We start from the raw sequence: 57671 nt of genomic DNA, 5'->3' as shown, positions 1-57671 counted from the left end.
TCATCTGATTATCTAGACAGTGCGCGGCCCACCGCAGTTAATCTTGGATGGGCGCTTCGGCGAATGAAAAACTTTGCTTCCCGAATGATTGATGGTGCTGAAAACTCAGCTGCGCTTTATGATTTGCTTGTCGCTGAGGCGATCCGTATTCATGAAGAAGATAAAGCCCTCTGCCGTGGTATGGGGGAAAATGGCGCGCCACTGATCAAGGAAGGGATGGGCGTGTTGACCCATTGCAATGCCGGATCACTTGCCACATCTGAATTGGGAACGGCAACTGCCCCTATGTATGTCGCCCATGCGGCTGGCGTAAAGTTCCGGGTTTATGCGGATGAGACGCGTCCTTTGTTGCAGGGCGCACGTCTTACATCGTGGGAGCTGCAGCAAGCAGGCATAGACGTCACTTTAAACACAGATAACATGGTTGCACACTTGATGGCGCAAGGCCTGATTGATCTGGTCATCGTCGGCACGGATCGGGTCGCCGCAAACGGTGATGTGGCCAACAAAATTGGAACTCTTGGTGTTGCCATTTTAGCCCAGCATTTCGGTATTCCTTTTTATGTGGCTTGCCCTTCATCAACTATTGATTTTGATACAATGAGTGGGACTGACATTCCGATTGAGCAACGTGAATCGGAAGAGGTTACCGAGTTTGGGATGCGCCGAACCGCACCTGAAGCTGTTAAGGTCGCAAATCCAGCATTTGATGTGACACCTGCAGATCTGGTAACCGGTATCATCACTGAAAAAGGGATTGCGGTAGCTCCTTACGCATCATCGCTGCGCAATCTATTCCCAAAAGAGGCAGCAGAATAATGTCTTTTGCAGATAAACTGTTATCCACAGCACGAAAAATGAATGAAATCGGCTTGAATCATGGATCGGCTGGTAATGTAAGTGTCAGATGTGAAGACGGTTATCTGATTACACCGACAGGGATGGCCTATGACATGTGCAGCCCTGAAGACATGGTGCAAATGGATATGTCCGGTGGATCAAGTGGAAGATGTAAACCTTCTAGTGAATGGAGGTTCCATCAGGATCTATATGCCAGTCGCAGTGATATTGGTGCGATCGTTCATACACATTCCACATTCGCCACAGCTGTTTCTTGTTTGCAAGAAAATGTCCCGGCTTTCCATTACATGGTCGCGGTGGCGGGTGGTAAAGACATACGATGCACCCCATATTTTACATTTGGCACAGAAGAACTTTCTCAGGCAGCAGTTGAAGCCATGAAAGACCGCAAAGCCTGCCTTCTTGGAAATCATGGACTATTAGCGGTCGGGGAGGATTTACCCTCCGCCCTTGCAATGGCGCTGGAAATTGAAAAACTGTGTGAAGCTTATGCGATGGTCCGACAGCTAGGCGGCGGCAAGATGATTGATGATGTAGAAATGGATCGCGTCATTGAGAAATTCAAAGGGTATGGGCAGTTTTCAGATTAAAAAGTAATGAATGACTGCTTTAAGATTGTCGGGCCTTTCGCAAGCGATTAAGCTTGGTCAAAAAAGAACACATCTTTAGGCCTCACCCGTAATGACATTAAGTGACAGACAAGCAATTTGGAGCCTTGCCCTTGGGCAAACTCTGGTATGGGCAGGGATTTACTACATATTTCCGGCTTTGATTGTTTATTGGGAAGACGGCTTTGGGTGGTCGCGCACAGAACTGACCGCAGCCTTTACGATGGCTATCTTGGCGTCCGCTGCATTCTCTCCCCTCGCAGGGCGGATTGTTGATAGCGGCCGGGGACCAGTAATGCTGACCGCTGCGTGTTTTGCCGGAGGTTTGCTCCTCTCCAGTTTATATTTCATCGATAGTCTGACCTTGTTTTATATTGTCTGGATATTGATGGGGATTTGCATGGCAGGCGCGTTGTATGAACCATGCTTTTCATTCTTAATCAGGACCAAGGGCTTAAAAGCACAACGGTATATTACGATCATTACCTTGGTTGCGGGGCTTGCTGGAACTCTCTCTTTTCCGCTCAATCATTTTGTGGCTGATCTCGCAGGCTGGAGAAACGCCGTTCTTGTCTTTACCTGCCTTGTCTGTTTTGGGGCCGCGCCTCTCATTTGGTATGGCACCACGTCTTTGGCCCGCCATGCTGAACCGGATGAGCTAACACATGATGAGCCGCATGAAGTAGATAAGGGGCGTTATCATTTTTTGCTGGAAGGAACATTCTGGGCGCTCGCGCTTTCCTTTGCCTTCATCTACACGACCCACACGGCGTTGATAAATCATCTGCTTCTTATGCTGAAAGATCGGCAATTTGATCCTGATCTTGCTGTGATGGCGGCGAGCTTTATGGGACCTATGCAGGTCGCAGGGCGACTGGCAGTTTTTCTGGTTGAAAGATATGTGTCGCGGCTGGTCATTGCCTGTGGGTGTTTTGTCTTTTCTTTTGCAGCAGTTATTTGCCTTTATTACTCGGCAGTTCACCCTTGGTTGTTGATCCCATCTATTATCCTGCAAGGAAGTGGCATTGGCGTCATGAGTATTATGAAACCGGTCGTGAGCCGTGAACTGATGGGAGGTAAAAACTTCGGTCTAAAATCAGGGGCTATCTCTGTTCCATTTTTTACTGGAGCAGCTTTTTCGGCTTTTCTGGCCTCACTGTTGTGGGAACAGGGGGGATATGATCTTGTCCTGAGAGTTTTCTTAGGTGTCGTCGTTCTTGGGCTTGGCGCGTTTCTTCTGGCGATCAAATTCTCAAGGCAGCCAAAGGCCGAATAAATATTACTAACTTGCTTAAGTCTTTCTTCTGCGATAAGAATTAGGGTGTATTTGATCATTCATTCCAAATAGACCCTCATGACCGATAATTCTTCTAAACTGTTCACGCCGGTTCTTCTGGCGGGCTGCCTCATTCTTATGGCAGGTTTCGCTATTCGTGCAAGTTTCGGGGTTTTTCAGATCCCTATTGCTGAGGAATTCGGCTGGCTTCGAACCGAGTTTTCATTGGCGATTGCCATTCAGAATTTGGCATGGGGTGTAGGGCAGCCAATTTTTGGTGCCTTCGCGGAAAAATTTGGTGAAAAACTTGCCATTATTCTTGGGGCAATTGTCTACGCCTTGGGGCTTGTGCTGAGTAGCTTTGCTGTCTCTCCACTAGAGCATCAATTCTATGAAATTCTGGTTGGATTTGGGGTCGCAGGAACTGGTTTTGGTGTGATTTTGGCGGTTGTTGGCCGCGCGGCATCAGATGAAAACAGATCTATGGCGCTTGGTATTGCAACGGCTGCAGGTTCTGTTGGGCAAATCATTGGCCCACCTGTCGCGGACTATTTGCTTAAAAGCATGAACTGGTCTCAGGTCTTCTTGATTTTCGCGGTGGCGATTATGGCGGTCTTAGTCTTCTTGCCATTAATGCGTTCAGATGCGCCTGTCGCTTCAAAAGCTGAACTTGAGGAGAGCTTGTCTGGAATTTTGAAGAAGGCTTTTTACGATCCTTCCTATTCGATGATCTTTTTGGGGTTCTTTTCCTGTGGTTTCCAGCTTGGGTTTGTGACGGCCCACTTCCCAGCATTTATCACGGAAGTTTGCAGTGCTATTCCTGCTGACAGTGTTTTGAACGGTATAGGCATTTCATCTACCTCCGCATTGGGGGCGTTTGCAATCGCGCTGATCGGTCTTGCGAATGTAGCGGGAACAATTGCCGCAGGGGCTTTGGGGAAGAACTACACTAAAAAATACCTTCTTTCCCTGATTTATGTCGGCCGTACGGTTGCATCTATTTTGTTCATTATGCTGCCTATGACACCGACAACAGTGATTTTATTCTCGCTTGTTATGGGATCTTTGTGGCTGGCAACAGTTCCATTGACCTCTGGTCTGGTGGCGCATATTTACGGCCTCAGATACATGGGAACTTTGTACGGCATCGTCTTTTTCTCCCATCAGCTGGGGTCTTTCCTGGGGGTCTACCTGGGGGGCACGCTTTACGATCAGTTCGGTTCATACGACATCGTTTGGTGGGTTGGAATTGCCGTTGGTGTCTTCTCAGCAGTTATTCATCTACCAGTGAAAGAGCAATCGCTCGCGGAACGTCAGGCGATCTAGAATCTCTCGACGGGTTACCATGCGAACCCGTCGAAACTCACAGTATTGTCTAGACAAGTTCGTCGATTGTTGGGGTGATCTAAGTCAAAATTAATCGTTCTGTCATTTTTGTATCACAGGACTGACCGACAGCCTTTTTAACATCCTGCCATGAAAAAAACGGGCAAGGGTGAACGTATGTCGGCTGTAAAAGTAGAGAACTTAAGCAAAACATTCGCTGAGGGTAAGAAAGCCCTTAATGGTGTTTCCTTCAATATCCAAGAAGGGGAAATGGTGGCCCTGATCGGCGCGTCCGGTTCAGGGAAGTCAACACTTCTGCGTCATGTCGCTGGCCTCATCAAAGGGGATCGCGACGGCGGAAAGGTGACAGTTCTCGACTCAACTATGCAGGAAAACGGCCGCATCGCCGGTTCCGCCCGCCGTATTCGATCGCAAGTTGGTGTGGTGTTCCAGCAGTTCAATCTGGTTACCCGCCTGTCCGTTCTGACAAACGTCCTTATGGGGCTTCTTGGTAAAGTACCAACCTGGCGCGGAACACTTGGTCTTTTCTACAAAGACGAAAAGCTGAAAGCTATGGCGGCCCTCGATCGTATGGGGATTGCCGAACATGCAGGTAAGCGCGCGTCAAACCTGTCAGGTGGTCAGCAGCAGCGTGCCGCGATTGCCCGTGCATTGACGCAAGGCGCGAAGCTTGTGTTGGCGGATGAGCCTATTGCCTCTCTGGACCCGGCGTCTTCACGCAAAGTGATGAAGTCACTTCAGCGCATCAATCAAGAAGATGGCATTTCTGTTGTCTTGAGCCTGCATCAGGTGGATTACGCCACAGAATTCTGCCCCCGCACAATAGCTATGCGCGATGGTCGTGTTGTATTTGATGGGCCTTCTACACAGTTGACCCCAGCATTTCTGCAAGAGCTATACGGAGAAGAAAGTGCCGAACTATTTGGTGACAACGCTCCAAGCCTCGAAACCCTAAAACCTACCATGGACGAAGAACTCGTCATGGCAGTTGGATAATACCTCAATCTAAGCACTCAATTGGAGATAAGATTATGATCCGCAATATGCTTGTATCTGCAGCAGTTGCCGCAACAATGATGGTAACTGGTGTTGCAAAAGCTGAAATGGCTTTTAAACCACTGAAAGAAGATCCAAAGGAAATCGCTTTTGGTATCATTTCCACAGAATCTACGTCTAACCTGAAAGTTCAGTGGCTTCCATTCCTTGAAGATATGGAAGAAACACTTGGCATGAAAGTAAACGCTTTCTTCGCACCAGATTATGCCGGTGTTATTGAAGCCATGCGTTTCGGTAAAGTTCATGTAGCTTGGTTCGGTAACAAATCAGGTATGGAAGCTGTTGACCGTTCCGGTGGTGAAGTTTTCGTTCAGACATCTAAAGCCGATGGTAACCAGGGTTATTACTCTCACATCATTACCCATGCTGATAACGACAAAATCAATAAGCTCGAAGATATCTTCAAATGTGATAAGTCTTTGAACTTCGGTATCGGTGATCCAAACTCCACATCCGGTTTCTTGGTACCAAGCTACTACGTGTTCGCTCAGAACAACGTTGATCCAAAGAAATGCTTCAAAACTGTTCGTAACGCAAACCACGAAACAAACCTGATGGCGACAGCTAACAAACAGGTTGATATCGCAGCTAACAACTCAGAGCAGATTTCACGCACCAAGCTGAAGCAACCAGCTTCTGCTGAAAAAATTAAAGTGATCTGGACATCTCCATTGATCCCATCTGATCCAATGGTTTACCGCAAAGACATGTCCAAAGAGTTGAAATCTAAAATCAAAGCTTTCTTCCTTGGTTACGGTCGTCTTGGTGACGTAGCTGGTGCCCGTAAAGTTCTCGCAGGTATCTCCGACGGCATGGGCCTGTTTATGGAAAGCAACAACACTCAGCTATATCCAATCCGTCAGCTGGCTCTGTTTAAAGACAAGTTGAAAATCCAGAAAAACGCTCAGATTGGTGATGCAGACAAGAAAGAAATGTTGTCAAAAATCAACGCGAAACTGGCTGATCTCGCCATCCTCGCAGCGAACAAATAATAAAAGTTGAGTTGAACTTGATGGCGTCCACTGTTGGTGGGCGCCATTTCTTTAGAAATTTTAGGGTGTAATAAAATGGCTACCGCATCGACCACTTCTGGACAAATCGGCCTCCCCCCTCGCGATACAAAGCGATCATTCGTTAATATGCTGATCTGGGGTGTTGTTTTAGCCCTTCTTGTAAGTTCTTGGGAAGGCGCGGATATGCGTCCGATGGCCCTGTTTGAAAATTCACAAAATATGGTGGATTTCGCAGCCGGCTTCTTTCCACCAAATTTTCTGGAATGGAAACTTTACCTGAGCGAAATGTGGATCACGATCCAGATCGCAATCTGGGGAACAGCTCTATCCATTGTATGCTCCATTCCACTTGGCATTCTTTGTTCAGAAAACATTGTCCCGTCATGGGTTTATCAGCCAGTTCGTCGTCTAATGGATGCCGCACGTGCTATCAATGAAATGGTCTTCGCCATGTTGTTTGTGGTTGCTGTGGGTCTTGGCCCATTTGCCGGTGTGCTTGCCCTCTGGATCCACACCACAGGTGTTCTGGCAAAACTGTTCTCCGAAGCCGTTGAAGCAATTGACCCTCAGCCAGTTGAAGGCATCCGTGCAACCGGCGCAACCGGCGTTCAGGAAGTGATCTTTGGTGTGATCCCACAGGTTTTGCCTCTTTGGATTTCCTATTCTCTCTACCGCTTTGAATCAAATGTACGTTCTGCGACTGTTCTTGGTATCGTTGGTGCGGGTGGTATCGGCATGGTGCTTTGGGAATATATCCGCGGCTTCTATTACGCGGAAACAGCTGCCGTTATGATCATCATTATCGCCAGTGTCAGCCTGCTTGACCTGCTGTCACAGCGTCTTCGGAAGATGGTGACATGAACACAATGACGTTAAACCTTCCGGCAGTGAAAAGCCTGTCGGAAGAGCCCACCATAGATAGTTCTGCTTTTGTCGATAAAAGCAAATTGGGGCGCTGGACGGAAGTCGGGGCCCGGACAAAAATGGTGGAAACCGAATTTGGTGATTATTCCTACATCGTAAATGATGGGGATATTATTTATTCGGAAGTTGGCAAATTCGCCAATATTGCAGCGCATGTACGTATCAATCCGGGCCAACATCCCATGGATCGCGCGTCTATGCATCATTTTCAATACCGCAGCGAAGCCTATAAACTCGGTGAAGATGATGAAGACTTTTTCGATTGGCGCCGTGAGAACCGTGTAAAGATCGGTCATGATGTATGGATTGGCCATGGTGTGGTGATCCAGGGCGGCGTGACGATTGGAACTGGATCGGTTGTGGGGTCCGGTGCAGTTGTCACGAAAGATATCCCACCGTACAGTATCGCAGTCGGCATACCTGCAACGCCAATTCGGCAGCGGTTTGACAAAATCACGCAAGAAGCCCTTTTGCGAATTGCCTGGTGGGATTGGTCTCATCTAGAACTGGAAGCTCGCCTTCGTGATTTTAGGGAACTGGACGCCCGTGATTTTTGTCTTAAATACGACCCGGAGTGATGATGGAAGGGTTTGAAAGATACGCAATTTATTATGCGCCGACCTCAGGTTCGGCGCTTATGCGTTATGGGTGCGGCTGGCTTGGGCGCGATCCTGAAACGGGTGCCGCAATGGCGCCGCCAAAAGCTGTGGATTTCACAGACGTGCAAATAGACGGCTTCACCCGATCTCCTCAGCGATATGGCTTTCACGGAACACTACAACCACCTTTCACCTTGAGCAGTGAGTGCAGCGTTCACGATTTGGATCTGGCTTTACAGGCTTTGTCAGGACAATTGAACCCTGCGATTTCAGGCCCCTTAAAACTACACCGTATCGGAAGTTTTTTGTGTTTTGTACCCACTGGTGATCTGAGCGGCATAGAGCGAGTTGCCGGTACTGTGGTTCGGGAACTGGATAGGTTCAGAGGGCCTCAGAGTGAAGAGCAGCTTGCGAAGCGCCGTGCAAGAGGGCTGACAGATAAACAAGAAGCGTATCTGCAGCGCTATGGATATCCATATGTAATGGATGAGTTCCGTTTCCATCTGACATTGACCGATAGCCTAACTCGTGAGGAAATGGAGGTCGTTCAACCGATACTGGAAGAGCTTATGTCAGATGTCTGTGATGAAGATTTCCAGATCCGTGAGCTTTGTCTTTTCGCGGATCCTGGCGCTAACAAACCGTTCCAACTGCTGAAAAGATATTCGTTATCAGGCGGAGAGTAATTCTCTCGCCTCGATAACTTTAACAAAATTCTGAGCGGCGGTTTCAAGTGCGCCACTATTGTCAATTTCGACAACATCGTCACCATTGATCTGAAACGCGGTCGCGCGTGCAATTCGGGCTTCAATGTCATCTAAACTTTCACGGCCACGACCGTGAAGTCTTTCCCTTAAGATCTCTGGCGCCGTTGTAATACTGGCAACGATGACAGATGGGTATGTACGCCGTGCAACGTCAATGACGCTGCGAGACACATTTACAACGACCGTATGACCCGATTTGACATCGCGCAATGTGGAGGCGGGTACACCATATTTGAGGCCGTGCGCATCCCAGTAAAGGGCAAAGTCACCGGCCTCTTGTTTACGTTCAAATTCCTCAGCGGAGATTTCGAGATGATCTTCCCCGCCAGCGTCCTGCTCTCGTGTGATATAGCGGCGGGTGAAAATAACCCGGTCGTCGTCCTGAAGATGTTCTTTGGCAGTGGCAAGGAGGCTATCCTTGCCAACACCACTTGGGCCCACGACTAATACAAGTTTACCGTGGCCCATCAGGATACTCGCATGCCTTCACGCCATACACCCCGAATAACCGGATGATGAGGGGAGTGATGAACGTGAATAAGGTCGGCGCGCTTACCGATACTGATTTCTCCGCGATCGGTAAGACCAACACTTTCCGCAGGGTTCTTGCTTACAAGACGGATGGCCCGCGGTAAGTCATAGCCTTCCATATCATCAAAAAGAAGCATGGCACCGTGCAACAAACTGTGAGGGACGTAGTCACTGGAAATAATATCCAGATATCCTTCTTTCGCCAGATCGCCAGCCGCGATATTGCCTGAATGAGATCCGCCCCGAACAAGGTTTGGGCCGCCCATCATCACGCCAAGTCCTGCTTTATGTGAGGCCGCGGCTGCTTCCATTGTCGTTGGGAATTCAGCCACAGTAATGCCATCTTCAACAGCTTCGCGGACATGTTCTTCTGTCGCGTCATCGTGACTTGCAAGGGCCAGATCCAATGAACGGGCTGTTTCAACAACATGACGGCGATGGGGAACGCTGTAGCGTTCCTGGTCATCTTTGCGGTCCTGGATGAAAACTTTCATCTGTTCATCATTGAGACCGTATTTGCCTTGATAGTAAGTGTAATAGGCGTCAAGGCTGACAAACTGTCGCTGACCGGGTGTGTGGTCCATAATGGAAAGCATCTTCACCAGTTTATGGCTCGACAAGCGGTCCAGAGCTTCGCGCATTCCGCTAAAGCTTACTTCACAGCGCAGATGGACCAGATGGTCTGCACGAAGCAGGTTTTTCTCTTTGGCGTCAGTGAGGCTGTTAATGCTGTCATTCAAGCGTTTAATTCGGGCACTGCCATCGTTGACGTCACCGACCGCAATCGCGTCAAAAACAGTGGTGATACCTGCACTTGCGACCTGATTGTCATGGGCAACCGCCGCCGCAATCGGTGGCCATTCTGTCTTCGGCCGTGGTGTCATGTGCTTTTCAAGGTTGTCGGTGTGCAGTTCCACCAGTCCTGGCATGATATAATCGTTTCCCATATCCAATGCCTGAGGTAAGTGGGAAGGCGTTTCAGATATGTCGGTAATATGCCCCTTATTCACGGCGATGGAGCCATGAATAACTTCATCGGCCAGGACAATTTTGGCGTTGGTAAAAATCTGTTCAGCCATCTTAGTTTCCAACATGATATTGAGTGACGTCGAAGCTTCCAGTGCAGACCGCGTCACGGGCAGCCTGATCGTGGAAAATCCCGAGAATGGCGGAGCCGCGATCCTTGGCTTCTTCGATGAGGTTGAGAACTGTTTGGCGGTTCACCGCGTCAAGGGAGGCAGTTGGTTCGTCCAACAGCATAATCGGGTAATCCGCAATAAACCCGCGGGCGATATTAACGCGCTGCTGCTCCCCACCTGAGAAAGTCAGCGGCGATAACGACCAGAGATTTTCAGGAATGTTAAGGCGCGCAAGAAGTGTAGCCGCTTTATCTTTCGCAGCTTCTTCACTGGCCCCGATCATCACTAGTGGCTCACTTACGATATCAAGTGTGGACACGCGTGGGATAACCCGCAAGAACTGGCTAACATAACCCATGGTATGTTTGCGCATTTCCAGAATGTCATGAGATGTGGCATCAGTGACTTCCAGCCACTTACCATTGTGAAACACCTGAATGGTTCCTTCCTGGCAGAGGTAGTTTGCATATACCATCCGCATGAAGGTACTTTTACCAGCGCCGGATTGGCCAGTAAGGGCAACACATTCACCAGCTGAAAGCAGGAAGTTGATGTTCTTGAATACGGGAATTGTTGCGCTTCCTTGGGTGTGCAACGTGAAGCTTTTCCCGACATTTTCAATTTTTAACATTTCAGTCATGGCAGGCCTATCAAGTTTGCAAAATGGAAGAGACAAGAAGTTGAGTGTAGGGGTGTTGAGGGTCATCAAGCACCTGATCGGTCAGGCCGCTTTCAACAACCTGACCTTTCTGCATAACCATCAAGCGATGGGATAGAAGGCGGGCAACTGCCAGATCGTGGGTCACGATGATGACGGAGAGACCCAAATTACGAACGAGGCTGCGTAGAAGGTCGAGCAGTTTTGCCTGAACGGAAACATCGAGGCCACCGGTAGGTTCGTCCATAAAAACAAGCCTTGGTGCTGTCACCAGATTTCGAGCAATCTGCAGTCGCTGCTGCATGCCGCCAGAGAAGGTGGCTGGAAGGTCGTCGAGGCGATCACTTGTGATTTCCACTTTTGAAAGCCAACTATCTGCTGTTTCCCGGATATCACCATAGTGGCGGTTGCCGATGGCCATAAGACGTTCGCCAATATTGGCACCCGCACTGACATTCATACGAAGACCATCACGCGGATTTTGGTGTACAAAAGCCCACTCAGTGCGCATTAAAAGACGGCGTTCTGGCTCGAACATTTCGTAGACATCTTTGTGACCTTCAACGCGCGTATTGTAGAGGACATCACCCGTTGTTGGTTTTAATTGAGCGGAGATGCAGTTGAGCAATGTAGATTTGCCAGAACCGGATTCGCCCACAATACCAAGAACTTCACCTGGCCACAGGTCGAAGTTTACATTCTCGCAACCAACCCGGTCACCATACATTTTTGTCAGGTTTTGAACCCGTAATATCGTTTCTTGTTCCATACTCATTCTGCTGCCTCCGGTGTGAAGGGGGCATTTCCGTTTTGTGGGCCGCTAAATCCTGCCGCTTGTCTTTCGTTGCAATGGTCGCTGTCTGAACAGACGAACATTCGGTTGCCTTGGTCATCCAGGATCACTTCATCAAGGAAGGTATTATCCGCACCACACATTCCGCAGATATCTTCCCACTCTTGTATGACAAATGGATGATCCTCAAAGTCCAGGCTCTTCACTTCCGTATAAGGAGGAAGGGCGTAGATGCGTTTTTCACGTCCGGCGCCGAAGAGTTGAAGCGCAGGCATGTTGTTCATTTTTGGATTATCGAATTTTGGAATAGGGGATGGATCCATCACATAACGTCCGTTCACCAGAACCGGATAAGCGTAAGTAGTGGCGATATGTCCATGCCGGGCAATATCTTCATATAGTTTCACATGCATCAACCCATACTCTTTAAGGGCATGCATTTTTTTGGTTTCCGTCTCCCGTGGCTCCAAAAAGCGAAGTGGCTCAGGAATTGGCACTTGATAGACGAGGATCTGATCTTCCCTGAGTTCCTTTTCAGGAATTCTATGGCGGGTCTGGATCATGGTTGCCGCATCGGTTTTATCCGTTGTCGGAACACCAGCCGTTTTTGCAAAGAATTTACGGATACTCACTGCGTTGGTTGTATCGTCTGAACCCTGATCAATCACTTTAAGTGTGTCTTCCGGTCCGATCACTGCGGCGGTTACCTGAACGCCACCAGTACCCCAACCATATGGCATCGGCATTTCACGGCCCGCAAAAGGTACTTGATATCCGGGAATGGCAACGGCCTTTAACAAGGCGCGGCGGATCATTCGCTTTGTCTGTTCATCCAGATAAGCGAAGTTGTAGTTTTCAGTTTGTTGATTTAACTCTGGCATTTTAATTACTCCGCCGCGATAGGCGCTTGTTTTTCCATCACTTCACGTCGCATTTTGCGCACCAGTTCCAATTCAGACTGGAAGTCCACATAGTGGGGAAGTTTGATATGTTCGACGAAGCCTGTGGCTTCGATATTGTCACTGTGAGAGAGGACAAATTCTTCATCCTGCGCAGGAGAGGTCACTTCCTCGCCCATCTCTTTGTCGCGAAGGGCCCTGTCGACGAGCGCCATAGCTATGACTTTTCGTTCATTCTGACCGAAGGTGAGGCCGTAACCGCGGGTGAATTGCGGAAGCGCCGTTTTGGAGCCTTTGAACTGGTTCACATTTTCACATTCAGTGATTTCGATATCGCCGAGGTCAATTGGGAAGCCAAGCTCTTCAGGGGTGATTTCTACGGCAACTTCACCAAAACGAATTTCGCCAACAAAGGCATGGTTCCGGGCGTAACCGCGCTGAGTTGAGTACCCCAAGGACAAGATAAATCCTTCATCACCGCGAGACAGATTTTGAAGACGTACATCGCGATTGGCAGGATATTCAAGTGGCTCACGAGTAAGGTCACCGACTTTTTCATCTGCTTCATTCTCTGAAACAACTTCCTTCTGGATTAAACCTTCGTGATGGAGCAAATCATCCAGAACACGTGGCATATTCTCATCCAGTTGCTCTGGTGCTTCATCAGTCTCCAAAGGTGCTTCACCATTTGCGGCAAGCGTGAAGTCGAGAAGGCGGTGTGTGTAATCGAAGGTTGGACCCAGGATTTGGCCACCAGGAAGATCTTTATAGGTCGCAGATATACGACGGATAATATCCATCCGACTTGTCTCAATAGGTGTTGAGTAACCGAAACGAGGGAGTGTCGTGCGATAGGCGCGCATCAAAAAGATGGCTTCGATCAAGTCACCGCGCGACTGTTTAATCGCAAGGGAGGCCAGTTCCTTGTCATAGAGGCTACCTTCAGCCATGACGCGGCTGGTTGCGAGTGTCAGTTGCTCTGCGATTTGTTTGACGTCCAGCTCTGGCACATCCTTATCGCCGCGGCGATACTCTGCCAGCAACTTGTGGGCGTTCTCAATGGCGCGTTCGCCACCTTTAACAGCTACATACATTATTTCACCTCAATATTGCTGGAGCGGGGGAGGGCAGCAAGCGAACTTGCCGAAGCAAAAAAAGTATCAACACCACAGGGAAAGAGGCGTTGGTTCGCTTGCGCCCATTCAAGAAAACCTTTGGGTAACGGAGTAACGCCTAAGGTCTCCTTGTCCTTAATTCCTGGTCCAGAAAGGACCATGGATGGAGTATCAGAAAAGCCATCGACCAGAAGAATGAGAGTGGCAGACATGTGTGGCATTTCAGGTGTGCCAAGCGACAACTCAGTAAGATAATCTGCGTCGCTATCGGCAGATGCGATCACAAAAGCTGCTTTGCTCACGTCACTTGTTATCTCGGCGCCGGTATGAAATCGGAGGTGGGATAGAATAACATCATTGCAAATTGCAGGATCGATCCAGATTGGCGTATCCACATCAGCCAGAGCCAGTAGCACTGCAGTTGAGGCATTATTTAGGCCATCCGGTGTGGCAAACTCAGGCACGGTTACAATTTTGCCAGGGCGAGACATGGCATCCAGAGCAGCTCTGAAAACGCGGTTGCTGTCGGTTGCTTGATTGGTGAAGCCGCTTAAGGGGCCTGCATCGGTCATTACATTCATCAGTCTTCTCCACGTACCATTGTGTAGAAATCAACTTTGGTCGCTGCGGCTTTTACAGATTTCTGTTTCTTCACGTTTGATTGTTTTTCTGCCAATTCAGCAACAAATGGGCGAGGGGCGCCTTCTTCAATGAATAGTGCGTCGAACACAGCAATAAGTTCTGCATGGCGACGATTGCGACCTTTGACATAGCCGTGGCCAATAGTGCCGCCTTCCAAAGAAACGGAACATCTGCTTACTGTCATCTCACCTAGGTTAAACCGGCTGCCTGTACCACCAGCGCGGCCGCGTACCATTACAAGGCCAATTTCTGGCTCCCGCAGGAAGCTGTAATTTGGAGTTTCGTCGTTGCGGTAAAGTTCGTTTTCCAACTCTTCAACGGAGCTCCGGGCGAGGATTCCCATCCAATTCTGCCGCGCTTGCTGGGCTGGGGTTAGGTCTGCTGACGACATTCAAATCGGCCTTTCTAAATTTAACTCTACAAATTTAAAATTTGTCTAGATGTCTATATCTTTTTACGGTATACAGCGCTTAAAGGGACAGAAAGACGAAAGCTGTATGAAACTTTTGTGACGAGGCAGATATGGAATGGGAAAAAGGTCTGGCGATCTGGAAACAGATTGAACGGCATCTGTTAAGGGATATTGCGCTGGAGGTTTATAAACCGGGGGAAAAGATCCCCACCGAAATGGCTTTGGCAGAGCTTTTCGGGGTGAACCGGCACACAGTGAGGCAAGCGATAGCCGCTTTGGTTGACGCCAATGTAATCCGGGTGGAGCAGGGGCGCGGGGCTTTTGTGCAAGAAAGTGTCTTGGACTATCCTGTGGGAAGCAAAACAAGATTTTCTCAAATTGTATCCAGTCGGCATCGCCTTCCAGACAAGCGCCTCATTAAAAGTGATACGATAAAAGCATCGCCGAATGTTGCCAGAAACCTAAAAATCGCCGCGGGTGATAAGGTGATCGAAATCCTTTCCGTCAGCGAGGCGGATCACGTGCCGTTAGCGGTTAGTCAGAGTTTTCTGCCAGCGAAAAGATTTTCCAACTTAGTGGATGTTTTCAAGCGGACAAAGTCACTTACAGAAGCATTCCGCGAGTACGGAATTTATGACTATTCGCGAAAGTTCACGAAGGTGAGCGCACAGTTGCCCTCTGGTAAGATCGCAGGACTTTTGAAGCAGCAGAAAAATCGCCCTATCCTAATGACAGAAAGTCTGGACGTGGATTCAAACGGTATGCCCATAGAATTTGGCTTTACCAGCTTTTCAAGTGACCGGGTTCAGTTGGTTGTTGAATAAAATCCCTTGCCATTACGGGATAGTTGCCTAATCTCTCTTGCCAATGTGCACCGCAACATAAGCTGAGGATTGAAAATGAATCTTGAAGGAAAAGTAGCAGTCGTAACTGGTTCAACGAGTGGTATCGGGCTTGGGATGGCTGTTCATTTTGCCAAGTTGGGCGCGCAAGTTGTCATAAACGGCCTTGGGGACGAACAAACTATCAATACTGCAATTGATCAGGCTTCGTTTGGCGGTAAGACCGCCCATTACAATGGGGCAGATATGCGCGATGCGGATGCCATTTCTTCTATGATTGAAGAGGTTGAAGCAAAGTTTGGATCTGTCGATATCCTTGTAAATAATGCAGGTATTCAGCATGTCTCTCGCGTGGAAAATTTTCCAGCGGATCGCTGGAATGATGTGATCGCGATTAACCTCTCCAGTGCTTTCCATGCAATTAAAGCGGCACTTCCGGGTATGCAGAAACGCAATTACGGCCGAATTATCAATATCGCATCTGTGCATGGACAAGTGGCATCCGTTGAAAAATCAGCTTATGTAGCGGCGAAGCACGGTATTATTGGTCTGACCAAAGTCGTTGCGCTGGAAAATGCGGAGCAGCATATTACCTGTAACGCCATTTGTCCTGGCTGGGTTCGCACGCCTTTGGTTGAAGCGCAAATTGAAGCGTTAGCTGAAAAAGAAGGGCTGGATACTGAAGCTGCTGCTAAGCAGCTGCTTGCCTCAAAAGAACCTTCTTTGCGTTTTGCAACTCCAGAGCAACTCGCTGAAACTGCGGCATTCTTGTGCAGTGATGCGGCGTCCAACATGACAGGTGTGAACTTGACACTCGACGGTGGCTGGACTGCCCAATAAAAATATAGGCGCTTAAGGATTGTCTTAAGCGCCTTTACTGGTCGGTATTAGTCAATATCTTTGGCGATAATGACTTTCGCAATCTCGCGCGCATCGTCAGCGACATTGTCTGGGCCTTGCATATGCGCCGTAACAATGGCGCCCTCCTTTAAAATCATCAGTTGTCTTGCCAAATCCTCTGGGTGTCGGGCACCTGCTTGACGGGCAATATCTGTAATGTGAGAGAGGATCAGTTTCTTATGTTCGGCAGAGAAGCTGTGGATTGGCGTGCCCGGTATTGGGTATTCACCTGAGGCCTTAATGAACATGCAGCCAGTGAACTCCTCACTGCGGAACCATTCATCCAATGCCGTAAACATAGCAAGCAGCTTTTCTCTTGGGTCGTCGGTGAGTTCATCCATACGCCGATAGGTGCGATTCCTAAACAGTTCGTCACGCAAGCGCAAGGAAGCGAGGATGAGGTCTTCTTTTGTGCGGAAGTGGTTGTACATGGAGGTTTTGGAGATGCCTGTCTCCTTTACCAACTTGTCCATTCCTGTCACATGAAAGCCGTCCCTATAGAAGATTTTCAGGGCTTTCTGGACTAGTTCATCCCGTTTCGAAGCGCTCATTCAAGTCACCTTTTACCAACTGGTACAAATAAATTCTAAAAAATCACTCCTTTAATGTACTGAAAAACTGCGAAATTTCAAGATTGGAAATTGGTTTCAGATAAAATTTTTAAAAATAACCTTGACTAAACAGTACCGATCAGTAAATGTTAGAGGCGAAGGCGAGGAAATCTTCCCTTCAAAATGGAGACCTTAGATGACTGAAAAACTTGTACCACCTTTTACAAAAGAGACCGCTTTGAAAAAGGTTCAGCTGGCTGAAGACAATTGGAATAGCTGTGATCCTGAGCGCGTATCTCTTGCCTATAGCGAGAATTCTGCCTGGCGTAACAGGGATCAGTTTTTTGAAGGTCGCGAAGCGATCCGGTCATTCCTTGCGGATAAATGGAAGCGGGAGCTGGATTACAAACTGAAAAAAGAACTGTGGGCCTATACCGACAACCGAATTTCAGTTCGCTTTGAATATGAATGGCATGACGCAAATGGCAAATGGTATCGCACCCACGGAAATGAGCAGTGGGAGTTCGATGAGGATGGTTTAATGCGCCGTAGAGACGCCAGTCTGAACGATTATGAAATTGATGAAAAGGACCGGCGAATTGCCGTCTGATTAATTAGGAACGGGAGGGAGGAAGATGACATACTTACACTTAACTGCGCCCAAAACCCAGGGTCTTGTAAAGGCCCGAATGAGTAGGTTGTCACCTTTTTCCCTTTTTGTGCTGGTTCAGCGTGCGGGACGTATCTCCGCTAGAGTACACGTTCCCTCGCCTGTGCAAGGTGGTGATACAATTGTCCCGCCGCTGAACCAGAAATAATTTGATTTTGACAGGAGATAACTATGTCACAGCCAGTAAAATTGTATGGTTTTCCGCTATCTGGTCATTCCCACCGGGTGGAATTATTTGCAAGTGTTGCAGGTATTCAGTTTGAAAGCGTGCTTGTTGATCTCGCCAGCGGCGAACATAAACAAGAAGCCTTTCTGTCAATGAACCCATTTGGACAAGTGCCGGTAATGGAAGATGGAGATGTTGTTTTATCTGATTCAAACGCCATTCTTGTTTATCTTGCGCGTAAATATGCTCCTGATTGGATGCCTTCTGGTGCATTGGAAGAAGCAGAAGTACAGCGTATGTTTTCACTCGCTGCCGGCGAGATCGCAAACGGTCCAGCTGCCGCACGCTTAATTACAGTGTTTGGTGCAGGTCTGGATGCAGAGCGTGCAAAAGCGGTTGCCGCTTTGGGCCTTGGACGACTTGAAAAGCATTTGGATGGAAAAACATGGACTGTTGGCGAACGCCCTTCTGTCGCAGATATTTCCCTATACACTTATATCGCCCATGCCCCTGAAGGAAATGTCGGCCTGGATGAATATCCTAATATCCAGGGATGGTTGTCTCGTATTGAAGCCCTGGACGGATTTACCCCAATGAAGGCTACTAAAGTCGGCCTTGCTGCTTAATCAGGTGAGGGGGAAAGGGCGGCGGTTTTTCTGTCGCCCTTTTGTGTATGGAGATTTCGATGAGTACAAATAATAACGGTTGGCCTTTTGAAACGTCACCTTTCCACAAAGGAGAGCGTGAGCTTCAGGAAATGGCAGGTGTTGCAAGCGATATGGATCAATTCGCCCGCCGCGTTATTAGGCCTTTTATGCCAGACCAGCATCGAGAATTCTTTGCACTGCTTCCTATACTTTACGCCGGCCATGTAGACGCGGAAGGATGGCCTTGGGCGACCGCTTTAGTTGGTTATCCTGGGTTTGCGAATAGTCCGGATCCTGAACATTTGAACATTCGCGCCCACCCCGTGGGAGGAGACCCGTTGCAAAACGGCCTGCGGGTGGGCGCCCCAATTGGTTTGCTGGGCCTTGAAAAACATTCAAGGCGTCGTAACCGGTTAAATACAACAATAGAGGAAGTTCTTGAGGGTGGCATTTCCTTGAAAGTCGACCAATCATTTGGAAATTGCCCTCAATACATCCAGACAAGAAATGCTCGTTTTGTCGGGGAACCTGAAGCCGCTTCAGCTGATGCGGTGGTGAGTTTCGAAGCCATCGATGGCAAAACGGCAGCCTTCATTGAGAAAGCTGATACATTTTTCGTATCCAGTTTTGTGGAAAATCAGGAAGAGAGCGGTGTCAACGGTGTTGATATGTCTCATCGTGGTGGACGCCCTGGTTTTGTGAAGGTGGATGGAAATCGCCTTACAATCCCTGACTACACTGGGAATTTTCATTTTAATACGCTGGGCAACTTTCGACTAAACCCTAAAGCCGGTTTGTTGTTTGTTGATTTTGAATGTGGTCACATGCTTCAGTTAACTGGGCGTGTGGAAATTATTTGGGACGGCCCTGAAATAGAACATTTTGAAGGGGCAGAGCGTGCCTGGGTCTTCACCTTGGAAAAAGGTGTCTGGCTGCAAGGGGCGCTTCCACTTCGCTTTGATTTTGATGAAATGTCCTATAATTCCCTGATTACGGGGACATGGCAGGAAAGTGACGCCAGAAAACAGGCTGAAACGTTAAAGGATGAATGGCGCCCCTTCAAAATTACCGAGATAAGAGCCGAAAGCTCTGTGATACGATCTTTTTGTCTGATGCCAGCAGATGAAAACGGGATAGCCCCGTTCGACCCTGGCCAGTTCCTTAGTCTACAGATTGATATTGAAGGCGAAGAGAAACCTTTGGTGAGAACCTATACTGTGTCCTCTTCCCCGCTGGATAGCGGGTATAGAATTTCTGTAAAGAGAGACGGTAAGGTATCGGCTTATTTGCATGATCGAATGGGTGTCGGTGACATCGTTAAAGTTCGTGCGCCACGCGGCAAATTCAATCGCAAAGCCCGGGATTTTAGACCAGCCGTTTTATTGGCCGCTGGGGTTGGTATAACGCCGATGATCTCAATGATGCGCCATGCGTTGCAAGAAGGGGTGCGATACCGTCATTTAGCGCCACTCACACTTATTCATACGGCTAGAAATAAGGCAGAACGTGCCTTTGCAGGTGAGGCAAGTCAACTGGCGGCGCAATCCGGTCAGGCGTTCCAGTATGTATCTTTGCTGACGCAGCCAGAAAAGGATGCTGATGTGGGGGTGGATTATCATGTCAGTGGTTACATGACAGCCGATTTGCTGCAAGAGGTGATGCCAAGCGGCCCTGTTGAGTTTTATATTTGTGGCCCCGCTGGCTTTATGCAAAACACTTACGACCTTTTGCGGCAATTAGGTGTTGCTGACAGGAATATTTATGCAGAAGCCTTTGGCCCATCTTCGCTGAAAAGGGATACTGACTTTGTTCCCGCACCCTCAGCTAGAGTGGCAGAGAGTGCAACTGTGAAATTCACCAAATCCGATTTGGAGTTTCTTTGGCGTAAAGAGGATGGCACTCTTCTTGAGTTTGCCGAAGCCCACGGGTTGAAGCCTGAATATAGTTGCCGTTCTGGAAACTGTGGTAGTTGCGCTGTACGATTGATATCTGGTGATACAATTCATGAGGATAGCCTGACAGCTTTACGAGCAGAAGATGAAATCCTGCTTTGCTGTTCAAAGCCTGCCATAGGGGCTGATATCGTGGAAATTGAGATTTAGATCACAGCAAATTCCATTGACAGTATACCATTGGTTTGAAATCCTTCGATACAGGGAGAATAACAAGAAGGATAAAGGCATATGCTTACCCTGTATCATGCTAAAAATACCCGATCTGCACGGATTATCTGGCTGTTGGAAGAACTTGGGTTAGATTACGATTTGGTCGCATTGGAATTTCATCCAAAATCACTGAAATCTGACGAGCATAAAGCGCGTCATCCACTTGGCCGCGTGCCTGTTCTGGAAGATGGGGATGTGACGTTGTTTGAATCTGGGGCGATTACCCAATATGTGCTGGCCCGGCACGCTGCGGGTAAAATGGCACCGGCAGCAGATTCTGATTTATTCCCATCTTATCTGCAGTGGTTCCATTACACTGAAGGCACTTTGATGCCGCCGATTAATACCATCGTAACCCAAACCCTTCTCTTGCCACCGGAGCGTAGAAGCGAAGATGTTTTGGGAATGGCGCAGCGCTTGGCTAAAAAGGTTCTTGAGCCTGTAAATGAGCAACTTGCGGATAAAGAGTATCTGATCGGAGATTTCAGTGCCGCAGATATCATGCTTGGGCATGCCGTGTTTGTCAGCGATCGCTTGCAACTGGTTGGGGACAACATGGAAAACCTTAAAAACTATGTCGCGCGCATTAAAGCGAGACCTGCATTTCAAAAAGCAATTTCAGCATAAATCATAACAGGAGGCGACGTTGATTATCGTCCATCATTTGAATAACTCGCGTTCTCAACGCATTCTTTGGTTCTTGGAAGAATTAGGGGTTGAGTATGAAATTAAGCATTATCAGCGAGATCCGGAAACAAGGCTTGCGCCTCCTGAACTTTTCAAAGTTCATCCGCTTGGCAAATCCCCTGTGATTGAAGATGGAGATGTCACCGTTCATGAAACGGGTGCCATTGTTGAGTATCTGGCGGAAACCTATGGGGAGGGAAAATACAGTTTTGAGAAAGGGACGCCAGAACATGTCCGATATCTTGAATGGATGCATTATGCCGAAGGATCGGCCATGCTGCCGTTGTTGTTAAGGTTGTACACATCAAGGCTGGGGGACGATGCCGCGCCCCTACTTCCAAGAATTGAAAGTGAGACGGCCAATCATTTTACCTACATGAGTAAGTGCTTGGGTGAGAATGATTTCTTCATCGGCGATAAGCTGAGTGCAGCGGATATTATGCTTTCTTTCCCATTGGAAGCTGCAAGAAGTGGTGGTGTATTGGAGCATTTTCCAAATCTTGATGCCTACGTAAAACGGTTCCAGACACGCCTTGCTTATTTGAAAGCGCTGGATCGGGGCGGTGAATACGCTTATGGTCCAGGATAAGAATAAGAAAAGAGGCTTCTATGTTGGATTTAGTTGGGTTGCCGGCGGAAGAGTTACCAGATAGCTGGACAAAAGCCGGAGAGTATGTGGATGCAGACCATCCCGCCATCGCGGCCTTTATTGCCATGTCATTTGACGGGCATGATCCCAAAACAGATCGGGAAAAGGCGATCCTTTTATTTAATGGGGTGCGAGATCTGATCCGTTATAATCCATATCAGATCAATTTTGATGCGCCCACTTATAAAGCAAGTGCTGTCGCCAAAATGGAAAGCGCTTTTTGTGTTCCAAAAGCCATTCTTCTGACGGCTTGCCTTCGACAGGTTGGGATTTCGGCAGCTGTTGGATTTGCAGATGTGAAAAATCATCTGAATTCGCCCAAACTTGCGGCAGCAATGGGGACAGATCTCTTCTCTTATCATGGCTATGTTACTTTGAAATTGGATGGAGAAATTTACAAGGTAACGCCAACCTTCAACAAGGATCTGTGTGACAGATTTGGTGTGAAAGCCATTGAATTCGATGGCACTTCAGATGCTTTGTTCCACGAATATGACGCTGAAGAGCGTAAACATATGGAATATGTGAAGGATCGAGGCATCTACGAAGATCCGCCCATGGAAGACCTGCTTTCTGATTTGGGCGAGTTGTATCCGGCTATGAAAGAGGCCTTGGCAAAAGAGAAGGTGATGGAAGAAGATTCCGATTTTGCTGCCTAGTTAAGTTCTCCTGTTGGCGCGGCTGTTGAAAAAATGAATGGCCGTGCCAATAACGATGCCCCAAAACGGTGCGCCGATCGTGAAAAAGGTCAAGCCGGATGCAGTAATGGCGAAGGTGATGAAAGCTGCTTCTCGCTCTTCGGTGTTACTTAAAGCTGAAATCAGACTGTTGGAGATGGTCCCCATTAATGCGATACCTGCGATTGCCATCACCAGTGCGTCAGGGAACAGGATAAACAACCCAGTGACTACTCCACCAAAAATCCCCATGATAATATAGAATATGCCAGCCCAGATAGTGGCATGGTATCTTTTGGATGGATCGGGGTTGGTAGTCTCACCCATACAGATCGCCGCTGTGATAGCGCCAAGGTTAAAGGCAAACCCCCCAAATGGCGCAAGTAATAATCCTGTCAAACCACTCCATCCAATCAGGGGAGAGGCCGGTGTTTGATACCCATGAGCCCGCAAAGTAGCAATGCCGGGTAGGTTCTGGGAGGCCATGGTCACAATAAAAAGCGGAATGCCAACACCAATGAGCGAAGAGATTGAAAACTCAGGGGCCATCCAGACAGGGATGGTTGGATCCAGTGATACCTCTGTTTCTCCAAACTGACCTGTTGAAAAGGCGATTAATACACCTGTAATTAGTGTTAGCGGGACAGCGTAAACAGGGTTAAACCGTTTTCCGATAAGGTAGGCAAGCAGCATTCCTCCAACAAGTAAAGCCGAGCTTTCCATAGCGCCGAAAGCGTTTAAAGCAAATCTTAGGAGAACCCCTGCAAGCATGCCGGTTGCCAGTGACGTTGGGATCACCTTCAGAATCTTATCAAACCAACCGGAAAAACCGCAAATAGTGAGCAAGGTTGAGCTAAACAAAAAAGCGCCAATCGCTTCTCCCATAGGTAATCCTTCAAGGCTTGTGATGAGGAGGGCCGCGCCCGGTGTTGACCAGGCAATAAGTATAGGGGCTTTGTATCGAATTGACAGGAATAGACCGCACAGGCCCATGCCGACTCCTACGGCCCACATCCAACTAGCTATTTGATCAGTGGAGGCGCCACTTGCTTGTGCCGCTTGGAAAACAATGGCGCCTGCACTTGTGTAACCAACTAGAACAGCGACAAATCCTGATGTGATGTGGGGAAGGCTAAAGAAGCTGCGCATGAGATTTCCTGACAAAATCGTGTGTTTATCGTTTGTGCGTTATAGCGTACAATCAGACAATAACAGAGCGTGCGTTATAGCGCACGAACTTTTTGAGAGGTTAAAGTGGATAACCCATCTGATAGCTTGCCGGGCAATTTGAAAGAACTTCGAGATCACCGTGACTGGAGCTTAAATCGAACCGCTTGTGAAACAGGGGTGAGTAAAGCCATGCTTGGACAAATTGAACGAGGGGAGAGTTCCCCTACAATCGCGACGCTTTGGAAAATTGCGACAGGCTTTAATATCTCTCTCTCCTCTCTTTTGCAGGGGCGATCACGTAATGATGGTCCAATTACCAGTTTAAAGCAGGATGCAAATGAACTTCGAAAGCCTATCAGTGATCAGGATGGGATGCTTGTTGCGACGTTATTTCCATATGACAGCAAGACCGGTTTTGAGCTTTTTGAACTTACTTTTCCAGCAGAGTATGAACGGCTGTCTGCGGCTCATAAAGAAGGTGTTTCTGAATATATAACGGTTATTCACGGGGAGTTGTCTATCCTGTGTGATGAGGAGTGGGTTAGTCTAAAAGCTGGGCAATCCCTGAGATTTGCAGGGGACAAGCCGCATGGGTACAGAAATTCTGGACAGGTAGATGCCGTTATCAATTGCCTGATCCACTATCCTGGATACAAGTAAAAAACGATGTCACAGGCTTTAGAGTCATTATTGGGTGAGATTAGGGGCTGCAAGATATGTGAGGCTGAACTACCTCATGGCTGCAGACCTGTGTTAAGGGCGTCGAATACAGCAAAGATTTTGGTTGTGGGGCAAGCGCCAGGTCGCCGTGTCCATGAAAGCGGTATCCCTTTTGATGATCCAAGTGGTGATCGTTTGCGGGAATGGATGGGGGTGACATCTGAGCAATTTTATGATGAGAAGATCATCAATATAATTCCTATGGGTTTTTGCTATCCGGGCACAGGTAAATCAGGTGATCTGCCGCCAAGGAAAGAATGTGCGAACGAATGGCGCTCTGATTTGATGACGTTGATGGGGCAGGTGGAGCTTACTCTCGTGATTGGCCAATATGCCATCAACTGGCATCTGGGGGATCAAGCCAAAAACACACTCACGGAGACAGTAAAAAACTGGCAAGAATATTGGCCACAGAAAATCGTACTCCCTCACCCAAGTCCACGGAATAATATCTGGCTCAAAAAGAACTCCTGGTTTGAAAAAGAGATAATTCCCCCCTTACAAGAACGCATTGCTGCATTAATATGCCCATATGCGGTTGCCCGCGAAAGAATAAGAACAATCAGGGAAGAATGAGGGTGGTATGTCGGATAAAGTACTCGTTGAGAAAAATGGAGCCATTACCACAGTCACCATTAATCGGCCGGAGAGGCGGAACGCCGTCGATTATGAAACGGGTGAGTTACTGCTGCAGGCATTTGACGAATTTGAAAAAGATGACAGTCAATCTGTGGCTATCCTGACCTCAACGGGAGAGAGTTTCTGTGCAGGCTTTGATTTGAAGGCTCTATCCGGGGAGGTTCGGGAATATGACCCTATGGGGGAAGGCCTGATGGGACCAACGCGCCGCCTCCTTTGCAAGCCCGTGATTGCTGCTGTTGAAGGCTTTGCCGTGGCGGGTGGACTAGAGCTTGCCACCTGGTGCGATATGCGTGTTGCTTCAAAGCAGGCAAGTTTTGGGGTGTTCTGTCGTCGTTGGGGGGTGCCTCTTATTGATGGTGGATGTGTTCGTTTGCCGCGCCTTATCGGTCATAGCCGCGCGATGGATATGATCCTGACTGGCCGGGAAGTGAAAGCGGAGGAGGCATATTCCTTTGGCCTTGCCAACAGGTTAGTCGAAAAAGGAAAAGCTTATGAAGAAGCCTTTAAAATTGCCGAAAATCTCTGTGCGTTCCCGCAACTTTGTATGAGAACAGATCGGCAGATGGCATACGATCAATGGAGCATGTCATTAGAAGACGCATTGCGTCAGGAAGCTGTAGAAGGCGCCAAGCCTGTAAATCAAGAGGCGCGAAACGGGGCTGGCCGCTTCGCAGGAGGTCTTGGTCGTGGAGGCGATTTTAGCAAGATCTAATTGAAAAGGCGGCTTGCGCCGCCTTTTATCATATTGCGATGCTTTGTAGCACTTCGCGCATGTTATCCGGTACAGGGACAGGTCTGTTTGTTTCGCGGTCCACATAAACGTGAATGAAATGGCCTTCAGCGGATGCTTCGGTTTCGTCTTCTTTGAAAAGACCGAGTTCATATTTCACTGAACTGTTACCCATATGGGAAATTCGAAGTCCAGCGTGCACTGTATCGGGAAAGACGATGCTACGTGCATAACGACATTGTGTTTCAACGACCAATCCAATTACCGGGCTTTTCCCAATATCCAGCAAGCCTTTTGCAACGAGGAACTCGTTCACCGTTGTGTCAAAGTAACTGTAATACTGCACGTTGTTCACGTGACCATAAGCGTCATTGTCCATCCAGCGAGTGGGAATAGTCAGGAAGTGTTTATATTCATCCCGACTGGACATGGTTTTCTTGGCAGACATGACGTTTCCTAAAGTGTTTTTCTGTAGATGTTAAAAGCGTCTTCGCGGGTGACTTCTTTGGGGTTGTTGACCAGAAGGCGTGTCTGTTCCATAGCAGCGTCTGCAAGGCGATCCAGATCATCTTCTTTTACACCCACCTCACGCAACGTGGTTTCTAAGCCAAGATCCTTGTTCAGTTTAGCTAATCTCTCGATGAAGATCTGGCAAGTTTGCTGAGCGCCGCCGCTGGTGTCGATGTCCGGGAAAACGATAGGGGCAAGTTCCGCATATTCCGATGCACAAGCGCCAGCATTGAATTGCATTACCTCTGGAAGGACCAAGGCATTCGAAAGACCGTGAGGGACATGGAAAATTCCCCCAAGTGGGTAGGCGAGCGCATGAACTGCGGCAACAGGAGAGTTGGCAAAGGCCTGTCCCGCGAGGCAAGCACCCAGCAACATGTTTGCGCGTGCTTTTAGGTTGCTGCCATCTTTAACCGCAGTGGTGATATTTTGACCTAGAAGTCGTAAGGCTTCTTTTGCGAGGGATGCAGACATCGGATTGTTATTTGCACCGCGGGATGTATAGGCTTCGATTGCATGAACCATAGCATCGACACCTGTTGCCGCTGTGACAGCTGGCGGCAGGCCAACAGTAAGTGCTGCATCCAGGATTGTAATATCTGGAAGTAATTTCGAAGAAACAACACCCTTTTTAGTTTCAGCACCCACAGTAACAATTGAAATAGGCGTGACTTCAGAACCGGTTCCAGCAGTTGTTGGTACCTGAATTAAAGGAAGTCGCGTCCCTTTAATCATTTCTATTCCGTAGATATCTTCAAGTTTTTCTTCACCGAGTGCGAGCAGGGCGACGAGCTTCGCCACATCCATAGATGAACCGCCGCCAAATCCGATAATACCTGTTGCTTGTATGTCTGTGGCTGCTTTTGTTGAAGCTAGGACCACAGCCTCACTTGGATCTGCTTCAACTTCCGAAAAGACCGAGACTTTTTTGCCGGCTTTTTCCAGGCTGTTGACGGCTTCTTTGTGAAGGCCCAGCTTGAAGAGGCCGGGGTCGGTGATGAGCAGAATCTGGTCTCCTAAGATACTGGAATGTTCTGCAATATTCTGCGATGCGCCTTCGGCAAAGATCAGTTTCGGAGTGGTGGCAAAGGTAAAGCTCGTCATTTTTCTCGTTCTTGGATTATTTCAGACAGGTTTCAGGATACATAATTTCGGCAGTTATGTAATCCTATTCCACAATTTTATAAGCCAGCCGAAAGGTGTATTAGGCTTATGAAAAATGTATAAAAAATAGTATATTAGTATTATGTCCAAATAGATATAAATAATAATTAAGATAAAGATATTAGTTTAACTGTAATATTCAAAATTTAACTTCAATTATATTTATGATTGTAAGTATAAAAACGGTATTAATTTAATGTTAACTGTTTTAAGTCAAATTATTACTGTGTTTGTGGTTAAGAAGTGCTTTTCTCTATTTATTTAAGTTTCAATTATAAATTTGATTGAAGAATTAAAGTTAACTGAGCATGAGGGCGGAAAAATGCATTATAGCGGTCAGGAAGTTTTTTTCGGCCAGAATGATCTGATTGTTTCCAAGACAGATCTGAAGGGGCGAATTACCTACGCCAATCATACTTTCCTTGAAATCGCAGGATATGACGAAGATGAGGTAATAGGGCAGCCTCATAACCTCATCAGGCATCCCAATATGCCCAGAGGAGTGTTTGAGTTATTTTGGAATTGCATTTCTCAAGAAAAAGAAATCTTTGCATACGTAGTGAACTCTACAAAGGATGGTGGGCATTACTGGGTTATTGCTCATGTGACGCCAAGTTTTGAAAATGGAGAGGTGGTTGGCTATCATTCCACGCGGCGCATTCCGAAAAAATCTACAATAACAAATGTCATTGAACCGTTGTATGCGGAACTCAATCAGTTGGAGGCGAACTACGCCAATCGTAAAGAAGGAACAGCTGCGTCATATGCGCGATTAATGGAAGTCGTTAATTCAAAAGCAGCGAGTTATGATGAGTTCATCTCCTCGCTAATCTGGGAGCAATAAAGTGAATATGAACTCTTCAATATTAGATGGCGGGAATACTGAAGTCCGCACTGAAAAGCTTCTGGAAATCCTGGAGGTGGTAGACGCGATTTCAAAGGGGGATTTTGAAAAGCGCGTAAAGAACATAAACAAAGAAGAAGGGCTAGAGCGTAAGCTGTGTCTTAAAATCAATGAGATGATCGACCGCGCAGACGCCTATGTGCGTGAGTCAACTGCATGCCTGCGTTTTATCGCTGAAAATCAGTATTTCCGAAGAATTTCTCCAGAAGGCCTTCAAGGGGGATATGGATATGCCGTGTACAAAATTAATCAGGCAGCTGATGGAGTGGAAAACAAGATAAATCGTTTTTCGGAGGTGGTTGAATCAATTTCTGCTGCTGCGGAACAGCTAAATTCAAATGCACAAGGAATGGGACAGACGGTACAAGAGGCAAACGAAAAAACAGCCGCCGTTGCGGCCGCTGCCGAAGAAGCGGGTGTCAACACAAGTACCGTTGCCTCAGCAGCTGAGCAATTGGATGCGTCAATTCAGGAAATCAATAAACAAGTGGCAGCCTCCGCGGGAATGTCTGGTGAAGCTGTAATTCAATCTCGTGAAGTGAATGACATGGTCGCAGGATTGTCTGCGGCATCTGACAAAATCGGGCAGGTTGTGAATCTGATTAATGATATTGCCGGGCAGACAAAATTATTGGCTCTTAACGCAACAATTGAAGCCGCCCGGGCAGGAGATGCCGGTAAAGGTTTTGCGGTTGTGGCGAGTGAGGTGAAGAGTCTTTCTGGTCAAACTGAACGGGCTACAGATGATATCAAGGCGCAAGTGCTGGAAATCCAATCTGCAGCCAATGAAGCTGTGTCGTCAATCGGCGCTATTGGGGGATCCATTGACAAGATCAATGAGGTTGCCTCTGCAATCGCCTCTGCTGTTGAGGAACAAGGCGCTGCAACGCAGGAGATCTCTCGCAACGTGAAAGAGGCGGCTTCTGGTGTGAATGATGTTACAGCAAATGTTGGTATTGTGAGTTCTGCAGTTGGGCAAGTAAACGAAAGCTCTCAAGAAGTTATGTCTGTTGCTACCGAGCTCAAACAACAAGCGGAGAGCTTAAAAGCAGCGCTTGAAAGTTAAATCTCCTTTGAAGCCAGTCGGTCAGTGCAGTGCATCCCTTAAATGCCTGAACTGGCCGCACTGACTTCAATCAATGTAGTGTATTAATTTCTGATATACGGTCTGGGACTGCTCTGACTTTACCTGGGAGTATGTCATGAAAGTTCTAGACAAGCTGATATCTGATCATGCGCAGATGAGTAAAATGCTCGTGATCATGGATGAAGAAATTCGGGTGTTTGTAGAGGGTGGCACTTTAGACTATCTTCTATTGCAAACGGCTCTGGATTTCATGGATCTCAGAACCACAACAAATCATCACATCTTTGAAGAGAAAATGGCATCAATCCTTATGCTTAAGGGGGTGTGCGATAAGAAGTTGTTCGATCACCTTGAAGTGGATCATGAGCGGATCAGTTTTTTGGGAAATGAGCTGAAAAACGCTATTGATAATGTTGAACAGGATAATCAACTGCCAAGGATCTGGGTGCTTTCGGTGATGCAGGAATATATCAATGTTCAACGCCGGCATATGTTGGAGGAAGAGAAAACCATTTTCCCAATGGCAAAACTCAATCTCACGACCCATGACTGGGCATCCTTGGATGATCTGGCAAAAGAAATGCTTGTTAGTACAAGTGAAGAAGAAGCTGAACTGGCATCCATTCAAAAAGATGTTATTGCGTGGCATATGGAAAGCCACTCATAAAAAAGAAGTAAGTCTTCTATCTTTGTATTAAGGTTATAGTAATTTAGTCGCGCTTATATATAAGGGAATTGCTACTAAAACGCGACAGGAGATTAGAGTGCAAACTGCTGCACTACCTGAATATGAAGAGCAACGTTTGGAGGCTCTGCATAGCCTGAATTTGCTTGATACGCCTCCTGAAGAGGCGTTCGATGAGTTGGCGCGGCTTGTCCGTTCACATTTTAAAACCGAGATGGCGCTCATTGCACTAGTTGACAAGGAACGCGTCTGGTTCAAATCAGCTATCGGTATCGAAGTGAATGAAGTGCTTAGAGATAAGTCTTTATGCGCTCATGTCATCCTCAGCGATGAACTCACCTGCATTCAGGACTCCCTTAAAGATGATCGCTTTTTTAACGATCCTCCTCAGTATGACGGGCATGATGTCCGTTTTTACGCAGGCATTCCTTTGTCTGTTCAAGGGGGGATGCATGTTGGTTGTCTTAGTGTTCTAGGGATTGAACCGAGAGAGTTTAGCCGACAGGATTATGTTGACTTGCAAAGGTTTGGCCGTGCGGTGGAGCGTCTTTTGGCACAATCCCTGTATGAGCAAGATCAGCGCTTTCTTGTGTCGCAAACCATGCGCCTCAATACACTGCTTGAAACCGTTGCTGATGGCATCGTGACAATCGATGCCAAAGGAGAAATCGAAAGTATAAATACCGCTGCGGCAACAGTTTTCGGGTATGGCCGCGAGGAGCTTTTAGGTGTCCATTTTAACACTTTGATGCCGGATCTTGGAAAAGGCGGGTGGTCGGGGTACGAAAAGCTCATCCTTAATGAAGATTTGGAAGAGTCAGATAGAACAACTTTGGAGCTGCAGGGACGACGTAAAGATGGAATTTTATTCCCAATGGATCTACGCATCCGGGATATGTGGCTGGATGGGCAGCGGCTGTATACTGGAATTATTCGCGACATAACGTATGAAAAATCCATCCAGGATGAAATTCGAAAGGGCCGCGAAATCCTGGAAACAACTAAGGATAATATCCCGATTGGTATCACGGTATTTGATGAAAAAGGGCGGCTAATTGTTTTTAACAACAGTTTTTCCGAACTGCTGGACTTGCCAAAGGATCTGGTGTCTCGGGGAACGTCCATGTATCGCATACTTGGCCACTTGATTAATCGAGGAGATCTTGGGGATTGGGAGAATGTCCGTTCAAGAAGTGAGCTGGAATCTTTACTGAAATCAGGAGATAAAAAGCATTATATTCTGACAAAAACCAACCACAAGCATATCGAGATTTCAACAAGGCCGATGCCGGGTGGTGGGTATGTTTCTTTGTATTCAGATCTCACACTGCGCTTGCAATATGAAGAGCGTCTTGAAAAGGCGTTGGATGAGGCGAACAGAGCAAACGAAGCAAAATCCAATTTCCTCTCAACGATCAGTCATGAAATTCGCACCCCATTGAACGGTGTCATTGGGGTTTCACAAATGCTGTCGGATACGGACCTGACCCCGGAACAGGCCGAAAAAGTTGATGCTATTCTTCGGTCCGGTAAGACACTTCTGGAATTGATCAATGATGTTCTTGATATGAACAAAATCGAGTCTGGTAACCTGGAAGTTGAAAATATTACCTTTGATCTGCATGACGTGTTTCACTCAATGGAATCACCTTTTGTGCTGCAGGCCCGTGAAAAAGGGATTGAATTTCTTTCCACTCTGGATGAGACGGTTCCTTCTTTAGTTGTGGGCGATCCGGTTCGTTTAAGACAAATCGTCATGAACCTGATTGGTAATGCGATCAAGTTTACAGCCAAGGGAAGGGTTGTTCTAACAGTCGGTAAAATTGAGGATAAAGATGCGAGAGAGGGCAAGCTTTCCATTCAGATAACGGACACCGGTATCGGCATTCCAGTTGATAGGCAGGAAACCGTATTTGACTCATTTTCTCAGGCGGATACATCTGTAAGCCGAAAGTTCGGAGGGACGGGCCTTGGCTTATCTATTGTACGCAAGCTGACTGAGTTGCTTGGGGGGGAGGTTTCATTAAGCAGTAAAGAAGGGGTGGGGACAACTTTTACTGTTTCACTTCCCATTACGCTGCCAACGAAGGAACAAAAGGCAAAGTTCCTCAAAAAGCAACAAGCAAAAAATATAAAAATCAGCAAGTCACTGAAGGTGCTGGTGGCTGAAGATAATGAGGTAAACGCAATGGTCACTGAAGCCTTTTTGAAAGATATCGGGGCGACATCGGTGATCGCGGAAAATGGGCTCTATGCCGTGGATAAATTCGGGGAAGAGATTTTTGATCTGGTTTTGATGGATATACATATGCCGGAGATGGATGGGATCGAGGCAACCAAGTTAATCAGGGCCCGTGAAGATGGCAAAAACATCCCTATTATCGGTTTAACAGCTGAGGCATTCAATGACCGGCATGTCATTTTCAAAGATGCTGGAATGGATGAAGTTCTAACCAAGCCCTTAACAAAATCTCAATTGCAACAGGTTATCCTGAGTTACTTTGAACAAGACAGCAATGTTGCCGACGCTGTAAACGCAGATGGCGTTAAGAGCGACAAGGCTTTACAGGAGCAAACAGAGGTGGTTGAAGAAGGTATACACCCATTGTTTGAAGCGACATTGAAGCAACCAGTGGGTAGTGATCAGAAATTGGATGAATATGTTGATCAATTGGGGCCTGATGTCACTCTTTCCCTCATCTCGAAAACCCCAGCATCCATACGCGCGGAACTTGATGCCTTAAAAGCGGCATTTGAGGAACAGGATGCCAGCGTTATTTACAGGTCTATTCACACGATCGCCGGTGTTGCGGCCTCTATGTGTTGTGACAGATTGGCGCAACAGGCCTCCCTCATGGAAAAACAGGCGGACGATTTAGATCTGATAGCAGAAATGATGGAGAGTTTTTTGAAAACAGCTGACGCCTCTATTGAGTGGTGGGAAGGCGCGGTAGAAAAACTGACTCAGTAAAGCTGGCGACGTCTATCACATGTCAGAAACGGCGATTTCCGCAGCTGTTTGTTAGAGTATATAGAAGATAGAGCGCACACTTTGCGGTGTGCGTCTGGTTATTTACTTACCCTCAAAGTTGGGTTTATCTTTTTCGAAAACAGAACGAACTCCTTCTTTAAAATCCTCTGTCCCGATAAGTTGGCTCTGGACAACGATATTGTGTGCGGCCATGTCGTCGATGGATTGATGTAAACCTCTTCGAATGCCTTCTTTCATGGCCTGCAGCGCAAGCGGGGCGCCACTAGCGAGTTTCTGTGCCCATTTGTTGGCAAGGTCTTCCAATTCTTCATCTGGTACCGCACGATTGACCAATCCGATACGTTCCGCTTCTTCACCTGAAATGCCTTCACCCATCAGAAGGATTTCATTCGCTTTGGCGAGGCCAACTAATCTCGGAAGCAGAGACATGCCGCCAAGCGGATCGATCAGGCCAAGTTTGATCCACGTTTCTGCAATAAAAGCGTCATGTGTGGTCAATCGGAAATCGCACGCAAGAGCAAGTTCTAGTCCAGCGCCAGTTGCGGCCCCTCGCATTACTGCAATAGTGGGCTTTGGGTAATCACGAAGTCTTTTAGTGCCTCCGGCAAAATGCCGATAGATGATGTTCTTAATGTCTGAAGCGGAGATTTTTTGAATTTCATGGAGAAAATCTTTGTCGGCACCGGCACTAAAAGCGCGCCCTTTGCCTTCGATTTGAACAACACGGACGGATTTATCAAGTTCCCAACGCTCAAGTACGTCAGCGAACTCTTTCATCATGCTAACGGTCATTGCGTTTAACGTTTTAGGGCTATTCAGAGTAAGCCGCCCGACCCCGTTTTCAACGACAGCTTCAACAAATTCGTAGGAAGATACTGACATTTTGTTCTCCTTATTTTTCTGTCAGGCTTCACGCGGAGTTAGGGCAACGATAAAGTCCTGCACAACTCCACAAACGCGCTTACAATAACGTTTTTTTCTTCCTTGCGATAGACCACAGACATTTGTGTGCCTATGTGATCGTTTGAGGCCGCCAATTTTTTGAAAACGATATCTGGATAGGAAATTCTGGACGCGCATTTTGGGACCAACGCCACACCAAGTCCCGCGGACACGAGGCTTATCTGTGTTTGGATTTGCGGAGCTGTTTGGGCGATGGTGGGTGTAAAGCCTGCTTCCCGGCAGGCGAGTAATACGAGCGCATGTAAGTTCGGAGAAATGTTATGGGGGAACAAGATAAACCCGTCTTCCTTCAGGTTTGAAAGATCAATAACCTGCTCGCCCGCCAAAGGATGATTAATGGGGAGAACGGCAACCATTTCCTCGTTGGAGAAATCAATCTGATGAAAAAGGGCGCCACCTGTAATCGGAGGACGGAGCAAGCCCACATCTATTTCATTCTTTGATAAGGCTTCGATTTGTTCAACTGTTGCCAGTTCCTTCAAATCTAACTGCACATCCGGAAATTGCTGGCGAAAATTTCGTACCGTCCGGGGAAGCGCTTCATAGACAGCGGAACCCACAAATCCCAATTTTAAGCGGCCAAGCGCGCCATTCGCCGCCCTGATCGTATCATTGGTCAGTGTCGACATTTTTTCCAATGTTTCATAAGCCCCGCTTAGAAACACTTCTCCCGCTGGTGTAAGAACGACCTTTTTGGTGTTGCGATCGAACAGGAGAACGCCAAGCTCTTCCTCCAGTTTCTTGATGGAAAGACTGAGGGGAGGCTGCGTCATATTGAGGCGCGTGGCCGCCATGCCGAAGTGTTTTTCTTCAGCAACGGCAATGAAATGGCGCAAATGTCGGATATCAGGCATCCGCTTATTAATATATATAATGTATGATTTGTAAACTAATTATATATTGGATGTCTGAATTGCGCTATGGCATAGTAAATCATGAGGGAAGCACTACGCTGATTTGTAGAGCCAAAAAAATAAAGAAGAAAAAACATGGATTTTGAACTGACAGAAGATCAAAGGGCGATCCGGGATCTTGTTCGCCGGATTGCAAACGAGAAGGTTGCTCCTCGCGCAAACGAGATAGACAAAACTGCTGAATATCCGCAGGATATGTTCGACCTGTTGAAAGAACTTGGGCTTTTTACATTACCTTTTCCGGAAGAGTATGGTGGAACAGAAGACAGTGTGGCGTGTTGCCTTGCGATCGAGGAGTTGGGGCGCGTGTGCTACAATACGGCCTATCTCCTTCTAGTGCAGTGGCTCCCCTTTGGAGCCATTCTGGCAGGTGGATCCAAAGAACAAAAAGAGAAGTACCTTCCGGGGCTGGCCTCAGGTGATTTGCGAGGTGCTTTTTCAACAACCGAACCGCAAAGCGGATCAGATGTTGCGGGTATCAAGACCCGGGCAGTGCCAGTGGATGGCGGTTATGTGATCAATGGGGCCAAGATCTGGTGTACCAACGCGGAAATGTCTGACTTTGTTCTGGTTGCGGCGAAGGTTGGTGAAGGCAAGGGAACGGGCAATATCAATATGTTCATTATTGATCGCGATACTCCCGGCTTTGAAATAGGCAAGAAAGAAGACAAGATGGGCGCCCGTGGTGTGCCGTCTAACGGTCTGTTCCTGACAGATGTCTTCGTGCCTGAAAACGCACGTCTTGGCCCAGAAGGTAAAGGCTTCAAAATTGTCATGGAAGCCTTCAATAAATCACGCCCTTATATCGGGGCCCGTGCCGTTGGATGTGCACAAGGTGCGATCGACCATACAATTGCTTTCATTAAAGACCGTAAAGCCTTTGGGCAGCAGGTTTCTGATTTTCAGGGAGTGCGCTGGATGATCGCTGACATGGTGACCAAAACGGAAGCCTCTCGTTTGATGGTTTACAAAGCGGCCGCAATGGTCAATGCAGGTGTGAAAGGTAATGATCTTGCAGGAATGGCGGCAATGTCCAAGCTTTTCGCCACCGATACCGCCATGGAAGTTGCGGAGGCCGCAGTTCAATTATTTGGTGCCGCAGGGATTTCATCCGAATATCCGATCGGTCGATATTTCAGAGATGCGAAAGTTCTAAAAATTGTTGAGGGCACCAACCAGATTCAGCGCAACATTATTGGTAAGTTGACACTAGCAGATTAAAGAGGGCGATTATGGATACAGTAGGATTGGGTCTGTTTTTTGAAGACCTGCCATTAGGGCGACAGTTTCAGACAATAGGAAGAACAGTTACAGAAGCCGATATCGTCAATTTTATCAATGCGACAGGAATGCAGGAAGTTCTGTTTATGAACACAGAGTACCTGGCAAAGTCTGAAGATATCAAGGGGCGAGTTGCCCCGGGTGCATTGGTATACTCCTTTATTGAAGGTCTGCTTGTACAGGCGACGATGCAGTATACAGGGCTTGCCTTCCTAAATATGGAACTGGACGTAAAGGGGCCTGTGTTTGCTGGTGATACCATTCATGCTGAATGTGAAGTGATTGAAAGTCGTCTCAGCAGTAAAGGCGGACGCGGGCTCGTTCGGACCAGAAACAAGGTTGTGAAGCAGGACGGTACTGTTGCGATGATTTACACGCCATTGCGATTGGTGAAATGTAAGGACTAATAGACTTTCAGTATTCTTGAAAAGCCCGGCAGTAACGTCGGGTTTTTTTGTGCCTTAAAAGAAAGAAAATGCAAAAAACCGATATCAGAGAAAACCAGGGGAGGCTTTGTTCCTAGGAACTGAAGGATTAATCGACAAGTTGAAAATCAATCCTACTGATATGGTTTTTTGCATTCCAAAACGGAAAGAAAAATTTGGTGGGGGGTTTTAGACGCACACCCTGCACTGACCAGTTCCCCCTTTATTTTTATTATGAAAATGACACTATCATTCATGAATGAATGTATCAAGAGGTTTGTTTCATTTTTTTTTATTTTTTTGGCATACATCGTTTTCACAGGGTTGGGCTTGTCAAATCAACTTGATTTTGTAACAGTTTTAAATGGATAGATAATCTGATATGAAACGTCTGAGCATAACAGGCGGGTAAAAAAACAAGGAAATAATATGGTACAGGCGGCAGGGGCGCCCCGTAGAACCCAACAGCAGCGCCGTGAGGAGACACGGACCAAACTTATTGAAGCTGCAATAAATATTATCCGTGATCAGGGTGCAGCTAACCTTACAACAGCAAAAGTTGCCAAGGAGGCGGGCCTTACGCGCGGGGCAATCCAATATCATTTTGATAACCCCAAAGATCTTATGAGAGAAGTGATCGTTGAGGTGGTCGGCTTTTTAAGTGAATTGCTTGAAGCTGAGAACCTTTCGGATCTAGATAAAATACCCAGATTGTCTCGAATAGTAGATCTCTACTGGCATGGCTATCGAAGCGAGACATATGAAGTATTTATTGAAATTGCAGTTCTTGGGCGCCTTGATCCGGAATTTGGATCGATTGTCAAGGAAGCGTTGCGAGTGCTTGAGAAAGAAAGGGATGGGCAGTGGCTCCGCCTTTTTGCAGATTTTGATCAATCCGATGCCGCAAAACTAGAGTGGCGATCTCAATTGTTGGTAATCTTAAGAGGTTTGGCGCTTCGTCAGATGTTCTCTGAGACGCAGGATCAAGTGGAAGAGATTTTCACTTATGTTAAAGATACTTATATCGCAGATATTTGCAGGCGTGCGAATTTGAGCTAATTGGAACAGCGTTTGCGTGGAGGATGAAAACGATGGCGCTGAAAGAAGCATTTGAAGCGCAGGCTGATAGTTGTGAACAACTCGGCTCTCCTTTTACAGCGCGCGTTTTACGTATTTGTGCAAAAGAAAACCCATCAAATGGGTCTGTCTGGGAGAAGTTGCAAAATTGGCCAGGTGATGTTTCAGCGAACGGGGATGCCGTCGCTCTGCGCTTTACAGGTGCGTTGCATGGATTGGTATTAAAAGAATATGATATGGATCTGGCGCGTGTTTATCCTCAAAAAAACAAACTCGTCTTGGATGATCAGATTTATCAGCACATTATTGCCGCTGTTGATCGACATGCGGATTACATCCTGGAGCGCTTAAAACTTCCTCCCCAGACCAATGAAGTACGCCGAAGTAGCGCAATCCTGTTAGGTGCGCAGATAGCTGCGGATCTCACAGGATGTCAGGAATTAATGACCAGTGAAATCGGTGCAAGTTCAGGCCTTAATCTGTTTTGGGATAAATTCCGATACCAGTTGGGTGACAGGCAGTGGGGGGCGGACTCTTCACCTGTGCATCTGACACCGACAGTTGAAGGGGCGATTTCTGAATTTCAGCAAATCGATATCGTTGACCGGGCCGGGTGTGATCTTAATCCTCTCAACTTGCGATCAAGTGAGGAAAAAAACCAGCTACTTTCCTACATTTGGCCTGATCAAGAGGACCGGATGGCAAGAACGCAATCCGCAATTGACATATTCTGTCGTCATAACATTGCGGTAGATAAAGCAAATGCCATTGACTGGTTAGATGACCGGTTTATTGCACAGACTGAAGGCGTGCTTCATTTGGTATATCATACTGTTGTGCTTCAGTATTTCCCTGAAGCTGTTCGAAGCACGTTTTTGAAGATGTTGAATGCGGCAGGGGAGAGGGCAACGTCAAAAAAACCGTTGGCTTGGCTTTCCATGGAAGCTGACGCAGAGCCCGATGGCGCTTTGCTGCAGCTTACGATTTGGCCATCAGGGCAGGTAATTGATATTGCTCGCGTCGATTTTCACGGCCGATGGATTAGGGTTATTGCTTAATTAACCGGTTAATTAATAATTTCCTGGAAGTATCTGATTTTATGTCGCAATTCTTCTTGGCTGTAAAGAATTCTCTCGCCGTTCCCCCAAATTGGGGCGGGCCAGGCGGCATCTTCCTTCCACCTTGCGACAATGTGGATATGAAGCTGCGGAACCATATTGCCAAGGGACGCGAAGTTCATTTTGTCAGGGTTTAACGCCTCCTGAATTTTAGAGGCCACGGCCCGAATTTCGTTGCACACAATCTGATAATCTTGAAGCGCGAGAGCATGTAAGTCTTTCGCGCCATCGATTTCCGGTACAAGTATGAGCCAGGGAAAGCGGCTGTCTTTTGATAGAAGCACACGGCTCAATTCCAGTTTCTTGATTAAAACCGTATCGGCGGCAAGTTGTGGGTGTAGTTCAAACATGTGGATTTTCATACGATCGCAATAATATCAGGACATTCATCTGAAGTAATTTGTGGTAGCATGTCAACAGACCATAAGAGGGGAATGAGATGGATCTAGTTAAAACGAAAAAAATGTTCGTCAGTATTGGCGTTATGATGTCATTGCTGATGATATTTACCGCGCAAGCGATCGCCGAAGGTACAAAGATTACCTTGCTTCATACCAATGATATGGGAGAAATGGCGGGTAAGCCGGGATATGGTGGTTTTCCTGAACTTGCGACATTGTTAAAGCTGCATCGGGATGAAAATCCTAGCGCGATTACCACATTCGGTGGTGACCTGATTTCTCCTTCTCTTATGTCAGGTCTTTCCAAGGGAACAGAAATGGTTGCCATGATGAATGCGCTGAAACTGGATGTGGCAGTTCTTGGAAATCATGAGTTTGATTTTGGGGCAGATGTTGCCCGTGCACGTATCAAGGAAGCTAAGTTTAAGTGGCTGGCAAGTAATGTTCGTACAGTGGATGGCGAAGACGCCCTTGGTAGTACACCAATATTTTTGAAGAAGGTGGGGGACTTCACCGTTGGCTTCTTCGGCCTAACAACAGAAGAGACAGTGGATCTTTCCTCGCCAGGTGAAAAGGTTGAATTCGCCAATGTGATTGAGACGGGCAATCAAATGGTGGCGGAGCTGAAATCCAAAGGGGCGGATGTTATCGTTGCGCTGACACATCTTGATTACGCCGAAGATATTAAAGTGGCCCGTCAGGTAAAAGGTATCCATGTGATTTTGGGTGGTCATGACCACCGTGTGATTGCGATGCAAGAAAATGGAGTGTCAATTCTTCAGTCCGGCTCGGACCTCAGATATCTTGGGGTGCTTGATCTGGATGTTTCCGTTGTCGAAAAGCGCGGTAAGAAAAAACTACAGGTCATTCCAAGTTGGGAGATCGTGGCCACTAAAGATATCCCTGCAAATCCTGAGATTGCCAAAATGGTGTCGGATTACGCGATGGCGTTGGATAAGGAATTGGACGTAGCCGTTGGTAAAACCAGTGTTGAGCTGGACACAACTAGAGTATCCGTGAGGACAAAACAAACAGTGTTTGGGCAGTTCATCGCCGAATCCATGCGCCAAAAAGTTGGGGCTGATATCGGGTTTACAAACGGGGGTGGCATCCGTGGAGATCGAACCTATAAAGCTGGAACAGTGCTAACAAGAAAAGATATCCTAACCGAACTGCCGTTTGGTAATGTAACCGTTTCACTGGAAGTGAGCGGCAAGGACCTCGCTGCACTAGTAGAGCATAGTGTATCCAAAATTGAGGATGGTGCAGGTCGATATGGGCAATATGCAAACCTTGAGTTCATTTTGAATGCAAGTAAACCCGCAGGTGAGCGAGTGTCAGATATCAAAGTAGGCGGTGCGCCTCTGGATATCACTAAGACCTACATAATTGCCACCAACGATTATGTCGCCAAAGGTGGAGATGGATATGCAATGCTAAAAGATGCAAAACGCATTGTAGATGCGGCAGCAGGCGAATTGATGGCGTCAACCGTTATCAACGCGGTCAAAGATAAAGGCGGCATTCGCTGACATTATTCATCGCTTTCTGTTCCAGCCGCTTGCATAACATATGCAAGCGGCTATTCTGTTGACCCAAAATTAACAGGAGAGTGACATGAGCGGAACGCCGGCAAATCCAGACAACACAGTTTCCACGGAATTACCAGAACGTGAGTTTACCCCTTATCCCCATTTGATGGCGGAAGCAGCCGCGCAGCAACCGGACCTACCTGTGCTGACAGTTGAAGGTGTTGCCGTCACCTGGAAAGTACTGATGCCGCGCATTAATCAGGTGGCTAATATGCTTGCAAGCCGCGGAATTGGACGTGGGGATTATGTGGCCGTCTTAGCGCGAAGCAGTATTGAATATGTTACCGTATTTCTGGGAACGCTGGTTTCCGGAGCTTGTATTGTGCCTCTGTCAGGGATGGCCTCTAGTGAGCAACTGGAAGGTATGATGAATGATAGCGGGGCGAAGATGCTGTTCGCCTCATCACATACCTTGGATCTAATCTCGCCATTTAAAGGAAAACTCTCAGAAATCCCTGATGATGGTTATGTCGCCTTCGATTTTGAAGGAGAAGGTTGGCAAAGTTATAAGCCACTTTTGGATTCGGCGTCTACTGAGGCACTTCACGTTGATATCAAAGAAGAAGATCCGTTCAACTTGATCTACTCCTCTGGTACGACGGGCGTTCCAAAAGGCATTGAACAAAGCCACGGTATGCGGTTCCAGCATGTGATCCGTTTTCAGGCTATGGGGTTGGATGTCGGCGCGGTTTGCCTTGTTTCAACATCTTTGTATTCCAATACAACCTTGGTCGCGATGCTGCCACCCATAGCGATGGGCGGCCGCGTCATCGTCATGCCGAAATTTGGTGTTGAGGAATATCTGGAACTCGCTGAGAGAGAGCGGGTCACTCACACAATGCTGGTTCCGGTTCAATATCAACGGATCATGAAACATGAGGCGTTTGATAAATATGATCTGGAGAGCTATCAATTGAAACTTTCTACCAGTGCACCTCTACGTGAAGACCTAAAGCGTGATATCGCAGCCAGATGGCCGGGCAAAATGGTTGAGATATACGGAATGACGGAAGGCGGGGTTGGTACTGTTCTGTCGGTCACCGAATTCCCTGACAAATTGGCCTCTGTCGGCAAAGCGGGGCTAGGGGCGGAAATTCGCATTATTAGTGAAGAGGGCAAAGAGCTCCCCCAGGGAGAAATCGGAGAGATCGTTGGTAGATCAACAGCGATGATGAACGGGTATCACAATCGTCCGGATCTAACAGACGATATGATTTGGATGTCTCCAGAAGGGGAACGGTTCTTCAAAAGTGGAGACATGGGGCGTCTCGATGAGGATGGTTTCCTTTTCTTGCTGGACAGAAAAAAGGACATGATCCTGTCAGGCGGATTTAACATCTATGCGGCTGATATCGAAGCTGAACTGATTAAGCACCCTTCAGTCGAGGATGTCGCTGTGATTGCCATTCCAAGTGAGGAATGGGGGGAGACACCTCTTGGGTTGGTAGTGCTTGAAAAAGGAGCTGACGAAACACCAGGCCAAATTCGCGAATGGGTAAATGAGCGTTTGGGAAAAGCACAACGCGTTTCAGAGATTGTGTTTCGGAATGAATTGCCAAGAAGCACAATCGGTAAGATATTAAAACGTGAATTGAGAGATGAATATTTGTCTGCAAACAAAGTGTGACCTTCTAGACAATTGATATTGCTCAGTTTACCCATGGTTAATAAATTTCTGACAGCATATTGCAAAAAGATGTTAAACAGTGCCAAGTATGTTTTGTGTGAGTGTTCTGAGCAAAGTTAATGGAAACAGGTGCAGCTGAAAAAGAGAACGGCGGAGCTGAGGGGAAGCGCCCGTTGAAGGAGCGTTTGAAACTCTGGTGGGACGGATATGAAATCCGTGAAAAGAAAGCTGCGCCAAAAATAGTCGATGAAGAGCCGCCGGAAGACGAAGGACCGCCCACTGTTATGGGATGGGCGGTCAGCCGTCAGCGTTCCGTCGTTACCTTGTTTGGTGACGGTATGATCCGCTGCGTTCCGGATGACGTGAAGAAAAGAATGACAACCCCTATGGGTGTTAATAAAACCATGAGCGTTGCCGAATTGGGAGCAGGTCTTGGGGGGTTCGCCCAATGGGTTGTTGATGAGTTCGAGGCTTATGTGGATGCCTATGAAAGCGAAGAGCCGCTTGTGGATGCCGGTAAAGAGCTGATTAAAATGGCGGGGCAAACACGGTTTATTCGCTATATCCATGCGGATTTTGAGGATTTCCAACCAAAAGATCACTCGGCAAATGTTGTCTATTCTGCTGAGGCCCTTTTCTGTGTGAAGAACAAGGAACTGTTGTTCAACCGTATCCATGACATGTTGAAGGCTGAAGGTCAGTTTATGATGTCAGATTATATGTTGGATGGTTCCGGCGAAGATGATCCGAACATTCAAAAATGGTTTGAGGCTGAACCTGACCGCCCACATTTGCTGGATGTTCAAAAGACGCGCGCGTTAATGACGAAGGCCGGTTTTGAAGTGAGTATCGCGGAGGATATTACTGCCGAGTACAAGGCCAATGTTCTGGCAGCTTTTGCAGATTATGCAAGAAGAACAGGGCGCGGCGAAAAAAGCGGTCACCTGCATGATTGGGTGTTGAAAGAGGGCGAGCTTTGGACAGCGCGTGTGAAAGCGATGGAATCGGGATCATTGAAAGTTTTCAGGATTTATGCGCGGGTCCCTGCAAAAATCGTCTAAAGTGCTTTAGCGCCGGGCGTCAAAGTGCTGCTTTTCAGGCACTTTTGAATTTAATTGGAAAAGTCGCCAGAAAGTCGCGTTTTACACATTGACAGATTGAAGAGTGGTCAGTATGTTCCGGCCTTCAAATCCAGAAACGTACGTTTGGGAATAGAATTATGAAAGTTATCAACTCGCTCAAATCTGCGAAAAAACGTCATCGCGATTGTCGCGTCGTCCGTCGTAAAGGGCGGGTATACGTGATCAACAAAACAAATCCTCGCTTCAAAGCGCGTCAGGGCTAACTGACTGCTGCATTGAAGGAAATCCGTCTTCGGATTTCTGGATGGTGAAAAAAGCCGCTCCGGTTGTGACTGAGCGGTTTTTTTGTGCCTAAAGCCCGGCTATATTCATATTCAGGTCGAGTATAGGAACGGGTAGGTCATATGGTATTAATGCCAAAACCCGATGAGGAAGTCCTGGCAAAGCGGGATTACCTGATCGAAGAACTTCGGAAAATTGTTAAAGACCCATCAGGGGTGATTGTCGAGGAAGCTGGGCTTCGCGCTTTTGAGTGCGATGGTTTGAGCGCATATCGGCAGTTGCCAATGATTGCGGTGCTACCTGAAGACAAACGGGAAATCTCCGAAATCCTGAAACTTTGCTCCAAAGAGAAAGTAAATGTTGTCCCGCGCGGTGCAGGAACCTCGTTGTCTGGTGGTGCGCTTCCTTTGGCGGACGGTGTTCTTCTTGGTCTTGGAAAGTTCAATCGTATCCTTGAAGTGGATTATGATAACCGCTGCGCTGTGGTAGAGCCGGGGGTTACCAATCTTGCCATTACAAACGAAGTTAAAGACGATGGCTTCTATTATGCGCCAGATCCTTCCAGTCAGATCGCCTGTACCATCGGCGGCAATATTGCGGAGAACTCCGGTGGGGTTCATTGCCTTAAATACGGCCTGACAACCAACAACGTCCTTGGTGTGGAAATGATCACCATGGAGGGCGATATCATTAAGCTGGGCGGTAAGCACTTGGATGCGGAAGGTTATGACCTGATGGGGATCATAACAGGATCAGAGGGTTTGCTAGGTGTAATTACCGAAGTAACGGTTCGCCTCCTTCGTAGCCCAGAACATGTGACCGCCCAACTTATCGGTTTTCCTTCCAGCGAACAGGCAGGAGAATGTGTTGGTCGCATTATTGGCGAAGGGATTATTCCTGCCGGTATGGAGATGATGGACCGTTATGCCATTCAGGCAGCAGAAGATTTCTGTCACGCGGGATATCCGCTTGATGTGGAAGCATTGCTGATCGTTGAACTGGATGGTCCGTTGGTGGAGATTGACCATAACAACGAACAGATAGGACGTATCGCAAAGGAATGCGGCGCCACGGTCATTAAACAAAGCCAAAGCGAAGAAGAGCGCATGACCTTCTGGCTTGGCCGGAAATCAGCATTTCCGGCTGTTGGGCGTTTGTCACCAGATTATATGTGTATGGACGGCACCATCCCGCGCAGTAAGTTACCAGAAGTCCTGAAGCGCATGAATGAGCTGTCAGCGCATTACGGACTTCGTGTCGCCAATGTTTTCCACGCAGGAGATGGTAATCTACATCCGTTGATCTTGTTTGACGCGAACCAGCCGGGAGAACTTGAAAAATGTGAAGCCTTTGGGGCTGATATTCTAAAGCTATGTGTTGAAGTAGGTGGTGTCCTAACCGGAGAACATGGTGTTGGTGTCGAAAAGCGGGACCTGATGAATGAAATGTTCTCGGAAACGGACCTCAAGCAGCAACAACGTCTCAAATGTGCTTTTGATCCAGATGGTCGTCTGAACCCTGGGAAAGTATTCCCGGTTCTGCACCGTTGCGCTGAACTTGGCAAAATGCATGTTCATAATGGCGAACTTCCTTTCCCTGATATCCCAAGGTTCTAAGCAATGGAAAAAGTACGTGTGAGTGAAGATAGCCAGATCAGGGAATTGCTTGATTGGGCTATCGCGGACAAAAAAGTTATCAACGTAACGGGCGGTGGAACAAAATTAGAATTGGGTCGACCGACTGAAGTGGACGCAGAATTGTCCATGTCAGATTTAAACGGCGTTCTTCTTTATGAACCAGCAGAACTTGTTATGAAGGCAAAAGCGGGAACCCGCCTAGTCGAAATTCAAAAGACTCTTAAGGATGCAGGGCAGCAGATGGCATTTTGCCCTCCTGATCTCGGTCCATTGATGGGGAAAGACGCTGGGCTGACCACATTAGGCGGTATCTTTGCCTGTAACCTGTCTGGGTCTGAGCGTATTAAAAACGGTGCTGCGAGGGATCACCTTTTAGGGGTGGAAGGGTTCACGGGACGTGCTGAGCCGTTCCATACAGGTAGCCGGGTTATGAAGAACGTAACGGGCTATGATCTTTGTAAGTTGATTGCTGGTAGCCATGGAACCTTGGCTGTTGCCACCGAATTTACATTTAAGGTTCTTCCTAAAGGGGAGAAAACACGAACCGTTGTCGTATTTGGAGAAAGTCCAGAACAAGCTGTTAAAACCATGAACAGGGCAATGTCTTCAATTCATGAGGTTGTTGCAACGGCTTATCTGCCTGCAGACATCGCTAAGAGAACAGATATTGATTTGATCTCAGAACCAGAGAAATCAGTCACGGTGATGAAAGTAGAAGGTGCCGCGCCTTCAGCCGAATTCCGGTGTAAAGCCTTGAAAGATATGTTTAAAGACTGTGGTGACATCGAAGAATTGCATGGTATGCGATCAGAAAAGTTGTGGGATTTTACTGGGAATGTGGGCGCATTCGTAGCAGATCAATCGCGGATTGTTTGGAAAATCTCAACGCCTCCAGCAGAAGCGGCATCATATATAGCGTCACTTTCAGAGAGTCTTAGTGGTCTTGAGTATTATCTTGATTGGGCCGGAGGCTTGATTTGGATCTCTTTGCCAGCCGCCACAGAAAATGCCGGGGAGGAGAGTGTTCGAGGTAAACTTGAAAACGGTCATGCAACGCTCATTCGTGCTGATGCAAGTGTGCGATCAGCCATCTCACCTTTCCATCCGCAAGATAAAATCAAAATGATGATCAGCGAGAAAATCAGAGATGGATTTGATCCCTCCTGTATCCTAAATCCGGAACGTATGTATGCATTACCTGAAGGGGCGAAATCATGAAAACTGATTTTACCTTAGCACAGCTCGCGGATCCGAAATTCTCGGCGTCTAACGATATCCTCCGCAAATGTGTGCATTGCGGTTTCTGTACCGCAACTTGTCCGACCTATACCGAACTTGGAGACGAGCGGGACAGCCCTCGGGGCCGCATTTATATGATCCAGCAAATGCTGCAAAGTGGGCAACCAGCGCCTGCGGATACGGTTACACATATTGACCGCTGTCTTTCTTGCCTGTCTTGTATGACAACATGTCCTTCTGGCGTTGATTATATGCATCTGGTTGATCATGCACGTCAGTATGTTGAAGAGACTTATGATCGGCCGCTTGTCGATAAAATGCTGCGCAAGATGCTGACCATCTTGTTACCGCGCCCAAATCTGTTCCGTTTGGCGCTTTTTGGGGCAGGGTTATCCAGACCATTGAAAGGTTTGTTTAGGGGTCGCCTTCGTGCCATGCTTGATATGGCACCAAAAGAAATTGAACAACGCTCTATCCTTGATGAAGTGCCCTTGCACAAGGTAGACGAGCCTTCCAGAAAAGGGCGCGTTATTCTGATGACAGGTTGTGCACAGAAGGTACTGTCACCGCAAATCAATGACGCCACAATCAGGTTGCTAACCCGTCATGGCATCGAAGTTGTCATTCCAAAAGAAAGTGGCTGTTGTGGTGCGTTGCCTCTGCATATGGGGCAGGAAGATCCCGCGCTGGAACTCGCGAAGAAGAATGTTCTTGCTTGGTCTGCCGAAGCGGAAAGAGGTGAGCTGGACGCGATCGTGATCAATACGTCCGGTTGCGGGACAACGGTTAAAGACTACGGGCACCTTTTTGAGCATGATCCAGCTTTGAAAGAAAAAGCCGCGTTGGTTGCTTCTCTTGCCAAAGACATTACGGAATATCTGGCGGATGTGGAATTGCAAACAAAAGGTTCAACTCCAAGTCTGAAAGTGGCCTATCATTCCGCTTGTTCCTTGCAGCATGGACAGAAAGTAACCAACCTTCCTAAACAATTGCTGGAGAAGGCTGGCTACGATGTTTATCCATTGCCAGAGGCACATATTTGCTGTGGTTCCGCTGGGACTTACAATTTGATGCAGCCTGAGATTTCTGCCCGCTTGAAAGAGCGGAAAGTCAAAAATATTCAAAAGGTTGCCCCGGATCTTGTGGCCGCAGGGAATATTGGCTGTATTACGCAAATTGCATCTGGAATGGAACTGCCCGTCGTTCACACAGTTGAACTGCTCGATTGGGCAACAGGTGGTCCCAAACCAGAACAAATTGAGCGCTTACATACGGCTTAAGGTCTTCTCGCCAACCCACGCGATACGAAGAATATTTGTGGATCCGGGTGTTCCAAATGGAACCCCGGCCATAATAACAATCCTCTCACCAGGACGTGCATACTCTTCACGGAAAGAGATATTGCAGGCTTTTTCCACCATGTCGGCGAAATTCTCGGCATCTGCCGTATGGACGCAATGTAATCCCCAACTTAATGCCAGGCGGCGTGCGGTTCGAATAGATGGCGTCAGCGCCAGAATAGGTGCTGTACCTCGCTCACGCGCGGCGCGCAAAGCTGTTGACCCGGACGTGGTATATGTAACGATAGCAGATGCCTGAATGGTATCGGCAACTTGAAGAGCCGCAGCGCTGATGGCATCAGCTGTTGTCGCTTCCGGTGATGCGTGGGAAGCGTCCATGACAATGCGATAATTGCTGTCGAGCTCCGTTTCTTCGGCAATATCGTTCATTGTGCTGACAGCTTCGACGGGGTAATCACCCGCTGCACTTTCCGCCGACAACATTACAGCGTCTGTTCCGTCATAGATTGCGTTGGCTACATCGGTTACTTCCGCGCGGGTTGGAACAGGCGCAGAAATCATGCTTTCCAGCATCTGGGTTGCAACAACAACTGGCTTACCTGCGTTTTTCGCCCGTGTAATGATCCGCTTTTGGAGAGACGGTACTTTTTGTATCGGAACTTCAACACCAAGGTCACCACGCGCGACCATCAAAGCATCAGCAAGTTCTACGATGTCATCAAGATTGTCCACGGCTGATGGCTTTTCAATTTTCGCCATAACGCCAGCGCGTCCAGCGACAATTTTTTTAATTTCAGCAATGTCCTCGCCGCGTTGGACAAAGCTAAGCGCAATCCAGTCCACGCCAAGCTCCAACGCGTAATCAAGATCTTTACGGTCCTTGTCGGTCAAAGGACTCATCTGGATGATAGCATCTGGAATATTGACACCTTTCCGGTCAGACAGCTTTCCGCCGATGACCACCGTGCAAACAGCTTTAGTTGGAGATGCCTTGGTGACTTTCAGTTCCAGTTTACCGTCGTCCAAAAGCAATGTGCTGCCGTCTTCCAGAGAAGCAAGAACTTGTGGGTGCGGCAGAGAGACACGGCTTGGATCGCCTGCCTTGTCATCAAGATCCAGGGTGAACTCCTGTCCTTTCTCCAATAGAACTGGTCCCTCAGCAAAGGTGCCGACACGGATTTTTGGGCCTTGCAGATCAGCGAGAATACCTATGGGTCGCCCAAGTTCGGTTTCCAGTTTTCGAATGATTGAGACGCGTTCCTTATGATCCGAATGGTCTCCATGACTGAAATTAAGCCTGAAGACATCAACGCCTGCTAAATACAGTTTTTCAACCATTTCCGGGGAAGAACTTGCGGGCCCAAGTGTGGCAATAATTTTAGTTTTGCGCTGTCGTCTCATAATGAAAATCTGTTTCTGGAAATAACTCACAAACCATTGTTTATGAACTGTAAATGAAAATTGTGACTTTCATATTATCAACAAAGTGAAATTAATATAGCGGTTTATGCGCTAAATTCGAAATTCAAATAGATCATGTGTTCTTCATGTGTCGAAAGTAAATTAGAGAGCAGTTCCTTTTCTCGTTAAGACTTCTTTAATCAGATGGATGGCAAAAAAGATTCCCATGAGGGTAATAGCAAATCAGAGACGGATTCGCTGGTACTGCACCATGGGGGCTAAACGACTTCTGCGGCGCATACCCATTTATATGGCCGAAGCCATTGGATTTGTCGTTGCTGAATTCCGAATTCATGTCATCCCTAAATTTCATAAAGTGATTAATAACAGTCGGAAAACTGTGATGGAGCCGGTCATCCGCAGTGAACCCCAATTGGCATTTGTCGATAGCAATATGTTTGACCACAGTGAAGAAAAGGCGAAACCAGCTCCTAAAAAATACAATTATGAATGGGCTGTCACGCGGATGCAGGAACTTGAAGATCAAGGTGTCGCTGATCCGGTGGCATATTTAAACAATGAAATGACGGACTGGTGGCTTGCTCCGGATGGAATGATGGAGAATGAGGCTGATTTCGAAGGAATAGCCCTCGCCATTGAAGAACGTTGGCATAACTGATATATATTGCGGCCTTCCTTTGATTGGGGTGCTATGGCACTAAATTAAAAGGGAGTTTCCAACAATTATTTCAAGTTTAAGATTATGTCCCAGCCTTATACGCTGCTGAATGAAAACAGCGAAAGCCCGATTTTTCTGATCGCCGATCATGCCAGCCGTGAAATTCCTGAAAAATACAACAACTTGGGAATTGAGGATCCATCAATTCTACGCCGTCATATTGCCTGGGATATAGGGATTGAGGATGTCACTAAAAGAATGGCTGAAAAACTGGGGGCAACTGCCATTTTTTCAACATTCTCCAGACTGCTAATTGATGCGAACAGATACCCTACAGATCCTTCATCTTGCCCCGCTATAAGTGATGGGGTCGAAGTTCCTGGTAATAAGGATTTACCACAGGAAGAGCGTGACCATCGTGTGGAGACCTATTTCAAGCCTTATCACAAAAAGCTGGTTGAGATATTGGAGGCTAAAAAAGCATCAAGGGCGATACCTATTGTTATTTCCATGCATAGTTTCACCCCGATTATGGATGATTTTGATCGGCCTTGGCATATAGGCATCTTGTGGGATCAGGATGGGCGGATAGCTCTCCCAATGCTCGAAATACTAAATCAAAACCCAACATTGGTTGTCGGAGATAACGAGCCATATTCCGCCCGAGAACCCCTCGGCTATACAATGAACGAACATGGGACGAAGAAAGATATTCCGCATGTTGTTGTAGAAATCCGTCAGGATCTAATCGATACCCATCATGGTGCGGAAAAATGGGCGAATTTGATGACGGATCTGGTCATTCAGGTCGAGAAACGGTTAAATACTGACTAGAATTGTCTGACAGAGGCTTCGAAATGGGAATTAATGAACCCGGTTTTACATTAGGTGTTGAAGAAGAGTATCTGCTTGTTGATCCTAAAACACGCGATCTTGCGATTGATCCTCCGGAAGATATCTTAATAGAATGCCAACAACTTCTCCCCGATCATCAGGTTACACCGGAATTTCTGCGATCCCAGATTGAGATCGGCACAAAAGTTTGTTCCAACATCACAGAGGTGCGGGAAAGTCTGATAGAACTCAGATCCACTGTCTCAACGGTTGCTAATAATCATGGCCTTGCCCTTATGGCGGCTTCTACTCATCCGTTTGCAGACTGGCACCTACTAAAGCACACTGCAAAAGAACGCTACGATGTGATCGCGCAGGATTTGCAGGCTGTTGTACGGCGTTTAATGATTTGTGGGATGCATGTTCATTGCGGCATTGAGGATCCTGAAGTTCGTATCGATCTGATGAACCAGGTGTCCTATTTCTTGCCGCATTTACTGGCGTTAAGCACATCATCTCCGTTCTGGCGGGGGGAAGTCAGTGGCCTTAAATCCTATCGCCTGAGTGTTTTCGATAGTTTACCACGGACAGGTATTCCGGATCGCTTTGAAAGCTACAGCGAGTATGAGCGCCTTGTGAAGGTGATGGTGGATGCCGGAACCATTGAGGATAGCAGTAAAATCTGGTGGGATTTACGACCCTCTTCAAAATTTCCGACACTTGAAATGCGTATGACAGATGTCTGTTCCTTGATGGAAGATACTCTGTGTATTGCAGCTATTTATTCAAGCTTACTTCGCATGTTGTATCGACTTCGCCGCAAAAACCAGCGTTGGCGTATTTACCCGCGAACTCTGGTGGCTGAAAACAGGTGGATGGCTCAACGCTTTGGTGTTGAAGGCAAATTGATTGATCTAGGCATTCTGGGACAGGTACCGACTTCTGAGCTGATCGAGGAAATTATCGGCCTTGTGGAAGAGGATGCCGACGCCTTGGGCTGTCTTGACGAGGTTTATCATGCTCGCAAAATTATTGAACGCGGTACGTCTGCAGATCGACAAATCGCCGTTTATGAAGACGCGAAAAAACAGGGAGCTGACAACAAGGACGCCCTTTGTCAGGTCGTCGATAATGTTTTGAAAGAAACCATTGAAGGCTTGAATTAGTTGGTTTTCACAAGTTAAAAAAAAAGCCCGGCAACTGCCGGGCTTTTTTTGTTCCAGTTAGCTTTCATCGCCAACCGTTATTCCTAGACTTTGTAATTGATCAGATGTCAGATCACCCATGTGATCTCCAAGATCAATACTATCCAAAGTAATCGAGAAATCACTCTGCCCGCTGATAGTAAGCACAGTATGTGTTCCGTCGCTATCAAGATTGACAAGACCAGCACGTCCTTCAGCATCTGTACTTGTGCCTGCGTTGGCGTCAAGTGCATCAAACAATGCGTTTAGATCCACTTCATCACCTTGACTTGCATCGAAGCCGAAGATTGTATCATCACCGTCATTGATGCCTTCATAGACAAACAGATCTGCACCTGCACCGCCATGGAGCTGATCATCACCAGCACCACCGTTCAGGTAGTCGTCGCCATCACCACCAAACAAAGTGTCATTGCCACCCATGCCGCTCAGGAAGTCATCATTAATACCACCTGTGTAGCTTTCGTCGGAGCTGTCACCAGTGAAGGTTTGCGGCATAAAGCTGCTATCTTCTGCAACATTGATAGATAGATCTGCAGTATCCGTATCACCGCTGATATCTGTCAGGGTGTAGGTGAACACTTCAGATTCAACACCCGTAATGCTGCCAACCGGTGCAGTGTAGGTGTAAGATCCATCTTCATTTATTTCAAACGTACCGCCGAGAGCCGTCGTAAATGTCGCAGAACCGCCAGTGAGGTTGTATGTCACGCCATCATGCTCGACAGATGTAAGTTCAGTACCAAACTCGATAAGGTCGCCAATACCCCAAAGGTCATCACTTCCCGGATCATTCATCGGATCATCAAGAACATTACCGGAAACTTCGTTGTAGGTAACATCCTCAGAAGTCTGTGTAATTTTATCAATCCAGAGTCTGGATGAGTAATAGCTACCATCATTAGAGTTGACGTTCACAACCCCCAAATACAGTGTGTAGTTACCTGAAGTAGCAATGTTGAGCGTTTGGAGGCCACTTTGATCTCCATTGCCGGCAGTTCCTAAAATGCCGCTTTCAACGATATTTCCACTGGAGTCTTTCAATACATAAAAGCCGTTGTCTGGCCAATTAGAAGAGTCTCGATCTTCAAAGTACCAGTTGAACGCTATCGAGTCGCCGGCATCCGCAGTAATGGATTTGCTTAATGCAGACCCTTCGGCCGCTCCAGAAATGCCAAGTGTATTACTGATAACGTTATTTACGCCAATGAAGGATTCAAGGTTGCCGATACTTTGGTTGCTATCAGCGCTGATTTCAGCAGCTCTGCTGCCGTCTTTAACCTGATCACCGCTCGCGTGATTTTCACGCTCACGATCAACGACACCAAAAGTATTGAAGCCGTTACCGTCTTCAAAGTCTTCAATCGTTGTTGTAACCAGCGTTCCGGAATTCACACTTTGAAGCACATAATCCGCATTGTCATAAGCTTCCGGCGCGTTCGGAGTTACCGTAAGATCAATATCGATTGTTCCTGTGGCTTCGTCTCCATCCCAATCTTCAAGTTTATAGGTTATTGTGGTGTCTACCGCAGTTGTTCCATCAGATGTATTAAACTCATAATCACCTGTTGCAAAATTCATGGTGAAAGTATTTCCGCTACCATCGGTTACTTCCAATGTATCCCCGGAAACTTCTGGCGAGGTAGGTGTGTAGGTATTACCGAATACACTGATTTCCGTAATGCCACCCGCCTGATCTGCACCATATGTTCCGCTTGGTGTACCTGTGAAGATGTTACCAGTAATTGTTCCAGCGATTGTATCCACCAGCGTCGCGGTTAGATCCGCAGGATTGTCTACAACCAGAATATTTGCAGAAGCGTCACCCGGATTGTCAGGATCATATGAAGCGCCTTGCAGGTCTGGATCATTAGTTGGATTTGAAATATCGCCACCCACTGCTACGGCATATGCTTCGATATCGTTTGCCGCAGCAAATGACTGCCAATCACTGGAATTGAAGCTGTTGGTGTTATGCTCTCCATCGGACAGGAAGTAGGCGAGTTTCTGCGTTCCCTCTGACTGATCAGCGTTCATCATAGGGGTGAGGCCATCCTCAAGCACATCTACAGCGCTATTGTAGTTTGTGCCGTCATCAATACCCAGGTTGTCAGCCCAGTTTGAGTCTGCAAACTGGATGTTATTTACCTGTGCAGTGAAGTCCGCGAGGTTCGTATAGGTTCCAAGATCTGCACCGCCTCTTGCGAAAACAGAGAGGTTAATGGCTACATCGTCACCGGATGCAAATAGTTCTGTTGCAAGTGCAATTGCAGACTGTTTGGCACCTTCAAGGCGTGATGTGTCATTACTGCCGTTGCCGTCACTGTCATACTGGCTTTTCATACTCGTAGAGATGTCGATACAGATAGCGACACTGAAATCATTTGTGGAGATTTCACCTGTATGTGACTGGTCACTGGCTGTTGGCTCATCATCCACGATGTCGATGGAGACAACACCTTCATGGGTATTACTGCTGTAAGACACATCCAGTTTGATCACATCATCGCCACCATCCACATCAATTTCAGGGTGGTCAATCGGACCTTTCAGTTCGAATTCATAATCGCCAGAAGTACCTGGTTTCAAGTTAAGGACAAATACATCACCTGCACTTGTTGAACCGATAAGCTCTTTACCACCATTTTGCAGGGTAATTGAGATTTGTTCGCCATGGGATGTCAGGCTAGACAATGGGACAGAGACTCCATTGATAGTGACATCAACATCACCGTCCCATTTGAAGTTATTGGCTGTATGATCCACACCAAATGACTGCTCAGAAAGCTCTGCATCACTTGATGGGTCGGAACCAATTGTATCGATCGCAAACTCTTGTACAGCAAATGCCATATTCAAGGTTGTGATGGCACCTTCGATTGTCACCTGAACTGTATCTTCGACAGCAGACGCATTGTTTGTGAGGTCTGTTTCTGTGCCGGAAGTGTTGATTTCCTCAGATACCGTAAAGACAGAAATGTCATAATCAGTATCCGTTGTCAGACCGTCTGGAGCCACAAGAACAGCATTTGTCGTTGCTTGACCATTGATCATGATGCTGTCCGCATCCACTTTCAGGTAAGTTCCATCAGGAACACCATCCGGACCATTACCGCCTGAGTAAGTCACCAGATCAGAAGGATCTAAAACGCTAAAGTCAGCAGGGACTTCTACCAGGAAGTAATGAACTTCTGATCCGTCTGTTGTGTCACCAAATGTTGCATCAAGTGTAATACCGAACTGATCTCCTGGATCAACAGAACTGTTGGTCGAAGTCGTAATTGTCAGGTTCTCGATGCCCGCAGCACTGAGGTCACTGTTGTCGATTGTAAATGTAGACGTCAGCGTAAGGGTATCTGGATCCAACTCCTGAACAGTTCCTGGGTTGTTCCGCTCGATAATCCATAACTTTCCATTCTGACCATAAGCAATACTTTGAATATCTGGGTTGCCAGGGATATTAACCTGATCCGTTAATGTGATCGTACCGCCAGCGCCAAAGGAAAGCTTATAGGCGTTCGTTTCCGACCCCTCGTTGGCGACAGTCCAGAACTCATTGTTCGCTGTGTCATATGCCAATCCGTCAAGTTTAACACCAGACACAGTTCCAACTGTTGCCGTTGAACCGTCGGTTGGATCAATTGTGTAAAGTATGCTGTTGCTTCCGCTGCCAGTGACGACATAGAACTGTCCATTGGCAAAGGTTGCACCTGCTTGATCACTAATGACATTGCCGCCGGCAATATCATACGCTTCCACTACAGTGACTTGGCCGGCCGTTACAGTTGCCGGATCAATTGTCACGACATGGTCGGATACTGTGATGCCATACAGATATCCATTTGAAGAGCCCAATGCCTCAAAGTCAGAAGAGGTGTATGTACTGTTTCCAATGGTGTATGTAATCTGTCCAACTTCAACCGGTTGAATGGTGCCGGAACTCGCATCCAAATCAACAGTATAGAGTGTTGTCAGGTTCCCACCGCTGGACCCACCAATGATATAGGCAGAGCCATTTGTCGCCACACCAATAGAAGTCCCTGCAGGTTGATCTGCAACGGCATCCACGGTGATGGTGTAATCACCTGAAGTGGAGTTTGTCGCGCCGCTGTCAGGATCTTCATAGCTAATGTTAAAGCCAACCGTAGCATCAACATCGCTATCAGCCGGTATTTCAACGTCAATACCTATGCCCGATGTCCAAGCTGTGATTTGCGCAGCGCTGAGTGCAGTGCCGCTTGTCACTGCAGTCCCGTTGATAGAGACCGATACTCCGGAGCCAAAAGTGAGTGTGGCTCCTGTCACTTCCTCGTTGTCAGCTGGGGTGAAGATATCTGCAACATCAATGGTGACATCGTGCGCTGCAGATGCGGCACCTGAATCGTCCTGATCTGGTGCGTTATCCTCTGATACTGACACGCTACCACTTACTGTCGCGCTTGCACCGTCGGATGTCACAGATACTACAACCTGATGGGTATCCACTTCTTTGTTGTCGGTAATATCTGGCTCAGAAGTTGAGTTCGCAGCGGGTGTGTTGCTTTCAACTGTTGTCGTTGTGATATCCACAGTTACATCGCCGTTAAAGCCAGATGTCGTGGTGATACTCAGGCTATCGATCAAATTGCTCCAATCCGTACCATCAGCTGTATCACCAGTGAACGTCCATGTACCTCCGGATTGTGAAACACTGATTCCAGAGGGCAGGGTGTAGCCAAGTGAAGCACCGTTATCCACAGTCACTTCCATAGTCACCAATTCAGATGCATCACCATCGGCCCCACCATCTTCAGAGTGTGTGAAAGAGGCTCCTGCCAATGTACCTGTCAGGTTAAGATCAATTGGATCGTTTGTTTCCTGAGTTTCACTGAATGCTGTATTGCCGGAAACGTCAACATACTGATCCAGAACCGCATCAACCGTTACATCAACAGTTGTGGCTGTTGAATTGCCTGTGACAGAGGTATCTGTGATATCGCGGGCAGAAGAGGTGATGGAGATGTCTTTAAGGGCATCCACATCGCTATCTTCTGGGGAGGTGACACGGACCTGCAGGGTCTGTGTCTGCACACCGGAGCCTGTGATGGCAAAGCTGTCTGTTGGTGTGGAGAGAGGGGTCCATGTGGAGCCATCTGTACTGATCTCAACTGTCCATCCTGCCTCTGTTGGCAGATCAGCGAAGTTGATGGAGGTCAGCTCATCTGTTGTGTTGCCGCTATTGGCGGTGACAGTGAAGATGGCGCTGTTATCTTCCTTGATCAGCAGATCCCCCGCATCCAGGTTGGTGGAGACGGTTGGAGCCACTGTACCATCTTCAACAGTGAGGCTGAAGGTGGCTTCATCTGTCTTCGTATTGTCAGCAGTTGTGTCTTCCGTATCAGACGCAGTATCTGTGGCAGAAGAGGAGATCTTACC

General features: G+C 47.4%; 55 protein-coding genes (1 of these 55 running past the window's edge). 38 read left to right on the top strand and 17 right to left on the bottom strand.

Annotation, left to right across the window (positions count from 1 at the left end; all coding sequences use genetic code 11):
• The 9 genes from mtnA to GUA87_RS17425 all read left to right on the top strand — a co-directional run.
• A protein-coding gene (gene mtnA / locus GUA87_RS17465; protein ID WP_193717912.1) for an S-methyl-5-thioribose-1-phosphate isomerase crosses the window boundary here: on the top strand, positions 1–819 show its 3' portion. It extends 264 nt beyond the left edge of the window; 819 of the gene's 1083 nt are visible here — the last part of the coding sequence; its start codon lies beyond the left edge, outside the window; the stop codon is at positions 817–819.
• Positions 819–1451 (top strand): class II aldolase/adducin family protein, encoded by a 633-nt coding sequence (locus GUA87_RS17460; protein WP_193717911.1) that lies wholly within the window; start codon positions 819–821, stop codon positions 1449–1451. The genes mtnA and GUA87_RS17460 overlap by 1 nt, the downstream gene beginning before the upstream one ends.
• 91 nt (positions 1452–1542) lie before the next feature.
• Positions 1543–2745 (top strand): MFS transporter, encoded by a 1203-nt coding sequence (locus GUA87_RS17455; RefSeq protein ID WP_193717910.1) that lies wholly within the window; start codon positions 1543–1545, stop codon positions 2743–2745.
• Positions 2746–2823: 78 nt separating this feature from the next.
• Positions 2824–4071, top strand: coding sequence for an MFS transporter (locus GUA87_RS17450; RefSeq protein WP_193717909.1), 1248 nt, complete (start codon positions 2824–2826; stop codon positions 4069–4071).
• A gap of 177 nt (positions 4072–4248) precedes the next feature.
• The gene (gene phnC, locus GUA87_RS17445) at positions 4249–5088 is read left to right on the top strand and encodes a phosphonate ABC transporter ATP-binding protein (RefSeq protein WP_193717908.1); all 840 of its coding nucleotides are present in this window, start codon (positions 4249–4251) and stop codon (positions 5086–5088) included.
• A 35-nt stretch (positions 5089–5123) separates the two neighbouring features.
• A complete protein-coding gene (gene phnD, locus GUA87_RS17440) occupies positions 5124–6140 on the top strand; it encodes a phosphonate ABC transporter substrate-binding protein (RefSeq protein WP_193717907.1) in 1017 nt (338 codons plus the stop codon).
• Positions 6141–6215: 75 nt separating this feature from the next.
• The gene (gene phnE / locus GUA87_RS17435) at positions 6216–7022 is read left to right on the top strand and encodes a phosphonate ABC transporter, permease protein PhnE (RefSeq protein ID WP_193717906.1); all 807 of its coding nucleotides are present in this window, start codon (positions 6216–6218) and stop codon (positions 7020–7022) included.
• A complete protein-coding gene (locus tag GUA87_RS17430) occupies positions 7019–7663 on the top strand; it encodes a DapH/DapD/GlmU-related protein (protein ID WP_227712128.1) in 645 nt (214 codons plus the stop codon). Before phnE ends, GUA87_RS17430 begins: the two co-directional genes overlap by 4 nt.
• On the top strand, positions 7663–8370 hold the full coding sequence (locus tag GUA87_RS17425; RefSeq protein ID WP_193717905.1) for a DUF1045 domain-containing protein: 708 nt from the start codon (positions 7663–7665) through the stop codon (positions 8368–8370). Before GUA87_RS17430 ends, GUA87_RS17425 begins: the two co-directional genes overlap by 1 nt.
• Here GUA87_RS17425 and phnN read toward each other — a convergent pair.
• The 8 genes from phnN to phnG are packed head-to-tail and all read right to left on the bottom strand — an operon-like array spanning position 8356 to position 14619.
• Positions 8356–8919, bottom strand: coding sequence for a phosphonate metabolism protein/1,5-bisphosphokinase (PRPP-forming) PhnN (phnN, locus tag GUA87_RS17420; protein ID WP_193717904.1), 564 nt, complete (start codon positions 8917–8919; stop codon positions 8356–8358). The genes GUA87_RS17425 and phnN overlap by 15 nt on opposite strands.
• Entirely contained in the window at positions 8919–10061 is a 1143-nt protein-coding gene (locus GUA87_RS17415) for an alpha-D-ribose 1-methylphosphonate 5-triphosphate diphosphatase (protein WP_193717903.1), read from the bottom strand. The genes phnN and GUA87_RS17415 overlap by 1 nt, the downstream gene beginning before the upstream one ends.
• A gap of 1 nt (position 10062) precedes the next feature.
• The gene (gene phnL, locus GUA87_RS17410) at positions 10063–10752 is read right to left on the bottom strand and encodes a phosphonate C-P lyase system protein PhnL (RefSeq protein WP_193717964.1); all 690 of its coding nucleotides are present in this window, start codon (positions 10750–10752) and stop codon (positions 10063–10065) included.
• 19 nt (positions 10753–10771) lie between these two features.
• Positions 10772–11548, bottom strand: coding sequence for a phosphonate C-P lyase system protein PhnK (phnK, locus tag GUA87_RS17405; protein WP_193717963.1), 777 nt, complete (start codon positions 11546–11548; stop codon positions 10772–10774).
• Positions 11549–11550: 2 nt separating this feature from the next.
• A complete protein-coding gene (locus tag GUA87_RS17400; RefSeq protein WP_193717902.1) occupies positions 11551–12453 on the bottom strand; it encodes an alpha-D-ribose 1-methylphosphonate 5-phosphate C-P-lyase PhnJ in 903 nt (300 codons plus the stop codon).
• 5 nt (positions 12454–12458) lie between these two features.
• Positions 12459–13565 carry a carbon-phosphorus lyase complex subunit PhnI gene (locus GUA87_RS17395; RefSeq protein WP_193717901.1) on the bottom strand — a complete coding sequence of 369 codons (1107 nt, stop codon included), beginning with the start codon at positions 13563–13565 and terminating at the stop codon, positions 12459–12461.
• Positions 13565–14167, bottom strand: coding sequence for a phosphonate C-P lyase system protein PhnH (phnH, locus tag GUA87_RS17390; protein WP_193717900.1), 603 nt, complete (start codon positions 14165–14167; stop codon positions 13565–13567). The genes GUA87_RS17395 and phnH overlap by 1 nt, the downstream gene beginning before the upstream one ends.
• Entirely contained in the window at positions 14167–14619 is a 453-nt protein-coding gene (gene phnG / locus GUA87_RS17385) for a phosphonate C-P lyase system protein PhnG (protein ID WP_193717899.1), read from the bottom strand. Before phnG ends, phnH begins: the two co-directional genes overlap by 1 nt.
• A 131-nt stretch (positions 14620–14750) precedes the next feature.
• On the opposite strand from phnG, the gene phnF reads away from it, so the two are divergent.
• Both phnF and GUA87_RS17375 read left to right on the top strand, forming a co-directional pair.
• Positions 14751–15464 (top strand): phosphonate metabolism transcriptional regulator PhnF, encoded by a 714-nt coding sequence (phnF, locus tag GUA87_RS17380; RefSeq protein ID WP_193717898.1) that lies wholly within the window; start codon positions 14751–14753, stop codon positions 15462–15464.
• 75 nt (positions 15465–15539) lie between these two features.
• Positions 15540–16322 (top strand): 3-hydroxybutyrate dehydrogenase, encoded by a 783-nt coding sequence (locus tag GUA87_RS17375; RefSeq protein WP_193717897.1) that lies wholly within the window; start codon positions 15540–15542, stop codon positions 16320–16322.
• A 47-nt stretch (positions 16323–16369) separates the two neighbouring features.
• Here the strand turns inward: GUA87_RS17375 and GUA87_RS17370 are convergent, their stop codons facing one another.
• Complete coding sequence (locus GUA87_RS17370; protein WP_193717896.1) at positions 16370–16933, bottom strand: TetR/AcrR family transcriptional regulator; 564 nt, start codon at positions 16931–16933, stop codon at positions 16370–16372.
• Between the two features lie 196 nt (positions 16934–17129).
• Between GUA87_RS17370 and GUA87_RS17365 the strand changes: the two genes are divergently transcribed.
• From GUA87_RS17365 to GUA87_RS17340, 6 genes are all read left to right on the top strand, one after another.
• Positions 17130–17543: a nuclear transport factor 2 family protein gene (locus GUA87_RS17365; protein WP_193717895.1), complete on the top strand. Its 414-nt coding sequence runs from the start codon at positions 17130–17132 to the stop codon at positions 17541–17543.
• A 231-nt stretch (positions 17544–17774) separates the two neighbouring features.
• A complete protein-coding gene (locus tag GUA87_RS17360; protein WP_193717894.1) occupies positions 17775–18395 on the top strand; it encodes a glutathione S-transferase family protein in 621 nt (206 codons plus the stop codon).
• 59 nt (positions 18396–18454) lie between these two features.
• Positions 18455–20518 (top strand): pyridoxamine 5'-phosphate oxidase family protein, encoded by a 2064-nt coding sequence (locus GUA87_RS17355; protein ID WP_193717893.1) that lies wholly within the window; start codon positions 18455–18457, stop codon positions 20516–20518.
• An 81-nt stretch (positions 20519–20599) separates the two neighbouring features.
• On the top strand, positions 20600–21208 hold the full coding sequence (locus GUA87_RS17350; protein WP_193717892.1) for a glutathione S-transferase family protein: 609 nt from the start codon (positions 20600–20602) through the stop codon (positions 21206–21208).
• A gap of 19 nt (positions 21209–21227) precedes the next feature.
• The gene (locus GUA87_RS17345) at positions 21228–21857 is read left to right on the top strand and encodes a glutathione S-transferase family protein (RefSeq protein WP_193717891.1); all 630 of its coding nucleotides are present in this window, start codon (positions 21228–21230) and stop codon (positions 21855–21857) included.
• Between the two features lie 20 nt (positions 21858–21877).
• The gene (locus GUA87_RS17340) at positions 21878–22576 is read left to right on the top strand and encodes a transglutaminase-like domain-containing protein (protein ID WP_193717890.1); all 699 of its coding nucleotides are present in this window, start codon (positions 21878–21880) and stop codon (positions 22574–22576) included.
• Here GUA87_RS17340 and GUA87_RS17335 read toward each other — a convergent pair whose 3' ends face one another.
• Positions 22577–23743 carry a benzoate/H(+) symporter BenE family transporter gene (locus GUA87_RS17335; protein WP_193717889.1) on the bottom strand — a complete coding sequence of 389 codons (1167 nt, stop codon included), beginning with the start codon at positions 23741–23743 and terminating at the stop codon, positions 22577–22579. It abuts the gene before it with no gap.
• Between the two features lie 105 nt (positions 23744–23848).
• Here GUA87_RS17335 and GUA87_RS17330 point away from each other — a divergent pair, with 105 nt between their 5' ends.
• Genes GUA87_RS17330 through GUA87_RS17320 form a run of 3 tightly spaced genes read left to right on the top strand, consistent with a single transcriptional unit; the run spans position 23849 to position 25838 of the window.
• Positions 23849–24424 carry an XRE family transcriptional regulator gene (locus tag GUA87_RS17330; protein ID WP_321575930.1) on the top strand — a complete coding sequence of 192 codons (576 nt, stop codon included), beginning with the start codon at positions 23849–23851 and terminating at the stop codon, positions 24422–24424.
• Between the two features lie 6 nt (positions 24425–24430).
• A complete protein-coding gene (locus GUA87_RS17325; RefSeq protein ID WP_193717888.1) occupies positions 24431–25060 on the top strand; it encodes a uracil-DNA glycosylase family protein in 630 nt (209 codons plus the stop codon).
• A 7-nt stretch (positions 25061–25067) separates the two neighbouring features.
• Positions 25068–25838, top strand: coding sequence for a crotonase/enoyl-CoA hydratase family protein (locus GUA87_RS17320; protein ID WP_193717887.1), 771 nt, complete (start codon positions 25068–25070; stop codon positions 25836–25838).
• A 28-nt stretch (positions 25839–25866) separates the two neighbouring features.
• Here GUA87_RS17320 and GUA87_RS17315 read toward each other — a convergent pair whose 3' ends face one another.
• On the bottom strand, positions 25867–26304 hold the full coding sequence (locus GUA87_RS17315; protein WP_193717886.1) for an acyl-CoA thioesterase: 438 nt from the start codon (positions 26302–26304) through the stop codon (positions 25867–25869).
• Between the two features lie 8 nt (positions 26305–26312).
• Positions 26313–27470, bottom strand: a complete 1158-nt coding sequence (locus GUA87_RS17310) for an iron-containing alcohol dehydrogenase (RefSeq protein WP_193717885.1) — start codon at positions 27468–27470, stop codon at positions 26313–26315.
• Between the two features lie 382 nt (positions 27471–27852).
• Here GUA87_RS17310 and GUA87_RS17305 point away from each other — a divergent pair, with 382 nt between their 5' ends.
• From GUA87_RS17305 to GUA87_RS17290, 4 genes are all read left to right on the top strand, one after another.
• On the top strand, positions 27853–28374 hold the full coding sequence (locus GUA87_RS17305; RefSeq protein WP_193717884.1) for a PAS domain-containing protein: 522 nt from the start codon (positions 27853–27855) through the stop codon (positions 28372–28374).
• 7 nt (positions 28375–28381) lie between these two features.
• Positions 28382–29500: a methyl-accepting chemotaxis protein gene (locus GUA87_RS17300; protein ID WP_227712136.1), complete on the top strand. Its 1119-nt coding sequence runs from the start codon at positions 28382–28384 to the stop codon at positions 29498–29500.
• Between the two features lie 136 nt (positions 29501–29636).
• Positions 29637–30188, top strand: a complete 552-nt coding sequence (locus GUA87_RS17295; protein WP_193717882.1) for a hemerythrin domain-containing protein — start codon at positions 29637–29639, stop codon at positions 30186–30188.
• A 97-nt stretch (positions 30189–30285) separates the two neighbouring features.
• Positions 30286–33177: an ATP-binding protein gene (locus tag GUA87_RS17290; protein WP_193717881.1), complete on the top strand. Its 2892-nt coding sequence runs from the start codon at positions 30286–30288 to the stop codon at positions 33175–33177.
• 102 nt (positions 33178–33279) lie between these two features.
• Here the strand turns inward: GUA87_RS17290 and GUA87_RS17285 are convergent, their stop codons facing one another.
• On the bottom strand, positions 33280–34080 hold the full coding sequence (locus GUA87_RS17285; RefSeq protein ID WP_193717880.1) for an enoyl-CoA hydratase/isomerase family protein: 801 nt from the start codon (positions 34078–34080) through the stop codon (positions 33280–33282).
• A gap of 38 nt (positions 34081–34118) precedes the next feature.
• A complete protein-coding gene (locus GUA87_RS17280; RefSeq protein ID WP_193717879.1) occupies positions 34119–35015 on the bottom strand; it encodes a LysR family transcriptional regulator in 897 nt (298 codons plus the stop codon).
• 135 nt (positions 35016–35150) lie between these two features.
• Here GUA87_RS17280 and GUA87_RS17275 point away from each other — a divergent pair, with 135 nt between their 5' ends.
• From GUA87_RS17275 to GUA87_RS17260, 4 genes are all read left to right on the top strand, one after another.
• The gene (locus tag GUA87_RS17275; RefSeq protein ID WP_193717878.1) at positions 35151–36296 is read left to right on the top strand and encodes an acyl-CoA dehydrogenase family protein; all 1146 of its coding nucleotides are present in this window, start codon (positions 35151–35153) and stop codon (positions 36294–36296) included.
• Between the two features lie 11 nt (positions 36297–36307).
• Entirely contained in the window at positions 36308–36763 is a 456-nt protein-coding gene (locus GUA87_RS17270; protein WP_193717877.1) for a MaoC family dehydratase, read from the top strand.
• 447 nt (positions 36764–37210) lie between these two features.
• Entirely contained in the window at positions 37211–37840 is a 630-nt protein-coding gene (locus GUA87_RS17265) for a TetR/AcrR family transcriptional regulator (RefSeq protein ID WP_193717876.1), read from the top strand.
• A gap of 32 nt (positions 37841–37872) precedes the next feature.
• Positions 37873–38916: a DUF2332 domain-containing protein gene (locus GUA87_RS17260; protein ID WP_193717875.1), complete on the top strand. Its 1044-nt coding sequence runs from the start codon at positions 37873–37875 to the stop codon at positions 38914–38916.
• Between the two features lie 8 nt (positions 38917–38924).
• On the opposite strand, the gene GUA87_RS17255 is transcribed toward GUA87_RS17260, so the two are convergent.
• Complete coding sequence (locus GUA87_RS17255; RefSeq protein WP_193717874.1) at positions 38925–39326, bottom strand: HIT domain-containing protein; 402 nt, start codon at positions 39324–39326, stop codon at positions 38925–38927.
• 89 nt (positions 39327–39415) lie between these two features.
• On the opposite strand from GUA87_RS17255, the gene GUA87_RS17250 reads away from it, so the two are divergent.
• The 7 genes from GUA87_RS17250 (at position 39416) to glcF (ending at position 48116) form a co-directional block, all read left to right on the top strand.
• Positions 39416–40909, top strand: a complete 1494-nt coding sequence (locus GUA87_RS17250) for a bifunctional metallophosphatase/5'-nucleotidase (protein ID WP_193717873.1) — start codon at positions 39416–39418, stop codon at positions 40907–40909.
• A gap of 85 nt (positions 40910–40994) precedes the next feature.
• A complete protein-coding gene (locus GUA87_RS17245; protein ID WP_193717872.1) occupies positions 40995–42596 on the top strand; it encodes a class I adenylate-forming enzyme family protein in 1602 nt (533 codons plus the stop codon).
• 119 nt (positions 42597–42715) lie between these two features.
• On the top strand, positions 42716–43657 hold the full coding sequence (locus GUA87_RS17240; protein WP_193717871.1) for a class I SAM-dependent methyltransferase: 942 nt from the start codon (positions 42716–42718) through the stop codon (positions 43655–43657).
• A gap of 158 nt (positions 43658–43815) precedes the next feature.
• Positions 43816–43941: a type B 50S ribosomal protein L36 gene (gene ykgO / locus GUA87_RS17235; RefSeq protein WP_169544712.1), complete on the top strand. Its 126-nt coding sequence runs from the start codon at positions 43816–43818 to the stop codon at positions 43939–43941.
• A 141-nt stretch (positions 43942–44082) separates the two neighbouring features.
• A complete protein-coding gene (locus GUA87_RS17230; protein WP_193717870.1) occupies positions 44083–45576 on the top strand; it encodes an FAD-linked oxidase C-terminal domain-containing protein in 1494 nt (497 codons plus the stop codon).
• 3 nt (positions 45577–45579) lie between these two features.
• Complete coding sequence (locus GUA87_RS17225) at positions 45580–46815, top strand: FAD-binding oxidoreductase (protein ID WP_193717869.1); 1236 nt, start codon at positions 45580–45582, stop codon at positions 46813–46815.
• Positions 46812–48116, top strand: coding sequence for a glycolate oxidase subunit GlcF (gene glcF / locus GUA87_RS17220; protein ID WP_193717868.1), 1305 nt, complete (start codon positions 46812–46814; stop codon positions 48114–48116). The genes GUA87_RS17225 and glcF overlap by 4 nt, the downstream gene beginning before the upstream one ends.
• Here glcF and pyk read toward each other — a convergent pair.
• Positions 48102–49538, bottom strand: coding sequence for a pyruvate kinase (pyk, locus tag GUA87_RS17215; RefSeq protein WP_193717867.1), 1437 nt, complete (start codon positions 49536–49538; stop codon positions 48102–48104). The two genes, glcF and pyk, sit on opposite strands and share 15 nt — an antisense overlap.
• 271 nt (positions 49539–49809) lie before the next feature.
• Here pyk and GUA87_RS17210 point away from each other — a divergent pair, with 271 nt between their 5' ends.
• The 3 genes from GUA87_RS17210 to GUA87_RS17200 all read left to right on the top strand — a co-directional run bounded on the left by GUA87_RS17210 (position 49810) and on the right by GUA87_RS17200 (position 52217).
• Positions 49810–50217, top strand: coding sequence for a hypothetical protein (locus tag GUA87_RS17210; protein WP_193717866.1), 408 nt, complete (start codon positions 49810–49812; stop codon positions 50215–50217).
• An 84-nt stretch (positions 50218–50301) separates the two neighbouring features.
• Positions 50302–51051 (top strand): N-formylglutamate amidohydrolase, encoded by a 750-nt coding sequence (locus tag GUA87_RS17205; RefSeq protein ID WP_193717865.1) that lies wholly within the window; start codon positions 50302–50304, stop codon positions 51049–51051.
• 29 nt (positions 51052–51080) lie between these two features.
• Positions 51081–52217 (top strand): carboxylate-amine ligase, encoded by a 1137-nt coding sequence (locus tag GUA87_RS17200; RefSeq protein WP_193717962.1) that lies wholly within the window; start codon positions 51081–51083, stop codon positions 52215–52217.
• Between the two features lie 57 nt (positions 52218–52274).
• On the opposite strand, the gene GUA87_RS18020 is transcribed toward GUA87_RS17200, so the two are convergent.
• On the bottom strand, positions 52275–57671 hold a 5397-nt coding region (locus GUA87_RS18020), incomplete at its 5' end, for an Ig-like domain-containing protein (protein ID WP_415774806.1).

The sequence above is a fragment of the Sneathiella sp. P13V-1 genome (assembly GCF_015143595.1).
GTDB lineage: Bacteria > Pseudomonadota > Alphaproteobacteria > Sneathiellales > Sneathiellaceae > Sneathiella.
This window is presented reverse-complemented; position numbering and strand designations above follow the sequence as displayed.

What these genes read in the sequence shown, in the direction of transcription:
- GUA87_RS17245 (WP_193717872.1), top strand. Translation starts at nt 40,995, where the DNA reads ATGAGCGGAACGCCGGCAAATCCAGACAACACAGTTTCCACGGAATTA.
- GUA87_RS17315 (WP_193717886.1), bottom strand. Translation starts at nt 26,304, where the DNA reads ATGTCTGCCAAGAAAACCATGTCCAGTCGGGATGAATATAAACACTTC.
- GUA87_RS17320 (WP_193717887.1), top strand. Translation starts at nt 25,068, where the DNA reads ATGTCGGATAAAGTACTCGTTGAGAAAAATGGAGCCATTACCACAGTC.
- GUA87_RS17365 (WP_193717895.1), top strand. Translation starts at nt 17,130, where the DNA reads ATGACTGAAAAACTTGTACCACCTTTTACAAAAGAGACCGCTTTGAAA.
- GUA87_RS17310 (WP_193717885.1), bottom strand. Translation starts at nt 27,470, where the DNA reads ATGACGAGCTTTACCTTTGCCACCACTCCGAAACTGATCTTTGCCGAA.
- GUA87_RS17295 (WP_193717882.1), top strand. Translation starts at nt 29,637, where the DNA reads ATGAAAGTTCTAGACAAGCTGATATCTGATCATGCGCAGATGAGTAAA.
- GUA87_RS17425 (WP_193717905.1), top strand. Translation starts at nt 7,663, where the DNA reads ATGATGGAAGGGTTTGAAAGATACGCAATTTATTATGCGCCGACCTCA.
- GUA87_RS17210 (WP_193717866.1), top strand. Translation starts at nt 49,810, where the DNA reads ATGGGGGCTAAACGACTTCTGCGGCGCATACCCATTTATATGGCCGAA.
- GUA87_RS17370 (WP_193717896.1), bottom strand. Translation starts at nt 16,933, where the DNA reads ATGAGCGCTTCGAAACGGGATGAACTAGTCCAGAAAGCCCTGAAAATC.
- GUA87_RS17395 (WP_193717901.1), bottom strand. Translation starts at nt 13,565, where the DNA reads ATGTATGTAGCTGTTAAAGGTGGCGAACGCGCCATTGAGAACGCCCAC.
- GUA87_RS17275 (WP_193717878.1), top strand. Translation starts at nt 35,151, where the DNA reads ATGGATTTTGAACTGACAGAAGATCAAAGGGCGATCCGGGATCTTGTT.
- ykgO (WP_169544712.1), top strand. Translation starts at nt 43,816, where the DNA reads ATGAAAGTTATCAACTCGCTCAAATCTGCGAAAAAACGTCATCGCGAT.
- GUA87_RS17375 (WP_193717897.1), top strand. Translation starts at nt 15,540, where the DNA reads ATGAATCTTGAAGGAAAAGTAGCAGTCGTAACTGGTTCAACGAGTGGT.
- phnC (WP_193717908.1), top strand. Translation starts at nt 4,249, where the DNA reads ATGTCGGCTGTAAAAGTAGAGAACTTAAGCAAAACATTCGCTGAGGGT.
- GUA87_RS17300 (WP_227712136.1), top strand. Translation starts at nt 28,382, where the DNA reads ATGAACTCTTCAATATTAGATGGCGGGAATACTGAAGTCCGCACTGAA.
- GUA87_RS17350 (WP_193717892.1), top strand. Translation starts at nt 20,600, where the DNA reads ATGCTTACCCTGTATCATGCTAAAAATACCCGATCTGCACGGATTATC.
- phnL (WP_193717964.1), bottom strand. Translation starts at nt 10,752, where the DNA reads ATGTTAAAAATTGAAAATGTCGGGAAAAGCTTCACGTTGCACACCCAA.
- GUA87_RS17265 (WP_193717876.1), top strand. Translation starts at nt 37,211, where the DNA reads ATGGTACAGGCGGCAGGGGCGCCCCGTAGAACCCAACAGCAGCGCCGT.
- phnH (WP_193717900.1), bottom strand. Translation starts at nt 14,167, where the DNA reads ATGAATGTAATGACCGATGCAGGCCCCTTAAGCGGCTTCACCAATCAA.
- GUA87_RS17400 (WP_193717902.1), bottom strand. Translation starts at nt 12,453, where the DNA reads ATGCCAGAGTTAAATCAACAAACTGAAAACTACAACTTCGCTTATCTG.
- GUA87_RS17255 (WP_193717874.1), bottom strand. Translation starts at nt 39,326, where the DNA reads ATGTTTGAACTACACCCACAACTTGCCGCCGATACGGTTTTAATCAAG.
- GUA87_RS17240 (WP_193717871.1), top strand. Translation starts at nt 42,716, where the DNA reads ATGGAAACAGGTGCAGCTGAAAAAGAGAACGGCGGAGCTGAGGGGAAG.
- GUA87_RS17335 (WP_193717889.1), bottom strand. Translation starts at nt 23,743, where the DNA reads ATGCGCAGCTTCTTTAGCCTTCCCCACATCACATCAGGATTTGTCGCT.
- GUA87_RS17280 (WP_193717879.1), bottom strand. Translation starts at nt 35,015, where the DNA reads ATGCCTGATATCCGACATTTGCGCCATTTCATTGCCGTTGCTGAAGAA.
- GUA87_RS17270 (WP_193717877.1), top strand. Translation starts at nt 36,308, where the DNA reads ATGGATACAGTAGGATTGGGTCTGTTTTTTGAAGACCTGCCATTAGGG.
- phnE (WP_193717906.1), top strand. Translation starts at nt 6,216, where the DNA reads ATGGCTACCGCATCGACCACTTCTGGACAAATCGGCCTCCCCCCTCGC.
- GUA87_RS17455 (WP_193717910.1), top strand. Translation starts at nt 1,543, where the DNA reads ATGACATTAAGTGACAGACAAGCAATTTGGAGCCTTGCCCTTGGGCAA.
- GUA87_RS17430 (WP_227712128.1), top strand. Translation starts at nt 7,019, where the DNA reads ATGAACACAATGACGTTAAACCTTCCGGCAGTGAAAAGCCTGTCGGAA.
- glcF (WP_193717868.1), top strand. Translation starts at nt 46,812, where the DNA reads ATGAAAACTGATTTTACCTTAGCACAGCTCGCGGATCCGAAATTCTCG.
- GUA87_RS17325 (WP_193717888.1), top strand. Translation starts at nt 24,431, where the DNA reads ATGTCACAGGCTTTAGAGTCATTATTGGGTGAGATTAGGGGCTGCAAG.
- GUA87_RS17340 (WP_193717890.1), top strand. Translation starts at nt 21,878, where the DNA reads ATGTTGGATTTAGTTGGGTTGCCGGCGGAAGAGTTACCAGATAGCTGG.
- GUA87_RS17205 (WP_193717865.1), top strand. Translation starts at nt 50,302, where the DNA reads ATGTCCCAGCCTTATACGCTGCTGAATGAAAACAGCGAAAGCCCGATT.
- GUA87_RS17250 (WP_193717873.1), top strand. Translation starts at nt 39,416, where the DNA reads ATGGATCTAGTTAAAACGAAAAAAATGTTCGTCAGTATTGGCGTTATG.
- GUA87_RS17225 (WP_193717869.1), top strand. Translation starts at nt 45,580, where the DNA reads ATGGAAAAAGTACGTGTGAGTGAAGATAGCCAGATCAGGGAATTGCTT.
- pyk (WP_193717867.1), bottom strand. Translation starts at nt 49,538, where the DNA reads ATGAGACGACAGCGCAAAACTAAAATTATTGCCACACTTGGGCCCGCA.
- phnG (WP_193717899.1), bottom strand. Translation starts at nt 14,619, where the DNA reads ATGTCGTCAGCAGACCTAACCCCAGCCCAGCAAGCGCGGCAGAATTGG.
- GUA87_RS17355 (WP_193717893.1), top strand. Translation starts at nt 18,455, where the DNA reads ATGAGTACAAATAATAACGGTTGGCCTTTTGAAACGTCACCTTTCCAC.
- GUA87_RS17415 (WP_193717903.1), bottom strand. Translation starts at nt 10,061, where the DNA reads ATGGCTGAACAGATTTTTACCAACGCCAAAATTGTCCTGGCCGATGAA.
- phnF (WP_193717898.1), top strand. Translation starts at nt 14,751, where the DNA reads ATGGAATGGGAAAAAGGTCTGGCGATCTGGAAACAGATTGAACGGCAT.
- GUA87_RS17450 (WP_193717909.1), top strand. Translation starts at nt 2,824, where the DNA reads ATGACCGATAATTCTTCTAAACTGTTCACGCCGGTTCTTCTGGCGGGC.
- GUA87_RS17460 (WP_193717911.1), top strand. Translation starts at nt 819, where the DNA reads ATGTCTTTTGCAGATAAACTGTTATCCACAGCACGAAAAATGAATGAA.
- GUA87_RS17260 (WP_193717875.1), top strand. Translation starts at nt 37,873, where the DNA reads ATGGCGCTGAAAGAAGCATTTGAAGCGCAGGCTGATAGTTGTGAACAA.
- GUA87_RS17305 (WP_193717884.1), top strand. Translation starts at nt 27,853, where the DNA reads ATGCATTATAGCGGTCAGGAAGTTTTTTTCGGCCAGAATGATCTGATT.
- GUA87_RS17285 (WP_193717880.1), bottom strand. Translation starts at nt 34,080, where the DNA reads ATGTCAGTATCTTCCTACGAATTTGTTGAAGCTGTCGTTGAAAACGGG.
- phnD (WP_193717907.1), top strand. Translation starts at nt 5,124, where the DNA reads ATGATCCGCAATATGCTTGTATCTGCAGCAGTTGCCGCAACAATGATG.
- GUA87_RS17360 (WP_193717894.1), top strand. Translation starts at nt 17,775, where the DNA reads ATGTCACAGCCAGTAAAATTGTATGGTTTTCCGCTATCTGGTCATTCC.
- GUA87_RS17230 (WP_193717870.1), top strand. Translation starts at nt 44,083, where the DNA reads ATGGTATTAATGCCAAAACCCGATGAGGAAGTCCTGGCAAAGCGGGAT.
- phnK (WP_193717963.1), bottom strand. Translation starts at nt 11,548, where the DNA reads ATGGAACAAGAAACGATATTACGGGTTCAAAACCTGACAAAAATGTAT.
- phnN (WP_193717904.1), bottom strand. Translation starts at nt 8,919, where the DNA reads ATGGGCCACGGTAAACTTGTATTAGTCGTGGGCCCAAGTGGTGTTGGC.